50 protein-coding genes (2 of these 50 running past the window's edge) are annotated in these 57671 nt (G+C 49.6%); 8 read left to right on the top strand and 42 right to left on the bottom strand.

The annotated features are described in order from the left end of the window. Positions 1–13 carry the 5' end (the start) of a YqhR family membrane protein gene (locus QW71_RS07360; RefSeq protein WP_039295479.1) on the bottom strand. The gene continues 479 nt to the left of window position 1, outside the view, so the window shows 13 of its 492 coding nt (coding positions 1–13); it begins with the start codon at positions 11–13; the stop codon falls past the left edge of the window. 207 nt (positions 14–220) lie between these two features. Here QW71_RS07360 and QW71_RS07355 point away from each other — a divergent pair, with 207 nt between their 5' ends. Beyond that, positions 221–1174: a DUF1385 domain-containing protein gene (locus QW71_RS07355; protein ID WP_152679709.1), complete on the top strand. Its 954-nt coding sequence runs from the start codon at positions 221–223 to the stop codon at positions 1172–1174. A gap of 7 nt (positions 1175–1181) precedes the next feature. Then, on the top strand, positions 1182–1523 hold the full coding sequence (locus QW71_RS07350) for a hypothetical protein (RefSeq protein ID WP_039295475.1): 342 nt from the start codon (positions 1182–1184) through the stop codon (positions 1521–1523). Positions 1524–1625: 102 nt separating this feature from the next. On the opposite strand, the gene QW71_RS07345 is transcribed toward QW71_RS07350, so the two are convergent. The 3 genes from QW71_RS07345 to mntR form a co-directional block, all read right to left on the bottom strand. Next, on the bottom strand, positions 1626–2585 hold the full coding sequence (locus QW71_RS07345) for a patatin-like phospholipase family protein (RefSeq protein WP_047013666.1): 960 nt from the start codon (positions 2583–2585) through the stop codon (positions 1626–1628). Between the two features lie 68 nt (positions 2586–2653). After that, a complete protein-coding gene (locus QW71_RS07340; RefSeq protein WP_039295473.1) occupies positions 2654–4330 on the bottom strand; it encodes a family 10 glycosylhydrolase in 1677 nt (558 codons plus the stop codon). Between the two features lie 175 nt (positions 4331–4505). Next, on the bottom strand, positions 4506–4931 hold the full coding sequence (mntR, locus tag QW71_RS07335) for a transcriptional regulator MntR (protein WP_039295471.1): 426 nt from the start codon (positions 4929–4931) through the stop codon (positions 4506–4508). Between the two features lie 192 nt (positions 4932–5123). Between mntR and splB the strand changes: the two genes are divergently transcribed. After that, positions 5124–6200 (top strand): spore photoproduct lyase, encoded by a 1077-nt coding sequence (gene splB / locus QW71_RS07330; protein WP_039295468.1) that lies wholly within the window; start codon positions 5124–5126, stop codon positions 6198–6200. A 9-nt stretch (positions 6201–6209) separates the two neighbouring features. Here the strand turns inward: splB and QW71_RS07325 are convergent, their stop codons facing one another. The 27 genes from QW71_RS07325 to QW71_RS07195 all read right to left on the bottom strand — a co-directional run bounded on the left by QW71_RS07325 (position 6210) and on the right by QW71_RS07195 (position 44287). Then, a complete protein-coding gene (locus QW71_RS07325; RefSeq protein WP_039295466.1) occupies positions 6210–6923 on the bottom strand; it encodes a cytochrome c biogenesis CcdA family protein in 714 nt (237 codons plus the stop codon). An 87-nt stretch (positions 6924–7010) separates the two neighbouring features. Continuing rightward, on the bottom strand, positions 7011–7814 hold the full coding sequence (locus tag QW71_RS07320; RefSeq protein ID WP_039295464.1) for a metal ABC transporter permease: 804 nt from the start codon (positions 7812–7814) through the stop codon (positions 7011–7013). A 933-nt stretch (positions 7815–8747) separates the two neighbouring features. Beyond that, positions 8748–9497: a metal ABC transporter ATP-binding protein gene (locus QW71_RS07315; RefSeq protein WP_039295463.1), complete on the bottom strand. Its 750-nt coding sequence runs from the start codon at positions 9495–9497 to the stop codon at positions 8748–8750. Between the two features lie 34 nt (positions 9498–9531). Continuing rightward, positions 9532–10500: a metal ABC transporter solute-binding protein, Zn/Mn family gene (locus QW71_RS07310; protein WP_039295462.1), complete on the bottom strand. Its 969-nt coding sequence runs from the start codon at positions 10498–10500 to the stop codon at positions 9532–9534. A 234-nt stretch (positions 10501–10734) separates the two neighbouring features. Then, positions 10735–12768, bottom strand: a complete 2034-nt coding sequence (gene metG / locus QW71_RS07305) for a methionine--tRNA ligase (RefSeq protein ID WP_039295459.1) — start codon at positions 12766–12768, stop codon at positions 10735–10737. 354 nt (positions 12769–13122) lie between these two features. Beyond that, entirely contained in the window at positions 13123–13386 is a 264-nt protein-coding gene (yidD, locus tag QW71_RS07300; protein ID WP_039295456.1) for a membrane protein insertion efficiency factor YidD, read from the bottom strand. 2 nt (positions 13387–13388) lie between these two features. Beyond that, positions 13389–13850, bottom strand: a complete 462-nt coding sequence (locus QW71_RS07295) for a Fur family transcriptional regulator (RefSeq protein WP_039295454.1) — start codon at positions 13848–13850, stop codon at positions 13389–13391. Between the two features lie 272 nt (positions 13851–14122). Beyond that, positions 14123–16432, bottom strand: a complete 2310-nt coding sequence (locus tag QW71_RS07290; protein WP_039295452.1) for a copper amine oxidase N-terminal domain-containing protein — start codon at positions 16430–16432, stop codon at positions 14123–14125. A gap of 339 nt (positions 16433–16771) precedes the next feature. Then, the gene (locus QW71_RS07285; RefSeq protein WP_039295450.1) at positions 16772–17563 is read right to left on the bottom strand and encodes a response regulator; all 792 of its coding nucleotides are present in this window, start codon (positions 17561–17563) and stop codon (positions 16772–16774) included. Then, positions 17541–19394: a sensor histidine kinase gene (locus QW71_RS07280; protein ID WP_039295448.1), complete on the bottom strand. Its 1854-nt coding sequence runs from the start codon at positions 19392–19394 to the stop codon at positions 17541–17543. Before QW71_RS07280 ends, QW71_RS07285 begins: the two co-directional genes overlap by 23 nt. Before the next feature lie 27 nt (positions 19395–19421). Further along, positions 19422–20249: a carbohydrate ABC transporter permease gene (locus QW71_RS07275; RefSeq protein ID WP_039295446.1), complete on the bottom strand. Its 828-nt coding sequence runs from the start codon at positions 20247–20249 to the stop codon at positions 19422–19424. Then, positions 20249–21133 carry a carbohydrate ABC transporter permease gene (locus tag QW71_RS07270; RefSeq protein ID WP_039295444.1) on the bottom strand — a complete coding sequence of 295 codons (885 nt, stop codon included), beginning with the start codon at positions 21131–21133 and terminating at the stop codon, positions 20249–20251. Before QW71_RS07270 ends, QW71_RS07275 begins: the two co-directional genes overlap by 1 nt. Positions 21134–21302: 169 nt before the next feature. After that, a complete protein-coding gene (locus QW71_RS07265) occupies positions 21303–22688 on the bottom strand; it encodes an ABC transporter substrate-binding protein (protein ID WP_039295442.1) in 1386 nt (461 codons plus the stop codon). 341 nt (positions 22689–23029) lie between these two features. Further along, the gene (gene pflA, locus QW71_RS07260; protein WP_039295441.1) at positions 23030–23767 is read right to left on the bottom strand and encodes a pyruvate formate-lyase-activating protein; all 738 of its coding nucleotides are present in this window, start codon (positions 23765–23767) and stop codon (positions 23030–23032) included. Positions 23768–23887: 120 nt separating this feature from the next. Continuing rightward, positions 23888–26149 carry a formate C-acetyltransferase gene (pflB, locus tag QW71_RS07255; protein ID WP_039295439.1) on the bottom strand — a complete coding sequence of 754 codons (2262 nt, stop codon included), beginning with the start codon at positions 26147–26149 and terminating at the stop codon, positions 23888–23890. Positions 26150–26410: 261 nt separating this feature from the next. Beyond that, the gene (adhE, locus tag QW71_RS07250) at positions 26411–29032 is read right to left on the bottom strand and encodes a bifunctional acetaldehyde-CoA/alcohol dehydrogenase (protein ID WP_039295437.1); all 2622 of its coding nucleotides are present in this window, start codon (positions 29030–29032) and stop codon (positions 26411–26413) included. 442 nt (positions 29033–29474) lie between these two features. Then, positions 29475–30941 (bottom strand): ABC transporter substrate-binding protein, encoded by a 1467-nt coding sequence (locus QW71_RS07245; RefSeq protein WP_039295435.1) that lies wholly within the window; start codon positions 30939–30941, stop codon positions 29475–29477. Positions 30942–31074: 133 nt separating this feature from the next. Then, complete coding sequence (locus QW71_RS07240) at positions 31075–31947, bottom strand: carbohydrate ABC transporter permease (protein ID WP_039295433.1); 873 nt, start codon at positions 31945–31947, stop codon at positions 31075–31077. Position 31948: 1 nt separating this feature from the next. Further along, positions 31949–32776 (bottom strand): carbohydrate ABC transporter permease, encoded by an 828-nt coding sequence (locus tag QW71_RS07235; RefSeq protein WP_152679708.1) that lies wholly within the window; start codon positions 32774–32776, stop codon positions 31949–31951. Between the two features lie 212 nt (positions 32777–32988). Then, the gene (locus QW71_RS07230) at positions 32989–34317 is read right to left on the bottom strand and encodes a response regulator (protein WP_039295431.1); all 1329 of its coding nucleotides are present in this window, start codon (positions 34315–34317) and stop codon (positions 32989–32991) included. Between the two features lie 13 nt (positions 34318–34330). Then, the gene (locus QW71_RS07225; RefSeq protein ID WP_039295429.1) at positions 34331–36124 is read right to left on the bottom strand and encodes a sensor histidine kinase; all 1794 of its coding nucleotides are present in this window, start codon (positions 36122–36124) and stop codon (positions 34331–34333) included. Between the two features lie 164 nt (positions 36125–36288). After that, positions 36289–37251: an alpha/beta hydrolase gene (locus QW71_RS07220; protein ID WP_039295427.1), complete on the bottom strand. Its 963-nt coding sequence runs from the start codon at positions 37249–37251 to the stop codon at positions 36289–36291. Positions 37252–37269: 18 nt separating this feature from the next. Next, the gene (locus QW71_RS07215; protein ID WP_039295426.1) at positions 37270–37779 is read right to left on the bottom strand and encodes a GNAT family N-acetyltransferase; all 510 of its coding nucleotides are present in this window, start codon (positions 37777–37779) and stop codon (positions 37270–37272) included. A gap of 40 nt (positions 37780–37819) precedes the next feature. Next, the gene (locus tag QW71_RS07210) at positions 37820–38620 is read right to left on the bottom strand and encodes an alpha/beta hydrolase (protein WP_039295535.1); all 801 of its coding nucleotides are present in this window, start codon (positions 38618–38620) and stop codon (positions 37820–37822) included. A 79-nt stretch (positions 38621–38699) separates the two neighbouring features. Continuing rightward, entirely contained in the window at positions 38700–39329 is a 630-nt protein-coding gene (pgmB, locus tag QW71_RS07205; RefSeq protein ID WP_039295424.1) for a beta-phosphoglucomutase, read from the bottom strand. Between the two features lie 318 nt (positions 39330–39647). Beyond that, complete coding sequence (locus QW71_RS07200; RefSeq protein WP_047013665.1) at positions 39648–41984, bottom strand: glycosyl hydrolase family 65 protein; 2337 nt, start codon at positions 41982–41984, stop codon at positions 39648–39650. After that, the gene (locus QW71_RS07195) at positions 41984–44287 is read right to left on the bottom strand and encodes a glycoside hydrolase family 65 protein (protein ID WP_039295422.1); all 2304 of its coding nucleotides are present in this window, start codon (positions 44285–44287) and stop codon (positions 41984–41986) included. Before QW71_RS07195 ends, QW71_RS07200 begins: the two co-directional genes overlap by 1 nt. Positions 44288–44742: 455 nt before the next feature. Here QW71_RS07195 and QW71_RS07190 point away from each other — a divergent pair, with 455 nt between their 5' ends. Further along, positions 44743–45462, top strand: coding sequence for a Crp/Fnr family transcriptional regulator (locus tag QW71_RS07190; protein ID WP_216626496.1), 720 nt, complete (start codon positions 44743–44745; stop codon positions 45460–45462). 134 nt (positions 45463–45596) lie between these two features. On the opposite strand, the gene QW71_RS07185 is transcribed toward QW71_RS07190, so the two are convergent. The 6 genes from QW71_RS07185 to ric form a co-directional block, all read right to left on the bottom strand. Further along, positions 45597–46079 (bottom strand): NUDIX hydrolase, encoded by a 483-nt coding sequence (locus tag QW71_RS07185; protein WP_039295421.1) that lies wholly within the window; start codon positions 46077–46079, stop codon positions 45597–45599. Between the two features lie 103 nt (positions 46080–46182). Continuing rightward, a complete protein-coding gene (locus QW71_RS07180) occupies positions 46183–47001 on the bottom strand; it encodes a formate/nitrite transporter family protein (RefSeq protein WP_039295420.1) in 819 nt (272 codons plus the stop codon). Between the two features lie 24 nt (positions 47002–47025). Then, positions 47026–47367, bottom strand: a complete 342-nt coding sequence (gene nirD, locus QW71_RS07175; protein WP_039295419.1) for a nitrite reductase small subunit NirD — start codon at positions 47365–47367, stop codon at positions 47026–47028. 25 nt (positions 47368–47392) lie between these two features. Continuing rightward, positions 47393–49819 (bottom strand): nitrite reductase large subunit NirB, encoded by a 2427-nt coding sequence (gene nirB / locus QW71_RS07170; protein ID WP_039295418.1) that lies wholly within the window; start codon positions 49817–49819, stop codon positions 47393–47395. 203 nt (positions 49820–50022) lie between these two features. Next, positions 50023–50709 (bottom strand): hypothetical protein, encoded by a 687-nt coding sequence (locus QW71_RS07165; RefSeq protein ID WP_039295417.1) that lies wholly within the window; start codon positions 50707–50709, stop codon positions 50023–50025. Positions 50710–50852: 143 nt separating this feature from the next. Continuing rightward, complete coding sequence (ric, locus tag QW71_RS07160; RefSeq protein WP_039295530.1) at positions 50853–51548, bottom strand: iron-sulfur cluster repair di-iron protein; 696 nt, start codon at positions 51546–51548, stop codon at positions 50853–50855. A gap of 233 nt (positions 51549–51781) precedes the next feature. Between ric and QW71_RS07155 the strand changes: the two genes are divergently transcribed. Both QW71_RS07155 and QW71_RS07150 read left to right on the top strand, forming a co-directional pair. Next, positions 51782–51997, top strand: coding sequence for a helix-turn-helix transcriptional regulator (locus QW71_RS07155; RefSeq protein ID WP_039295416.1), 216 nt, complete (start codon positions 51782–51784; stop codon positions 51995–51997). Next, complete coding sequence (locus tag QW71_RS07150) at positions 51984–52427, top strand: hypothetical protein (protein ID WP_039295414.1); 444 nt, start codon at positions 51984–51986, stop codon at positions 52425–52427. Before QW71_RS07155 ends, QW71_RS07150 begins: the two co-directional genes overlap by 14 nt. Before the next feature lie 156 nt (positions 52428–52583). Here QW71_RS07150 and QW71_RS37820 read toward each other — a convergent pair whose 3' ends face one another. The 4 genes from QW71_RS37820 to QW71_RS07130 form a co-directional block, all read right to left on the bottom strand. Further along, entirely contained in the window at positions 52584–53306 is a 723-nt protein-coding gene (locus QW71_RS37820; protein ID WP_052769922.1) for a hypothetical protein, read from the bottom strand. Between the two features lie 352 nt (positions 53307–53658). Continuing rightward, complete coding sequence (locus QW71_RS07140; protein WP_039295412.1) at positions 53659–53976, bottom strand: helix-turn-helix domain-containing protein; 318 nt, start codon at positions 53974–53976, stop codon at positions 53659–53661. A gap of 126 nt (positions 53977–54102) precedes the next feature. Continuing rightward, the gene (locus QW71_RS07135) at positions 54103–54432 is read right to left on the bottom strand and encodes a hypothetical protein (protein WP_039295411.1); all 330 of its coding nucleotides are present in this window, start codon (positions 54430–54432) and stop codon (positions 54103–54105) included. Between the two features lie 31 nt (positions 54433–54463). Next, the gene (locus QW71_RS07130) at positions 54464–55399 is read right to left on the bottom strand and encodes a Gfo/Idh/MocA family protein (protein WP_039295409.1); all 936 of its coding nucleotides are present in this window, start codon (positions 55397–55399) and stop codon (positions 54464–54466) included. 147 nt (positions 55400–55546) lie between these two features. On the opposite strand from QW71_RS07130, the gene QW71_RS07125 reads away from it, so the two are divergent. Next, complete coding sequence (locus QW71_RS07125; protein ID WP_039295407.1) at positions 55547–56155, top strand: TVP38/TMEM64 family protein; 609 nt, start codon at positions 55547–55549, stop codon at positions 56153–56155. Between the two features lie 91 nt (positions 56156–56246). Next, positions 56247–57233 (top strand): peptide-methionine (S)-S-oxide reductase MsrA, encoded by a 987-nt coding sequence (gene msrA, locus QW71_RS07120; protein ID WP_047013664.1) that lies wholly within the window; start codon positions 56247–56249, stop codon positions 57231–57233. Positions 57234–57344: 111 nt separating this feature from the next. Here the strand turns inward: msrA and QW71_RS07115 are convergent, their stop codons facing one another. Continuing rightward, positions 57345–57671, bottom strand: partial view of a GNAT family N-acetyltransferase gene (locus tag QW71_RS07115; protein WP_235441412.1) — the 3' portion only. It continues 81 nt past the right edge of the window; the window shows 327 of its 408 coding nt (coding positions 82–408); its start codon lies off the right edge, out of view; it ends in the stop codon at positions 57345–57347.

The raw sequence follows: 57671 nt of genomic DNA, 5'->3' as shown, positions 1-57671 counted from the left end.
TAGAAGAACTCATAGAGCAGCCTCACTTTCAGTATAGGGTAAATCCGGTTTCCACTCCGCTCTCTATAGACTAGTATGTACAGCAAACGCCAATCCAACTAGTAATGTGCTTAAAAATTAGTTACAATGTATTATATAAATCACATTAAAATACGGGAAGGTGAATTGGTTGTCCCAGGAAACTCCCAGTTACGGCGGCCAAGCCGTCATTGAAGGCGTCATGTTCGGCGGCAAGCATATCAACGTAACAGCCGTAAGAAGGAAGAATCAGGAAATCACATTTTTGGAGGTGCCGAAGAGCGATAAGAGCTGGGTCCTTAAACTGCGCAAGATTCCGCTGCTTCGCGGCATTGTCAGTATTATAGATTCCAGCGCCAAAGGCTCGAAGCACCTGAATTATTCGGCGGAATCCTATGCCGAGGATGAGACAGAGCCTGAAGAGCTTGCCAAGCAGAAAGAGAAAGATAAAGACAAGAAGAAAGATGAAGGCTGGAGCCTCGGTATGATTTTCGGCGTAGCTGTCATGGGTATTCTTTCTTTCCTTTTCGGCAAGATTATTTTTACACTGGTGCCGGTATTCGTAGAAGATTTTTTATTCAAGAATGCATTTGATAACTATATTCTGCACAACCTTGTTGAAGGCGGTATTAAGCTGATTCTCCTGCTCGTTTATCTGTTTGCGATTTCACAGACTCCGGTGATCAAACGGCTGTTCCAGTATCACGGTGCCGAGCATAAGGTAATCAGTGCTTTTGAAGCCGGCGAAGAACTGACTGTTAAGAATGTACAGAAATACAGCCGTCTGCATTACCGCTGCGGAAGCAGCTTCATGATGCTGACCATTATCCTCGGTGTGATTATCTACTCTGTTGTCCCATGGGATAATCTTATGGAACGGGTACTGCAGCGGATTATTCTCCTGCCGGTAGTCATCGGGATCTCCTTTGAGGTGCTGAAGGGCACCAATGCCGTGAGAGATATTCCCGGGCTCAAGTATCTGGGGTATCCGGGTCTGTGGCTGCAGCTGCTGACGACCAAAGAACCTAAAGACGATATGGTTGAGGTGTCCATCGCCTCGTTCAACCGGATGCGGGAGCTGGATGCCGCAATTGAAGCAAGAGGATATTCGGAGGCAAGTGTGTCAGGCGGCATTTTGGATCCTGCGAAAGGATGATTAGCCCATGATCAGACATGCTTTGATTTTTTGGATTTCAATAGCTCTCGCAGCATGGGGGCTGGTAACGGAATTTATGATACGCGGCCTTGCTGCCCTGTCTATCTTTATTCTTCCCCTAGTTCTGCTGGCGCTGCTGTATTATGCGTACAAGATCGTTCCCGGAAGAACAAACGGCGGTCCCGGCCGGCCGCGCACCAAAGTCAAGCCATCGGCCAAGACGATGTCCAAGGTTGCGGGTATCCGCAAAACCCAGGCCGCCTCACCCGGCAAGCGTAAAACCTATCCATTCCAGGTGATTGAAGGCAGCAAGGGTAAGAACGACGACCAGCTTCCCAAATATCATTGAACTCCCGGCTATCCGCTAAGATTCAAGCAACAAAAGGCATCTCCGCGTTGTCGTTACGACGTGCGGGATGCCTTTTTTGGTTATAATTCAGGTCCGGCACGCTTAGGCCGGGTGAATATATGGCCGGGTGCTAAGCGGCGGCCGCCAATTTTTGAAAAAATCCGCTCCAGCCGTCAGCCCCGCAGTATAGATCGCCTCACTCTGTTCCGGGGAGATATGAAACTGGGTGGTGGAAATGCCCAGCGTGGGAATTTTGACAGTGCGTACGAATTTATCCGTCTCGATATAACGTTCATCATGGGCAGAGAGCATCGTCCCTACCATGGCCTGAAGCATGCTGAACGGCCCGGTAATGCGGTGAGGCTGCGGCTGTGTCTTACCGATCAACTGGTAGCCTACCGTTGGCGTACGGCGCTCTGGGGACTGGAAGCCATCCTTCTTCTCATCAAACAGCCACAGCGGAAAATTGCTGAGCATCCCCCCGTCCACCATATACACAAACTGCTCGGCAAAAGATTTTCTCCGGGCTGCCTCTCCGTTCAGCCGCAGCATCACCGGATCGAAGAAGTAGGGAATGCTGCAGCTCATCCGAACAGCCTTGGCGACTTCAAAGGAGTCCGGTGAAATCCCGTAGAGCTCCAGATCATCCGGCAAGACGACAATCCTCCCGTTAGTAATATCTGAAGCGATAACTGTCAGCCTGCCGCGCGGCAGATCGCTGAACGTAACCACACCCTTCTCCAGCAGAATGCCGCGGATCCAGGATTCCAGAGCCTGGCCCGAGTAAAGGCCTTTTTTGATCAGCACACGGATTGCCGGTCCTATTACAGCGGTGTTATATAGCGCTCCGCGCTTGAGAAAGGATGTGAAGGGCGTCTCCCTGATGATCCGGCTCATCGCCTCCCCGTTATAACCGGCGGCCAGCAGCGAAGCAATAATGGAGCCTGAAGAGGTTCCGGCTACTCTCCCGAAGGTCCGGCCCACCCGCTCCGTTGCCTCTACCGCACCTGCGAGCGCAATCCCCTTCACGCCTCCGCCTTCAAAAACTGCGTTAATCTCCATACCTAAGAGTCCCCCGTTCCATAGATCTTATTGCTTATCTATGAGCACGGGGGACTATTCATGACTGACTATGATTTGAAATAAAAGCTGAGCAGGCTGGCCAGGCCAAATGGATCACGGACCACAATATCATTGGCCCGGAACAGAATACTGCCGGAAACCTCGTCGTATTTCTCATTATATTTCAGCTGGTTGATAATCTGATCGCCGCTCTGCCATTCCGCAGTTTGTTTGGTATCCCCTACTTTGTAGGAGGCAAGGCCGATATACAGCTTGACGCCCGTGCCAGTGACCTCGTTCACCCACCAGTCGACCAGCTTGTCATAACGGGCTGCGCTGAAAGAGAGACTCCAGTATATCTGCGGAGCCACATAGTCGACCCAGCCGCTCTTAATCCATGTGCGTACATCCGCATACATATCATCATACGCAGACACTCCTGCCGTGGTATCTGAGCCGGAGCTGTCAGCTTTTTTATTGCGCCATACCCCAAAGGGGCTAACGCCAAACGAAACTGCTGGCTTCACCGCATGAATCTCTGCACCCAGCTGCCGGATGAACTGATTGATATTATCCCGGCGCCAGTCTCCCTTGGTGGCAATTGCCTGAGAGTTGTAGGTCTTGAATGCCGTGTCATCGGCAAAAGTTACGTTGGAAGGATAGAAATAATCATCCAGATGCACACCGTCGATATCGTACCCTCTGACCACTTCCATTACGGTATCAATGATATGCTGCCGCGCTTCCGGAATACCCGGATTTATGTACAGCTTACTGTCAGCTTTGACGATCCACTCTGGATGCAGCTTGGCAATATGATTGGCGGCAAGCCCTGTAGTGGAGGCATCAGTAGTTGCCCGGAACGGATTGAACCAGGCATGCAGCTGCATGCCGCGTGAATGGGCGCTGCTAACCATATACTGGAGCGGATCATAGCCGGGCTCCTTCCCTTGGGTACCGCTAAGCACCTTGGACCAGGGGACCAGCTGTGAGGGGTACAGGGCATCTCCGGCGGGTCTGACCTGTACGAATACACTATTGAAACCGGCAGCCTGCAGCTTGTCCAGCATGCTGTCGAACTCTTTCTTCTGCTTGTCTGCATTACCGGCCGAAGCCGTTGACGGCCAGTCCAGATTGAATACGGTGGACACCCACGCGCCCTTCATCGCCTTTCCGGTCTTGGCCCCGGGAATGGAAGGCACGGTTGGCGTTGGCACGGTCGGTGTCGGCACTACAGGCATTGGTACGGATGGTGTAGGCACTGACGGAACAGACGGTGTCGAAGGTGTAGACGGCCCGCCAATCTCTACATTTGAATATAAGGCAATATGCTTCGCAGCCTGATTCCAGACCACCTGCAGCCCGAGCTGCTCGCTGACGAACCGCAGCGGCACCATCACTCTGCCCTGTGTAATCTGCACAGAGGTATCCAGACTGACTGAAGCACCGTTAACGATTGCACTTTTGCTTCCGCTAGTCAGCTTCAGCACATTATTCCCCTTGCTGATTGTAGCCGTCTTACTGGCCTGATCCCAGACCACACCGGCACCTAGTCCTTTACTGACTACCCCGACAGGGACCATAGTAACATTGGTCCGCGTAATATAAGGCGGAACATCCGTGCTTAAGCTCTCTCCATCCAGTTCAATGGTAATCTGCACCGAAGCAGCGCGTGCACCTGTTGTCCACATAGGCAGACATAGCATAACCACCAGCAATCCTAATATCCATTTACGGTAATTCATAATTCCTCCCAAATGTTGTAGTGATATAACAAAGAAACGGCCTTCTCGTCCTTAAATCAGGGAGAAGGCCGTTTCTTTAGTAAACGGAGTCCTTCCTTAGGTGAAAAAGGAACGGTATCCGTTTTGACGTAATAAAACTGGAAAGGTTGCGCTAATCAAACAAAAACAGCCAAAATTATGAATCACTGACCATTTCATGGTGAATATCGTATAAGGTCTGCAGACGCGCTTCATCCCGGCGGAAGTATTCCACTAGTGTCTCGATCCGGGTGATGGAATCCCAGCTCAAATGATGCTCAATGCCTTCAACATCCTTATAAATATGTTCTTGCTGAACTCCAATAAGCCCGAGGAATTCCTCCAGCAGCTGATGGCGGTCCACAAGACGTTTTCCCACTTTTTTTCCTTTGCTTGTTAGGACAAGCCCACGATATTTCTCATAGATGAGATATTCGTCCTTATCCAGTTTTTGGATCATCTTGGTCACAGAGGAGGGGTGTACTTCCAGTCCCTCGGCAATATCCGAGACCCGCGCATAACCCTTCTCATCGATGAGCTTGTATATGCGCTCCAAATAATCCTCCATGCTGGGTGTTGGCATTAACTTTACCTCTTTTCTATATTGAGCGTGGCGATGGGGCCGGGCCTTGCTCTAACAATGATACATGTTTCTGCCGCTCCTTGGCAAGTCCTACAGGTCAGCCGCTTCCCCGCTTAGCGATGTTTACCATGATTTCATTCACCCGCTTAACGGCACAATAACGGTATCTTCATCTATAAGGAGCGTGAATTCATGAACGTAGTCACCCCTGAACGCCCTCCTGCCAAAAGACCGCGGAAGCCGACGGGTCTCTTCATTCCGGAGCTGGTTTTTTTCGAACCGGATGCCTTGAATTACCCCAAAGGAGAGCGGATTATGGAGTGGGTCAAGGCCCGCAACATCCCCTTCCGTATGACCACTTCGCATAACCGGATCACCAATTTGCCCGGCGAAACCGAAGTGGAGCAATACAAAATCGCTAAAAGAACACTCGTTGTCGGTCTCCGCAAAACGCTGACTTTTGACCAGTCCAAGCCGTCTGCCGATTATGCGATTCCGATTGCCACCGGCTGTATGGGCCACTGTCATTATTGTTACCTTCAGACTACTTTAGGTTCCAAGCCTTACATCCGCGTATATGTAAACACCGGGGACATCATCGATGCGGCCAAAAAATATATCGGCGAGCGAGCGCCGGAAATTACCACCTTCGAAGCTGCCTGTACCTCTGACCCGCTAGGCCTTGAGCATATTACCGGATCGCTGACCGAGCTGATCGAATTCATAGCCGAAGAACCGCTCGGGCGGCTGCGCTTCGTGACAAAGTATCAGCATGTCGAGCCGCTGCTTGGACTGAAGCATAACGGCCATACCCGCGTACGCTTCAGCGTGAACGCCGATTATGTAATTAAGAATTTTGAGCCGGCCACCTCGCGGTTCGAGGAGCGGATTGAGGCTGCCGGTCAGATTGCCCGTGCCGGTTATCCGCTCGGCTTCATCATCGCTCCGATCATCTGGCATGACGGCTGGGAAGAAGGCTATGCCGAGCTGCTGGAGAAGCTGGCCCGTACGCTGCCGCCGGGAATTGGCAAGGGTCTTACTTTTGAAATGATCCAGCACAGGTTCACCAAGACGGCCAAGACCGTGATCGAGAAACGTTATCCGAAATCCAAGCTGGAGATGGATATCGAGAAGCGCAAGAAGAAATGGGGCAAGTGGGGCCAGAACAAATATGTCTATCCTGATGAACAGCAAACCGCCCTGCGCGAATTCATCACAGAGCGGATTTTTGAACATTTTCCGGAAGCGGCTATTGATTATTTCACTTAACATTTAGGCTTAGAAAATCAGCCACTCCGGCGTAACCCCCTGCAGCCAGATCGTTATCCGGAACATCTGGTCGGTGAACAGCAGAATGCCCATGAACACCATCAGTGTGCCGCCAAGCTTCATCAGGAGATTGGAATACTTCAGGATCTTCCGCGCGCCGCCCAGGAAAAAAGCAAGTCCGAAGAACGGGAGCGCAAACCCGACACTGTACGCCGTAATCATCGTAAACCAGGTTCCCGGATCACTGGCAGAAAGGGCAATTATCGCCGTCAAAATGGGGCCGATGCACGGTGACCAGCCTGCTGAGAAGCCGATGCCGAAGATAAACGAGCCCAGATATCCCGCAGGCTTCCATTTCAGCTCCAGCTTGCGCTCCCGGAGCAGAAACTGCGGCTGAAAAATACCAAGCAGGAACAGCCCCATCACAATAATCAGAATAGCCGACAACTGGCGGATCAGATCCCGCTGGCCGTTGAAGAATTCTCCAAACAGTCCGGCCCCGAAACCAAGGGTATAGAACACAGCCGAGAAGCCCAATATAAAGGCCAGCGTATGCGAGAGGGTCCGGAAACGGACCTCTTTGCTGTTGCCTCCACTCTTCAGCTCCTGTACCGATAAGCCGGTAATATAAGATAGATAGGAAGGGTAGAGCGGCAGACAGCAAGGCGATATGAACGACGCCACTCCGGCGGCAAAAGCGATTCCTGCATTCAGGTTGGACACTGGCGCATCTCTCCTTCCCTACTCGGGTTCACTTCACGTAGGCAGTATTCAAGCATATGTAGTTTAGGCCGCTGGGCGCTTCAGCTTTTAGGCTGGCAGGCCTTTTTTGCCGATCAGCGTTAACGTCAGCAGTGCAATCAGGAGCAGAACAATCGTGGCTCCGGGAGCCAGATTCCACACACCGGCAATGACAAGTCCGCCGACTACAGCGATCTCAGCAATAATTACGGACAGAATGACTGAAGACTTGAAGCTTCGGGACAGCAGCAAACTGATCGCCACAGGAATGGTCAGGAGTGCAGATACCAGCAGCGAGCCGACAATTTTGATCGCCGTACTGATTACCAGCGCCGTCAACACGGTTATCAGCATATTAAGCAGCTTCACCGGCAGTCCGCTGACACTGGCCGCATCCTCCTCAAAGCTGAGCAGGAAGAACTCTTTGAAGAACAGCGAAACTACAACCACAACCGCAATGGTAACGATACCTACTACAATCAGATCGGTGTTATTCAGCGTGTAAATGCTGCCGAACAGGTAACTCATTACATCCGCATTATATCCTTTGCCCAGGGTGAAAAAAAGCGAAGCCAGCGCCACCCCGCCCGACATGATGATGGCAATGGAGAGTTCGGCGTAGCTTTTGTATGCCTTGCGCAGCTTCTCAATCGCAAACGAGGCCACTACGGCAAAGATCAGCCCCGCTCCGAGCGGGTAGAAGCCGGTCAGGAAGCCAAGCGCCACCCCGGCGATGGTCACATGGGCCAGCGTGTCTCCGATCATCGACAGGCGCCGCAGCACCAGAAACACGCCTATAAGCGGCGCGGTAATCCCAATCATCAGCCCGCCGGCCAGCGCCCGCTGGAAAAAGTCACTAAATAGAATTCCCAAGATATTTTTCTCCTTTTATGATCAAACCTTTTCGAGACATTAGATCAAAAACTTTTAGATCAAAAGCCTTTTAGATCAAAACCTTTAGGTCAAAACCTTTTAGATTTAAACCTTTCGATCCCACCCAAACCCTCCCTTCCAAGGGAGGGCCCCAAGGGCTCTGCCCTCTGGACACCCGTTTAAGTGCAACTGGCGTAGGACGGCAGATTTTAGATTTAAACCTTTCGATCCCACCCAAACCCTCCCTTCCAAGGGAGGGCCCCAAGGGCTCTGCCCTCTGGACACCCGTTTAAGTGCAACTGGCGTAGGACGGCAGACTTTCGCTGCTTAGGAACGTGGAGGCAGGACCGCTTTTCCTCCCTACGGGATACGCTATACTTTTGGCGGGATTTAACTACATTTTAAGATCAAATGCAAAAGATCAAGTGCAAAAGATCAAGTGCAAAAGATCAAAAGATCAAATGCAAAAGATCAAGTGCAAAAGATCAAGTGCAAAAGATCAAGTGCAAAAGATCAAATGCAAAAAGATAAGAGCAAGGCCGTCCTATGTTGTACAATGGACGACCATGCATAAACCTATAACCCCAAAAAATGCAAACTATGACCCTAAAGCTTGCAAAACTATAATCCCATAACTTCAAAATCAGAGCCATACGGACCGTAGAGCCGTTATTTCCCCAAAAAGGCTACATTTTCTTGGTTATCGGACCGTAGCGCGCTTATTTCTTCTGCAGAGGCCAGAATTGAGGTGTATATCAGCAAATAAGGACCCTGATGTCCGTTAGCTTGCGGATAAATGCTTTTACGAAGAAATAAGGGCTCCTCAGTCCGATACCGTTACATGCTCTAAGCAGACTAGAATAAGAGAGAACAGTAATTCTAGCTCCAGGCAGAGCGCTAAATCCAGCCTTTAGAAGCTATAGATTGGTTAGTTTAAGACAGTGTATGCTGCAAATTATCGACAACGCAGTCCTGAACATCATGAGAATGGCGGCAATAGAAATTGATCTTGCCGTTCTTCTGTACAGGCTCATTGCCAAGATAGTTCTTAATCATGTCAATGTCATGCGACACCATCAGGAAGGTCATGTGGTGATGGGCATGCATATGCATGATCAGGTCGAAGAATCCGGCCTGCGTCTCGGCATCAATGCCGACGGTAGGCTCATCGAGTATCAGCAGATCCGGATGGTTGATCAGGGCGCGGGCCAGAAAAACCCGCTGCTGCTGGCCGCCGGACAGCTGGCCGACTCTTTTCTCCGCGATATCCTGAATCCGCATCACTTCAAGCGCATCCTCACACTGGCGGTGCTGGGCTTTGGATATGCGGCGGATCAGATTCTTGTTATTGTACAAACCTGACAATACCACTTCACGCACGGTAGCCGGGAACAGCGGATTGAAGGCATTCTTCTGCGGAACATAACCGATCCGTTCCCAGTCCTTGAACTTCCGGACCGGCTGGCCGAATAATTTGATCTCCCCGCTGGTAGCAGGCAGCAGACCGACAATCATCTTGAGCAGCGTAGTCTTGCCGGCACCGTTGGAACCGATGATGCCCAGGAAATCGCGTTCTTTCACTGTATAATCCAGATTGGAGATTACCTTCTGTTCCCCATAGGAGAAGGACAAATCCTGTATTTCGATCATATGCTGATGGCAGTCCAGGGATACCGGTTGCATGTGAAGTACCACCTTTCAACTTATACTTTCCTTATTATTGTAAAGCCAGAATGAGATTTTGCAAATTTTTCTCCATTAGCGTGAAATAGTTGTCACCATTCTTCTCCTGGGCTTCAGTCAGACCCTCTACCGGATTCAGCACCATCGTGGACACGCCGGTTTCACTAGCGAGTGTTTTGGCCAGCTTATCGGATACCAGTTCTTCGAAGAAAATGTAGCGGATACCCTCTTCTTTGACCAATGCCGCCAGATCGAGCAGATCCTGTCCCCTTGGTTCGGCATCCGGTGACAGTCCCATAATAGCGTGCTGTGACAGACCATAATCACGCGCCAGATACGAGAAGGCCTGATGGGAGACTACGATCTCTTTATTCGGCAGCTTGCCCAGTTCCTCGGTAAACTTGCTGTCGAGCGCACTCAAGCGTTCAACCAGCTTCTGGTACCGTTCTTCATAACCTGCGGAATGCTCAGGATCAACGGACTGCAGGCTTTCCTTGATGTTCTTCGCCATCACGAGCGCCGACTTCGGACTTACCCAGGTATGCGGGTCCGTGTGCAGGCTATCGCTGTGTTCTGCTCCTTCATCCTCATGGCCATGATCATGACCGTCTTCCTCGTCGGTCATAATTAGATCAACCCCTTGGCTGACTTCTACAGCCTTGGCTTCACTGTCACTGTCGAGGCTTTTGAGAAAATTGGGCACCCAGCCCTCCAGTCCTGCTCCGTTATACAGGAACAGCTGTGCCTTCGAGGTATTAATAATATCCTGGCTGCGCGGCGTCCAGTCATGCGGCTCTACCCCAACCGGAAGCAGATTGATCGCATTGATATCTTCTCCGCCGATTTCACTGGCAAATTCATATATAGGATAAAAAGTAGTAATGACATTCACTTTTCCCTCGACGATACTTCCGCTGCTCTTAGGTCCGCAAGCGGCAAGCATCATTAGCAGCAACACGGCAACAACGAGTAAAAGCCCTTTATTCAAGCTTCTATATAACATTTCTCTATCGACCCCTTAAATCGTAAAATTTACTATGAGAATTATAATAGTAATCGTTACGATAAGTCAACTCTGATCTTCTGGCTAGACTCCCGGTAGTTAGACTGAAATCGCTTATCCTTAGGGCCAGCACCTATTACTGTATATTCTGTATATTCTCTATTTACACTAAAATAATCCCCGCTGCATTAGGCACACGGGGATCGTTCATATCATTCAACTATGCAGCTTGGCTTATTTCACAATGGCTCCATTCGGCATGCTGTCCGGTACGGTGGCGATCGTCAGCTGGTCGCCCTTGGAGGCTGCCAGGATCATACCCTGCGACAGCTCGCCGCGCAGCTTCACCGGCTTCAGGTTCACGATGCAGATCACCTTGCGTCCCACCAGCTCTTCCGGTGTGTAGAACTTGGCAATGCCCGATACGACCTGGCGCTGCTCGTATCCAAGATCGAGCTGCAGCTTCAGCAGCTTGTCCGCCTTCTTCACCGGCTCGCAGGCGATGACCTGGGCTACGCGCAGCTCTGCTTTGGCGAAATCGTCGATGCCGATTTCTTCCTTATGCTCCTCTTCCTCCGGATCGGCAGTTGCCGCATCCGGCGTCACTGCAGCCCCTGCAGTCGCAGCTTCCGCAGCTGCTTCTGCAGGCTTGCCGGCTCCCATCGCTTCGGCGATGTACGCCACCTCCTGCGCCACGTCCAGGCGCGGGAAGATCGGATCGCCCTTCACCAGCTTAGTGCCCGCTGGAATCAGGCCAAATGATTTGCCGCTCTCCCAAGTGGTCAGCTCGCCCGGCTGAATGCCCAGCTGCTCCCAGATCTTCGCCGGAGCGCCGGTCAGGAATGGCTGCAGGAGGATGGACGCGGTGCGCAGTCCCTCTACCAGATGTCTCATCACCGAAGCCAGCTCACCGGTTCTGCTCTCATCCTTAGCCAGTACCCATGGCTGGGTCTCATCGATATATTTATTCGTACGGCTGATCAGGGCGCCAATCGCGGTCAGGGCTACGGAGAATTCCATTTTCTCCATCGCTTCTTCTACTTTGACATAGGTGCTCTGCACTACCGCTTCCAGTTCCCCGTCAAATGCCGTCACCTGGCCTGCATAAGCAGGAAGCTCACCGGCGAAATATTTCTCCACCATCGCCCCGGTCCGGTTCAGCAGATTGCCCAGGTCGTTGGCCAGATCATAGTTGATGCGGTCCACGAAGCTCTCCGGTGTGAAGGTTCCATCCGAACCGAACGGAACTTCGCGCAGCAGATAATAACGCAGGGCATCCAGACCATAGCGGTCGATTAAAGTAACCGGATCAACGACATTGCCTTTGGATTTGGACATTTTGCCGTCCTTCATCAGCAGCCAGCCATGCGCGAACACCTTCTTCGGCAGCGGTTCACCGAGCGCCATCAGAATGATCGGCCAGTAGATCGTGTGGAAACGGACAATCTCCTTACCGACAATGTGCACATCCGCAGGCCAGAACTTATCATACAGACTGCGGTCTTCCGAGCCATAGCCGAGAGCCGTAATGTAGTTGGTAAGTGCATCAATCCATACGTACACTACATGATTCTCATCGCCCTTTACCTTAACGCCCCAGTCAAAAGTCGTACGGGATACGGCCAGATCCTCAAGGCCCGGCTTGATAAAGTTGTTAATCATCTCATTCTTGCGCGATTCCGGCAGGATGAATTCCGGATTCTCTTCGTAGAACTTCAGCAGGCGGTCCGCATATTTGCTCATGCGGAAGAAGTAGCTTTCTTCCTTGACCAGTTCAACCGGATGTCCGCTGTCCGGACTTTTACCGCCGGTAATATTGCCGTTAGCATCCCGTTCAATATCCACCAGCTGAGTCTCGGTGTAGAAGGTCTCATCCGAAATACAGTACCAGCCTTCGTATTCCCCTTTGTAGATATCGCCCTGCTTCAGCAGTCGGTCAAAAATATCCGCCACCACTTTCTTGTGACGCTCCTCGGTGGTACGGATGAAATCATCATTGGAGATATCCAGCTTGCGCCACAGATCCTTAATACCTACGACAATACCGTCAACGAACTCCTGAGGGGTCTTACCGGCCTTGCCAGCCTTCTCTTCGATCTTCTGCCCATGTTCATCCGTTCCAGTCAGATAACGGACCTCATAGCCACGCAGACGCTTGTAGCGGGCCATCGCATCACCGGCCACCGTTGAATACGCGTGACCGATATGCAGCTTATCGCTCGGATAATAGATCGGTGTAGTTAAATAAAAGGTTTTGTTCTCACTCATTACATTGTCATCCCTTCGTTATACCTTCTCATTTTGACACAAAAAACTCCCGCCCCTATATGGGGCGAGAGTAAACTCACGCGATACCACCCAAAGTTCCCCGGCTCCTCACAGAGCACAGGCTTCGCCAGTCCCTTGCGGAACTGTCCATTAACGCTGGAACACGCCGTTATCTTACGCAAGCTGCAACTACCGGCTTCCGCTCGAACACAGTTCCTCCCGGACCATATTCAATCTGGCATCCCATACCGGCTTCCAGCAGCCCCGGCTCTCTGTAATGGTTGTCCACATTTACTCATCCGTTCCTCGGAATATTGCTTATTATTCAAAATATACCCATCACAGCGGCACATGTCAAGTCGTGTGAACAGGCTTATCTCCTGGCGATTGCTCTTTGCGCGGCGGCACCGGGTCCAGCCCTCCCGGATGAAAGGGATGGCAGCGGGCGATCCGCCTTGCAGCCAGCCATGAACCCTTCAGCGGTCCATGGACCTCAATAGCTTCAAGCGCATAGGCTGAACAAGTCGGATAGAACCGGCAGGTTGCCGGCTTAAGCGGCGATATGAACCTGCGGTAGACCCGGATTGGAGCCTGGACTGTTCTTCTTAAGGTAGCCATATTCAGCGGCCTTCTTTGCCGTGAGCAGCTACGGCGGACTCTTCTTCGCGGCCCTGTTCACAGTCCTTGCAGTAACCGAACACCTCAAATTTATGCTTGACCACCCGGAATTGATCCGGTGTATCTGTTAAATTCATCGGACAGAAATGAATCGGGTAAGTCTTCATACATTGAAGACAAATCATATGATGATGATGGTGATCCTGACTGCAGCTTGCTTTGAATTTGACGCCGTCTTCAAAGACAATCTGCTCCAGCACACCAAGCTCCTCCATGACACGCAGGTTGCGGTAGACCGTATCGAAGCTGAGTCCGCTGTATTTGCGGCCCATATGCTCATATACATCCTTCGCAGACAAATATCCCGTATTCTCGCCGAATAACCTGGCAAGCGTTTTGCGCTGATCGGTGATTCGCAGTCCCTGCCCCGACATGGCTTCCAGTATTTGTTCTGTCGACAGCATTCGCTCATCTCCCATAACATAGGTCGTTTGTATTGCACTCTCTTTATAATGCCCCAAAAGCACTGCCCCGTCAATGAAGTGTGCCTGTCCTGCAGCCTGCTCCACATTCCTGCGGGTGCATAGCGCAAAATAACGCCGCAAAGCAGAAGCTTATATTCCAAGACTTCACAATTAATAACAGATTCCCTGAAACATATAAATTCTTAACTTTCAAAAAAACGGCAGCCGTCCCCTCGGGAACGCTGCCGTTTGCATTTGCATTGAAGTTATATTTATTTTTTGGCCGGAAGCGGAGTAAACACAAAGTTTACAGGCAGATTGCTGCCGGAAGCTACGGAGAAGGTAATATCGACCGGACCTTCATATTCGCCGGTACGGAAGACTACTGCATTCATGTCCGAGCTGGACAAGCTTCCCTTGTTCGGCAGATTCACAACCATTCCGTTCACCAGTAACGAACCCAGATAATTACCTCCACGCGGGTTGAAGGTGATCAGTGTGTTCGCTGCCACACGGTCCAGAACGATTTTGTACAAGACGCCGAAGTTCCCGGAATTAGAAGCCTCTGTTCCAGTCATCGGATCAATACCAATCAGATTGAGGTCATTTTTATTATCCCCCAGGATCAGCTTGGATTGCGTTGTGCCTACTACATCAGTTACGTTGATGATGCGTGTTGAATCCGGATACGTTCCGCGGTTATGCACGCCGTCGCGGTCAAGAATTGGCAGTGTCGGCAGCACAGCTACCGGATCTTTAGTCTGCTCAACCATTACCACATTATATAGAATAGGATAATCACTAATCAGATCGGCGCTGAGTGAGAGCACCTCTTTCGGTTTCATGGCAATCTTGTTCAGATCCGTCAGGATCGGCACACTTTGGCCCGGCTGCAGGACAATTTGGGATGCACTCGAACCTGTAATCATGGAATTGTAGTATTTCTGAATCGAAATTCTGCCTGTATATTCCGGAGAAGTTACCGGACCGGCAATACCTGAGTATTCGGTCGAAATCGTCGCTGGATATATGCCGTTGTTCGTGGCGATCACATACAGCTTCTGTCGTGTAGTCATATTGTTCATATGGTGTACCAGGAAACGTGTCTTCCCTACGGAAGTCTCGCGGTACAGCACACCCTCGGTATTAACCGTTTCAGGACTGTTACTGCGGATCAGCGTATAGCTGTCAGACGAAAGATTGTACGGCAGGTTAGGAAGCCCCGGGATCAATCCGCCGTCAAACGTCAGAACATCCCCGGGAATAGTGAACAGCTTCGCTACTTCATCCTGGGTATACAGTTGTTCGCTTGTAATGTTAATGGTCTTCTCAAAAGTGCTGCTAAGACCATGCTTATCGGTTACCGTCAGCTGGATGGACGTAGGACCGGGGTTGAAATAGGCCAGGCCACGGTTGCTCCAAGTGGTTGTCAATTCTTCATACTCAGGGTCGTAGCTGGTATCTGTCAGAATTACCGGCTCACCCATTTTATATTCATCTTTGTCAGTCGTGAACTGAGCCACAGGCGGCTGATTTGGCTGCAGCACCTGAATCGTTACAGAGTAAGGATCACTCCACAAATTATTCGCATCACGCACAGAATAAGTTACGGTATAGAATCCCGGCTGATCGTACATATCCAGTTTGTTGCCGCCCCATTGTTCTTCAGCCATCGGCGCACCATTCGGTGAAGAATACGAAGTAACATAATTCACAGTCGTTTGACCCGCATAAATCTCAGTCGGTTGGACCGTAAAGGATGCTGTCGGCTTCGTGTTCAGCGTAAGAATGACACGCTTCTGTACATTGTCCACCGTATAAGGAATATTCAGCGCATACGTAATGGAGGTTAAAGGAACCATGAAGGTGCCCTTGAACTGGTAGGCAGGGCCTTTCATAGTATTCTTAGCGCCATTTACAGTATAGATCTTACTGTCGGTCTTGAAGCGCATAATACTGGTGCCTTTAGTAACAATAACTTCCTTGGTTTTGTAGTCGTAGGTATAGCTTACTCCGACCATTTCCACCATTGCACGGATCGATACATACGATACCCCGTTCTTGACAGCCATTGGCTGGTTGGCAGTATACGGTGTGCCGTTTCTGTACATTTTGTTGCTGTTCATCATCAGGATGAGCTGGCCGCCGCCAGTGGCGGAAGTAGTCAGACCTGAAGTTGTAAGCGCCTGCCCTTCTGGGGTACTGCCAGGAAGCGGAGTTGCCGTTGGAACAGCAGCATCTGTTGGTACAACACCATCAATAGGAGCCTGGGTTACTGCCGGAAGTGGTGTTGCTGTTGCTGCTGGCACTGCTGTTGCTGCCGGAACTGCTGTCGCTGCCGGGATCGGTGTTGGAGTTGGCGTTGGCGTAACTGCACCTGCAGGCGCCTCAGTAACTAATGGAGGCAATGGATCTGTAGCCGAGGGCTCCTCCTGTGTTACAACCGTCTGCGTGGTATTCACCGCTGCGGCAACGTTGCCTGTGGTACTTTGTGTGCTGGCAGGGATTGCAAAGGCCGGAACCGCTGCTGCGGTTTGTGAAACGGCCAACACTGCCACTAAGATCATTTTTTTCAAATTCATTGTACGACTCCTTCTGCTCCCAATTGTAGTGTATAAGGCGTTATCTTTCTTTCTTCACCTTATATTCCCCGCAAAAACGCAACCGCCCTCTACAGGACGGCAGAATTATTTGCCACGTTCATTTTACAAAACATAGTATTAGACGCAAGCCGCTCCGAAAAGTTTCATTCAGTGTAAAGAAAAATCAAGGATTATCCATTTATTTCTATTAGAAATCCATTTTCACAAAAAAAAGATCATCCCCATCCCGGGACAATCTTGGTGTACGCTGCCAGAACAAGCAGCATTGAATTCAGTTATTGTACCAGACAGGCTATAATCTCCGGCTTCCCTTAACCTCTAACGGGCTTCGGCAGCTTTGTATTTATCGCGGTATTCCTTAGGGGACATCCCCGTCTGTTTCTGGAATACCTTGGTGAAATAACGCCGCTCCTGATAACCCACTCCGGAGCTGATCGCGGTAATGCTTTTGTCGCTGCTGGCCAGCATGAATTTGGCGGCTTCAATCCTCTGCAACGTTACATACTCCACAAAGGTCATCGCAAAACGGTTCTTGAAGAGCAGGCAGAAATAGCTGCTGCTGATGCCGATCCGGTTCGCCACCTCTTCAATGCCAAGGTCATAGCTCAGCCGCTCGGTAATATAATTCGCCGCCTGGTTCATCAATTGATCCGGTGTTTTTTTGGCGGAATCCTCGGGTACAGACATCTCCTGAAACAAGGGAATACTGTTATACAGTTTATCCTTGTACTGTTTGCTGCGGATCCGAGCTCCAATCTCCCGCACCTTGTTGCCAAGCTCCTCATAATGTATCGGCTTGCAGATATATTCCTTCACACCAAGGCGGATGGCCTCGCGTGCATAATCAAACTCCTGATAGCCGCTTAGCAGCAGCACCTCACTCTCCAGTCCCATCTCACGCAGCTTGCCGATGAATGTAAGTCCGTCCATCACCGGCATACGGATGTCACAGAGCACCAGATCGGGCGTCTCCTCTTCAGCGATACGCAGAGCTTCCATTCCGCTGCGGGCCATCCCCGTCACCTCCATCCCCATGTCATGCCAAGGCAGCACTTTGTTGAGGTTGTTCAGGATAGGCGCCTCATCGTCAACCAATAATACCTTTAGCATAATGATCTTCCCCCTGCCCGTATTTAGGTATGACGCACTGGATAATTGTCCCCTCACCAGGACTCGCACAGATGAAAATCCCGTATCTGCCTCCGTATTCTATACGGATCCGGTCAGCCACACTGCGAACGCCAAGCCCCCTCCGTTCCAGATGAATTCCGTGTTCCGGTTTGCCTTCAGGCTTCTGCTCCGCCGGATCATTAACCATGTACTGAAACATGGACAGCTGGGACGGCGTCATGCCGATCCCGTTATCCTGAATCCGCAGAATCAGATTCCCCCGTTCTTCCCAGACCTTAACGCTTACCAGACCTTTGTAGCTGATCCCTTCAAAGCCATGCTGAATGCTGTTCTCGACCAGCGGCTGCAGCGTAAGCTTCAGAATCCCGCAGCCCAGCAGGTCCTCCGGAACCTCAAGCTCGTAATCGAACAAGTCCTCGAACCGGAATTTCTGAATATCCAGATAGTTGCGCAGATGCTTAACCTCTTCTTCCAGCGTTATTTCATCCCTGTCCTGGATACTGATCCGCAGAATACTGGCCAGTCTGTAGACCATCTCACTGACCTTTCGCCCTTCATTCTGCACAGCCAGCACATTGATGGATTCCAGCGTATTGAACAGAAAATGCGGTTTGATTTGCGCCTGCAGCACGCGCATTTCCGCCTGATTTTTGCGCCGCTGCTCTTCATTGATCCTGTTGAATAATGAATTGATTTTGTCCATGAGATCATTGAAGCCTCTGGCGAGCAGCGTCATTTCGTCACTGCCTTTCTCCTCGACCCGGGTTGTCAGGTCTCCATCCTCCACCCGGCGCATGAAGCGGACGATCACAGCAATCCCCCCTGTAATCCGGTTCATGAAGAACAGATTGAAGATCACTGCACCGAGCAAGCACAGAAACATAACCACCACAAACCAGCGGGCAAACACAGTTACTTCATGGGACAACGAGCCCCAGGAGGTCACAGAAACCAGGCTCCAGGGATAGCCCTTCAGGTGGTAGACTGACAGAATGCTCTTTTCGCCGTCAAACTGGGTTCTGTAGCTCTGGAAGCCCGGCTTAAAGGTAATATCCTTCGTAGTAAAGTCACGGAAATCCTGTCCATCCAGCTGCCTGTCCGGGTCAAGCAGGATCATCCCGTCATCGTTGACCAGCATAAAGGATACCTTCTGGCTGCTGTCCCCGATCTTGAGATTGCGGAATATCGATTCGAACTCCCAATTCTTGATCTGGACTACCAGAATGCCGATGTTCTGAAAAAAGCTAAGCTCCTTAACCAGCCGGATTTGCGTAAACACAGCTTCCGTCCCCGTCAGTTCGGGATACTCATGCGGTGCCAGCCATTTCGGAACCCCGTTAAGCTTCATAACCTCCTGGTAGAGATCGCTCCCTTTGAACTTGTCGTAGGGGAGAGTGCGGAAATTTTCTTTGTTAAAGACCGATACGATCTCCGAGCTGCCTTTTCCATTAAAATTATAGAGAAAGGCATAGCTGATCGACGGATGATTATAGAGCAGACTACGGAAATTGCGCTGGCTGGCGTTCAGGCTTAGCTGCTCAGCATCGGTCAAATCCTGTTTGGAGGGATCATCCGCACTGAGTGCCATATGAAATACCGAGGTGGCAATTCCGTTGTCTGTCACATTGTCCATATCCTTAAACACATTCGAAATGCTGTAACTGATCGCCTTAAGTGAATATTCGGACTGCTGGCTGTACTTCTTCTCTATCGAATTATAAGTAACGAAGAACATAATCATGCCAAGAATGAATAAGGGAATGATAATCAGGCCCAGAAATGCCGTAAATAATTTGTAGCGCAAATTCATCGGCCCATGCTCCTGACATGAATAGGGTTATCCTTTTACACTGCCTGCCGTTACGCCTTCAATAATCTTCTCCTGCAAAATAGCATAAATGACGATGACCGGGACCACGCTGTAGACAATACCCGCCGACATTTGCGCGTAGTTCATCTGATATTGATCACGGAATTGAACCATGCCCACCGGAAGCGTGCGCAGCTCGTCATTAGAGAGGAAATAGTTAGCCAACAGAAACTCGTTCCAATTTCCCAGGAAATTAACAATGAAGACTGTAACCATGGCCGGAACTGTCAAAGGTACAATAATTCTAGCAAAGATACCCGGAGCCTTCAAGCCATCCATGACCGCCGCCTCTTCAATTTCACTGGGAAGTGAGCGCATGAATGCTGCCAGGATAATAATCGTGAATGGAATTGCATTGGCGATATAAGGAATTATCAGTGCCCAGTGTGTATTGAGAATATGAAGCTTGCGGACAATCGTGTAAATAGGCAGCATCAGTGCATTGTTCGGAATCAGCATGCCGATCAGGACCAGCGAGAACAGAATCTTGTTCCATTTTCCCTGGCGCATCCGCGTAACCGCGAAGGCAAACATAGAAGCCAGCAGAATGGATACCACCGATGACAGGATCGAAATATATAAGCTGTTAAAAAAGTATGTGCTGATCTTGGCGTTCACCCATGCTTCAACGTAGTTCGAGAATTCGAAGGTCTTCGGAATCCCGAACGGATTCAGGGCGATCGCATTGTTATCCTTCTTCACCGAGGAGAACAGGACAAAGAGAAACGGAAAGAGTACAACGATCAGGTATCCCAGCAGGGCAACGTGAGGTAAGCTTTTCTTGAGGCGCGGCATCAGTATTCAATCCTTTCATTACGACGGGCAAACAGCAGCTGATAGAGAGCTGTAACCACGAGCGTGAACATAAAGATCAGAACTGCAATGGTATTGCCGTACCCATATTTGAAATTGGTGATCGCATATTTAATCATATAGGTGGCCATAACCTCAGTTGAACCTGCCGGGCCGCCTTTGGTCATAACAATGACGATATCTGCGGCCTTCATCGCTCCGGCAATAGAGAGCATGATTACTACCGAGATAATGGGAACAATCAGCGGCAAAGTGATGCGTGTAGCACGCTGGAAGCCCGTAGCGCCGTCGATGGCCGCAGCCTCATCCAGTTCACCGGGGATGGAGAGAATGGCCGCCAGCACCATTACAATGTAGAATCCGGTCCATTGCCAGGCATTCGTAATCAGAATCGACAGCATGGCGAACCGCTCATCCGACAGCCAGTAGACAGGCTCAATGCCGACAAGGCCGAGCACTTTGTTGAACAAGCCGATATTCGGCTCATAAATGAAGCCCCACAGAATACCGATAACTGCAGTAGACATAATGGATGGCATGAATACTGCTGTCTTGTAAAGGCCCTTCAGCTTCTTCACATTAGCGATTAATAAGGAGAAGAAGACAATCAGCGGCACCTGAATGCATACGGAGAACAGAATGAACCAGCCGTTATTTTTAACAGAAACCCAGAAGCGTTCATCTCCCAGGGCTTTTTTGAAGTTATCCAGTCCGGCGTATTTCACTGTATCGGATACACCGTTCCAGCTGGTGAAGCTATAGTAGAGTGAACTGAAAATGGGGTAAATGAAGAACATAATGAACAGAACCAGTGCCGGTATAACGAACAGAATGAACACCAGAGGATTTCTTAGTGCCTTATTCATGACTACCTCCAAGTTGCTTAGACATCTCTCACTTTAAAACAACCCCACAAAGTGGGGCTTTGGCTTCGATGCTACTAAGGTGCTTTGCGGGACCCCGAAACATATAAAGTCTTGTCTTTTAAAAATGCACCCTGGAGCAAGCACCAGGGTACATTCAATTTACCGCCTCTTATTCTACTGCTGCGTTCGCTTCTTCCTGAATCTTCTGCAGCGCATCGCCCATCTTCTCAGGAGTGGTCTGTCCGCCAATCAGGCTTTGAATCTGGATATTACTGATCTCGGTAGTCACATCTGCCTGCACCAGAGAGTCAAATGCCGGGAAGGAGGACTGGGAGCTGTTGAGTACTGCTACAATCTCACTCATCAGATCATCGGTGATATTCTCAGTCAGTACCGCCTGATCAATCTTCATAGCCGGCAGTACGCCGTCTTCCACCAGACCGCGCAGCTGCATTTCTTCATTGAACATATTCTTAATGAATGATTTCACTGCTGCGAGTTGACGTTCATCTTCACCTGCAGAAGCCGAGAAGCCATAGCCGTTGTTCACATCACGCATGAGTGCCGTCTGATCCCCCACTCCGCCGTCTACCGCCGGAATATTGAAGAATCCGACTTTACCGATCAGACCTTCACCGGATTGTCCGGCTTTGAATACAGAGGACTTCCATGTGCCGTCATACATCAGGATCGCTTCACCGCTGGTGAACTGGGTTGTATATTCAGCATACTCGAAGCCGAGTTCGCCTTTTTTGAAGTAGCCTTTGTCTACCCATTCCTTGTATTTCGCAAAGCCTTTGACTACATTCGGATCATTCCATTTAGCTTCGCCCGTAGCGAACTTCGCTGTAACATCAGGTCCGGCATAACGTGACCAGAGATGGTTGGCGAGCATTAGCGGTACCCAGCCAGCCTTGGAAGCACCGGCAAGCGGCACTTTGCCGTCAGCCTTGATATCAGCCAGCTGCTGTTCCAGCTCAGCGAAGGTGGCCGGAGCCTTCCAGCTCTTGCTGTCATAGTATTCTTTATTGTAGAAGAACCCTTCACCTGAGCCGCCGATTGGCAGGCCGTAGATTTTTCCTTCGTAAGTAAATGGATCCAGATTGGAGAATTTGTCTTTAATGCCTAGTTCATCGAGGATCGGGGTCAGATCGAGCAGCTTACCTTCTTTGGCATAGATCTTGGAATCAGGACTGCCGAACAGGTCGAAGATCTCCGGCGGATTACCGGCCGCCATTTCCCCGCGCAGCTTCTCTTTACGGTTCACATCCGAATCGACTCCATCCAGCTTGAAGGTCAGTCCCGGTACTTCTTCCTGTACCTTGCCGACTACATCCTCCAGGATCGCCAGGCGTTTCTGTTTATCTGCACCTACCTGAGTATGACGGACCGTCATTTCAAAAGGTTCAGCACTAACCGGTTCTTCGGTTGCGGCAGCATTGGTTGCAGCCGGTTCTTCCGTTGCAGCAGCATTGTTATTGTTGCCTCCACAACCTGTCAGCAGCGCTGAGGTAACGAACATCAGGGACAACAGCATAGTTAAGCTTTTTCTCATTACGGGTGACCCTCCCTATTTAATGGTTTCCCTTACAACTCTTATTATAGAAAACCCTGATTGTAATCGTAAGGTTAAGATTCATCTACAATAGGGATAAAATACTCTAATGTAAGCGAATTCAGTTGTGTTTAGTGACATTATTGAGTTATATTTCATTACACATCAACTTGTAAAGAGGTGTCTTTCTATATTCTTGCGTCAGATTACTTATACATACAAATTGCATTTTCATCAATTTCACACTTTACTATGTATGTTGAACTCACTTCACCGTACATCAAAAAAGCGAAACTCCTCAAACTGGAAGCTTCGCTTTCTTCATAATATCGTGTATGAATTTATACCAGAGCAGACTGTTTACGGCCCTCTTCAATCAGCCGGTATGCACGCTGCACTTCTTCTTCATCCGGTGACTCCACCCCTTCAAGCTCGTAGGGACGGCCAAGCTCTTTCCATTTATAAATCCCCATTACATGATAAGGCAGGATTTCGAACTTCTCTACTCCATTAAGCGTGCCAATGAACCGGCCGAGATTCTGCAGATCCTCTTCCTTATTATGAATGCCGGGAACGTATACGTGGCGAATCCACATTTTACGGTTATTATCTGACAACCAGCGGGCAAGCTTTAAGGTACGGTCATTGGATTTGCCAGTCAGCTTAATATGAGCTTCATCATCGATGTGCTTCAGATCCAGTAGTACAAGATCGGTAACATCCAGCAAGTCGCTGATTTTCGAACCATCATTATAGCCGTTAGTATCAAGCGTAGTATGCAAATTCCAGCGTTTCTTCACTTCGGTGAACAGCTGTTTGACGAAATGCGCCTGCAGCGTAGGTTCTCCGCCAGATACGGTAAGACCGCCACCGGAAGTTTTATAATAATTCAGGTAAGGTTCAATTTCCGCCAGCACTTCTTCAACGGTCATTTCCTTGCCTTCATTCAATCCCCAGGTATCCGGGTTGTGGCAATACTGACACTTAAGTAGGCAGCCCTGCATAAAAAGCACGAAGCGGATACCCGGGCCATCCACCGTTCCAAAAGTTTCTAAGGAGTGGATATGTCCTTTAAGCATGAGATGTCATCCTTTCAAAAAGCTTAAAATTTTAATTACTTTTAAACAAGAGTGTACCGCCCTCTTGCAAGGGCGGCAGCTCTTTGATTTATTTTAATTCTTGATCTGCAAGAACAATTCTTACATGGAATCGTGGAATGTACGGTTGATAACATCCAACTGTTGTTCGCGGGTCAGCTTGATGAAGTTAACAGCATAGCCGGATACGCGAATGGTCAATTGTGGGTAGTTCTCAGGGTGATCCATTGCATCAATCAGCTGCTCACGGTTAAATACGTTAACGTTCAAGTGCTGAGCGTTGTTGTGGAAGTATCCGTCCATCATGAATACCAGGTTGGACTTACGGGATTCTTCGTCTTTACCCAGAGCCTTAGGAACGATCGAGAATGTGTTGGAGATACCATCCTGTGCATCGGAGTAAGGCAGTTTAGCAACAGAGTTCAGGGAAGCAAGTGCACCCTTCTTGTCGCGTCCGTGCATTGGGTTAGCACCAGGTGCGAACGGTTCGCCTTTTTTACGTCCATCAGGAGTAGTACCAGTCTTCTTACCATAAACAACGTTCGAAGTGATAGTCAATACCGATTGAGTTGGTACAGCATCACGGTAAGTTTTGTTTTTACGGATCATGCTCATGAAGGTTTCAACCAGTTCAACCGCGATGTTGTCAACAGCGTCGTCGTTGTTACCGTAGCAAGGGAATTCACCTTCAGTTTCGAAGTCGATAGCAATACCTTCTTCGTTGCGGATCGGTTTAACCTTAGCGTATTTAATTGCGCTCAGGGAGTCGGCAGCAACGGACAGACCGGCAATACCGCAAGCCATAGTACGCAGAATGTCGCGGTCATGCAGCGCCATTTCGATACGTTCGTAGGAATATTTGTCATGCATGTAGTGAATGATGTTCAGCGTGTTGACATAAGTCTTAGCCAGCCATTCCATCATCGGTTTGAAACGTTTCATTACTTCGTCGTAATCAAGGTATTCGGAAGTGATCGCCGGATATTCAGGACCTACCTGAGCGCCGGATTTTTCATCCTTACCACCGTTGATTGCATACAGCAGGGCTTTTGCCAGGTTGGCACGGGCACCGAAGAACTGCATTTGTTTACCGATACGCATTGGGGATACGCAGCAGGCAATCGCGTAATCTTCACCCCAATATGGACGCATTACATCATCGTTCTCATATTGGATCGCACTGGTTTCGATAGAAACCTTAGCACAATATTTTTTGAAGCCTTCAGGCAGCTTTTCGGACCACAGTACAGTCAGGTTTGGTTCTGGTGCAGGTCCCAGGTTGTACAGGGTATGCAGGAAACGGAAGCTGTTCTTGGTTACGCGTGTTGTTCCGTCTTCAGCCATACCACCGATGGATTCAGTTACCCAAGTAGGGTCGCCGGAGAACAGATCATTATAGTCAGGCGTACGCAGGAATTTCACGATACGCAGTTTCATTACGAAATGGTCAACGATTTCTTGTGCTTGCTCTTCAGTAAGAGTACCTTCTTCGAAATCACGTTGTACATAGATATCAAGGAAAGAGGATACGCGTCCGAGGGACATTGCGGCACCGTTCTGCTCTTTAACTGCAGCCAGATAACCGAAGTATACCCATTGAGTAGCTTCTTTGAAGTTATTAGCTGGTTTGGAGATATCAAGACCATGAGCAGCAGCCATTTGTTTCAGTTCGCCCAGAGCACGCATTTGCTCGGACAGCTCTTCACGCAGACGAATTACTTCTTCTGTCATGGAATCCACTTCAAGCTCAGTCAATTGTTGCTTCTTGTCTTTAATCAGGAAATCAATACCATACAGAGCAATACGGCGATAGTCGCCGATGATACGTCCGCGGCCATAAGCATCAGGAAGACCTGTAATTACGCCGGATTTACGCACAGCTCTCATGTCTGGTGTATATGCATCAAATACGCCTTGGTTATGCGTTTTGCGGATGTTCGTGAACATGTCAACGATATTTTGCGGAAGCTCGAAGCCATAAGCTTTAGTAGCGTCGATCATCATTTTGATACCGCCGAACGGTTGAATGGAACGTCTGAAAGGAGCATCAGTCTGAACGCCGACAATTTGTTCCTTGTCCTTGTCGATGTAGCCTGGATTGTGGGAAGTGATAGTGGAGACAGTATCGAGGGATACATCCCATACGCCGCCTCTTTCTCTTTCTTCCTTGCTAAGCTGGGAGATAATCTTCCACAGTTCAGTGGTGTTGCTGGTAGGACCTACCAGGAATTCTTCATTTCCTTCATACGGCTTGATGTTCTTGGCAATAAAGTTATTAACGTCAACTTTCTTAGCCCATGTACCCTTAGTAAAACTTCTCCAACCCGACTTAACCTCTTGTACTTCTCTTTCAATCACCGACATGCTAAATCCCTCCATTTATATTTAGTATATTTGTAGAGATCGCGGGCTTGAAGGTTAATCCCGTGTCTCGTGATCCCATAGCTATTGGTTGTTATAAAATTCACAATCGCGGCTTCATAACTGGGATCGTTGTTTATATAAACATTTTAGTTTATTTTCTGAAAAAGGACTGTGACAAATATCACTCTTTCGGTGATATTTGTCACTTCCATCCAGTTCCATATTAACCTTTAACCTTATTCTTTGCCAGGCAATCTTAGATTAGTTGTCGAATCTTCCGTAGAATGCGTTGCGGTATACATCAGCAAGCTCAGATACCAGCGGCATTTTTGGGTTGGCAGTTGTACATTGGTCTTCAAATGCACGGTCAGCCAGGTAATCTACACGGGATTCGAAGTCCTTAGGATCAAAGCCGAGAGCCGAGAAGGATTCTTCGATGCCGAGTTTTTTGTTCATGTCGCGGATTGCATTGATCAGGCTGGTTACGCCTTCTTCGGTAGTGCGTGCAGGCAATCCTAGAATGCGGGCGATTTCAGCATACCGTTCGTCAGCTACAAAGTGCGAATATTTAGGGAACGCAGCGAACTTCGTAGGTTTCTTAGCATTGTAACGGATAACATGCGGCATCAGGATAGCATTGGTACGGCCATGTGCTGTGTGATACTGTCCGCCCCATTTGTGCGCCAAGCTGTGGTTGATACCCAGGAATGCATTAGCAAATGCCATACCGGCAAGTGTCGAAGCGTTGTGCATTTTTTCGCGGGCAAGCTTGTCGCCTTGCAGTGCGGATTTCTCCAGCCACTGGAATACCAGTTGAATGGCTTTGATTGCCAAACCGTCGGAATAGTCACTAGCCATTACAGATACATAAGCTTCAATTGCATGTGTCAATACATCCATACCTGTATCGGCAACAGCAGTTTTCGGCAAGCTGTATACAAACTCAGGATCAATAATAGCTACGTCTGGAGTCAGCTCATAATCAGCAAGCGGATACTTAGTATTATTGCCAGTTGTCTTATCAGTAATTACTGCGAACGATGTTACTTCGGAACCCGTACCGGAAGTTGTTGGAATCGCAACGAATTTCGCTTTGTTGCCGAGCTTAGGGAATTTGTATACCCGTTTGCGGATATCCATGAACTTCTGTTTCAGGCCGTTGAAGTCTGCATCCGGGTGTTCGTAGAACAACCACATTCCTTTTGCAGCATCCATTGGGGAACCGCCGCCGAGTGCGATGATGCAGTCCGGCTGGAATCTATTCATCATTGCAGCGCCTTTTTCTACAGTAGTTGTCGATGGATCCGGCTCAACTTCCGAGAACACTTCGATCGCTACCGGAGTCTGGCGTTGACGCAGATAATGCTCAACTCTTTCCACATAGCCCAGTTTAACCATCATAGGGTCAGTGATAATTGCTACACGAGTGATATCAGGCATTTTGGCCAGGTACTGTGTGGATCCCTTTTCGAAGTAAATCTTGTCAGGTACTTTAAACCATTGCATATTCACGGTACGACGGTTCACCCTTTTCACGTTGATCAGATTGATTGCAGTCACGTTTTGCGATACAGAGTTGCGTCCATAAGATCCGCAGCCCAGTGTCAGGGAAGGGATATTAGTATTGTAGAGATCGCCGATTGCGCCGTGTGTGGATGGCGAGTTGACGAGAATACGTCCGGTTTGCAGACGGTTGGAGAACTTCATGATTACTTCTTCGTTGTTCGAGTGGATAGCCGAGCTGTGGCCCATGCCGCCAAATTCAACGATTTCAGCTGCGCGTTCGATACCCTGGTCTGCGTTCTTCACTTTGTAGCAAGCCAGAACCGGGCTCAGCTTCTCAGCGGACAGCGGATATTTAGTACCTACGCCTTCAAGTTCAGCTACCAGGATCTTCGTGCCGGCAGGAACCTGAATTCCGCACATTTCAGCGATCTTCACAGCGGATTGGCCGACGATGGCCGGGTTAACCGCACATTTTTCAACATTCATTGCGCCGCTTGTCAGCTTGGCAGCTTCTTCTTTGTTTACGAAGTAGCAGCCGTTCGCAATCATTTTCTTCTTCACTTGGTCAAAAATCGCTTCTTCAATGATAACCGCTTGCTCGGAAGCACAGATCATACCATTATCGAATGTTTTGGAAAGGATGATGTCTGTTACTGCCTGATCAATGTCAGCACTCTTCTCAATGAAAGCAGGAACGTTACCAGGACCTACGCCGAGTGCCGGTTTGCCGCAGCTGTAAGCCGCTTTAACCATTGCCGATCCGCCGGTTGCCAGAATCAGTGCAACGTCAGGATTGTTCATCAGTGCGTTTGTTTTGTCCATGGTCGGAAGTTCGATCCATTGGATGAAGTTCTCAGGAGCGCCAGCCTTCACACCTGCATCATGTAGAATTTTTGCGGCTGCAGCACTACACTCTTGCGCAGAAGGATGGAATCCGAATATAATAGGGTTACGTGTCTTAGCGGAAATCAAAGCTTTAAACATCGTGGTGGATGTTGGGTTGGTTACCGGTGTGATACCCATAATGATTCCGACAGGTTCAGCAATCTTCTGGAAGCTGTCATAAGCGTTATCCTCAATAACGCCTACTGTCTTGTCGTACTTAATTCCGTGCCAGATATATTCAGTTGAGAAGATGTTCTTCGTAATTTTGTCTTCATAGACACCGCGTCCTGTTTCTTCAACGGCCAGCTTAGCCAGGTACATATGTTTGTCGAGTCCGGCCAACGCCATTGCATGAACGATTGTGTTAGTTTGCTCTTGATCCAGTCCCATGAACGCTTCATGAGCTTTCTTTGCTTTATCCACCAAAGTCTGAATATATTCTTCAGCGGTGGTTTGTTTCACTTGGGCGGCGACTTCGTTTTTAACTGCCATCTCCCTCGTCCTCCTGTCAATTTTTAGGTTGTTTTTCTCTACACATTTATCTTATCATATCCTTTTCACCTTGTATAGTGAAATCTTTCACAAAGTATAAAGTTTTTTTTGATTTGTTTTCAAAGCGCTTTCATTCAATCATATTCTAGTCTATTTTCCATTTGTTGTGTGATAAATCGCTGAAATTTGTCCATTTTGCGAACGTCAGCCCTCTAGCCTCCCCTGCTTTTCATGAATCCAGCTCTTCAGCCTTGTTTTTTTCCAGAATAACGGTGCTATCTGATGTTCTTTCTAATCTTCGTCAACACTGCTCACCGGCCGCATTCTCTTACATAGAAGTATAAATATAAATCACGACAAGCAAAAAGGCAGGAGACCGGGTCTCCTGCCTTAGCGTTATAAATCCTCTACCAAGCATCGTAACGACTCATTCTGCAAGTGACTATTCCACTTTGATAGTATCGAAGAATTTCTCTTGTACAGTTTTGGCTGCAGCGTCGAGCTGGGCCTTGGAATCTGTACCATCCTTGGAGAATAGCTCCTGGATTACATTGGACATAGTTGCGTAGTAATCCTGAGTATTGTATTGTGCTTCAGGCTTACCATCCAGCAGCGCCATAATTTCCGGGCTGTATTGATAAACGATGTCGTACTTGTCATAGACAGCTTTGGTCTTCTTGCCGAAGTCGGAATCCGCAGCGTAGTAATCAAGGAGCGGCGGGATGTAGTATTTGCCGTCCGTTTTGCGCTGGCTGATAATCGCGTCAAGAGCTTCAAGGCCTTTGTCAGAGAAGTAATCGAAAGTAATATAGCGGAAGGCCATTTCCTGCTCGTCTTTGCTGGCGTTCGGATTGATAACCAGATAGTCACCGCCGAGTACACCGGTATGCTTGCCGCCTTTTTCAGCAGCTGGCATCGGGTAAGTAAGTACATCTTCAGGTTTGAGTCCGCCCTGGTTGAGCGCCTGCTCGATAACACCGTCAGATCCGGCCATTACCATAGCAGTACGTCCCTGCTGGAACGCGCCTACAGCATCGCCCCATCCAAGCGCCCAGTCCTGAGGAACAGCTTTGGCTTCCCATCTCAGCTTCTTATAGAAATCCAGCGCCTTCACACCGGCATCCGAATTGAATGTAGCTACAACCTTGCCGCCTTCAATCTTCTGGATTTCACCGCCTGCTTCGAACAGGAAGTTGGTCCAGTTCCAGCCTGCTTCGTTGCCTTTACCCATTGGAGCAATACCGGAGATCCCCTTCTTGGTATCCGCTACCCCTTTGGCGGTATTCAGCATATCATCCCAGGTCCAGTCCATTGGAGGGACGGCTACACCTTTTTCATCCAGCATCTTTTTATTGATCATCGTTGTGGTGACATAACCCTTTTGCGTTACGCCATACACTTTGCCGTCAATAATGAACTGGTTCTGCAGGACAGGGTTAATCTGATCCTTGAATTCATAGTTGTTCCACAGATCCGTAACATCAGCGACCCAGCCCTTCTCGACCAGGAATTTCGCTTCAGTCGCATAGGTGTTGAAGAAGGTAGGAGCTTCATTCGCCGCCATCTTCACACCGATTTCGCTTACATTGTACTGCCAGTCATCCTTCACAATCTCTACATTCGGATAGACCTCCTGGAACCGCTTGATCTTGTCATCCTCCTGTGCTCTTACCTCGGTAAGGTCAGGGGTAGGATAGTGAATTTTGATCGTTACTTTTCTCTGGGTGATATCATCTACCGGTGCTTCTGTCGGAGCCACTGTCTCCTCTGCTGCATTAGTAGCTGCTGGTGCAGGTGTCGCCTCTCCTCCATTTGCCGCCGGTTTGTTCCCGTTATTATTGCCGCCGCAAGCGGACAATAACGTTCCCGTCACCAGGAGACATGCTAATACGCTGGAAAATTTACGCATTGAAACTCCCCTTTTCAATTCATAATTAGCTTACAAATTCATCATAAAAGAGAAACCGTTTACAAACGAGGTGTATTTATATTCCTTTCATGTGCAGGTTTACGATCCATATCCTCCTGCAGCATAATTCTGATCACCCTTTAACAGCCGACAACGAAACACCGCGCATAATGAACTTCTGGAAGATCAGGAAGACCAGGATCGGCGGTAAAGACACAAGGAACAGAATGGCAAATTTGATGTTCGTATTCAGTGCTTTTACATTAATAACGTATTTGTAGATCGCTGTGGCGAGTGTGTACTTATCCTCACTGTGCATGACTAGCGACGGCCAGAACCAGTCGTTCCAGGCTGTGGAGAAGATAAAGATTGCCAGTGTCGCAAAAATCGGAATCGACAGCGGAACGGCAATGGTGAAGAAGCTTCTCGGCTCCGAGGCCCCGTCAATCCGTGCGGCTTCAAGAATCTCCGGATGAATCCCGTCGAAGAAGTTCTTAAGCAGCAGGAAGAAGAAGGTATTCGCACCAGCCGGCAGCCAGAAAGCCGCATACTGGTTCAGCAGCCCGAGTTCCTTGAGATTGACAAAGTTCGGGATCATATAGCTCGTGGCCGGAATAAACAGCGTCATCAGGAAGAAGAAGTAGAAGGCCTTGCGGTAAGGCACATTCATCCGTGAGATGCTGAAGGACGCCAGGCCCAGTATAACCAGGGTAGCTACCATGTTCCCGACAAAGATGTACAGCGTGTTCCGCAGGAACATCGGCAGATTGATATAATCCAGCGCATCCTTAAGGTTGCTGAAATGCCACTCCTGCGGAAAAAAATGCGGCGGGAATGAGTTAACCTCCACGTTGGACTTAAGTCCGTTGAACATGGTCATCAATATAGGATACAGCATGCTGAAAATCATTAAAAGAATGAAAAACACCATGATTCCGTATACGATTTTGTTGCCGGTCTTCTTAAGATCATGTTCGGAGAGAATCCCTCTGTCTGCGCTCTTCATCCTAGTTGTCCTCCTTGTTAAGCTTGAACTGTAAAATGCCCAAACCGCCCAGAATTACAAACATCAGCATCCCCAGCGCAGTCGCCGTACCATAATCCAGTCTTGTAAAAGCATATTTCACAATGAGCAGCGCATAGGTCAGCGTAGCATTGTTCGGTCCTCCGTCAAGAAGGGCCATCTGCGACTGGTAGCCTTGAGAGGTAGCAATGATCTGCAGAATCAGCATGAGCAGAATCAGATTGCGCAGCGATGGCAGGGTAATATGGCGGATGCGGGCCCAGACTCCGGCTCCATCAATCTCAGCAGCCTCATACCAGTCCCGGGGAATACTGAGCACCGCAGCGAGATAGATCAGCATCCCCGAGCCGAACTGCTGCCAGGTCTCCATGAAGACAAGCGAGATCATCGACCACCTGGTATCCGTCAGGAAAGCGATCTGATCTGCCCCCGTGCTGCCAATCAGGGCATTAATCGGTCCGACGGGATCATACAGCCATCTCCATAGTCCGTACAAGACAACCGCAGGCATTACATAAGGCAAATACGCCGCTACGCGTACGAATCCGCCGAATTTTCTCAGCTCGGAGATCGCAATCGCAAAAGCAATCGGTACCCAGAAGCCGATCACAAGGCAGAGCAGCATGTAGTAAAGCGTGTTTTTCACAGCGGTCAGCACATCCGGGTCCGTAAGCGCTCTGGCATAATTGTCCATGCCTACGAATGTATTTCCTTTGACGAAATCCACCGTGTAGAAGCTGTACAGGAATCCTTTGAAAATGGGCACCCACATAAACATAATGAAGATGATGATCGCGGGGACGAGGAACATAAAGCCCCAAAAATTCTTTTTCCAGCGGTTCTGTTTGTACGGCTTGCTCTCGAGCTCCGCTGGCAGGTGATCATGTAACGCAGCAGACTGGTTCATTCTGGCTCCCTCATTCCTTTCGTCTTTCAGCACTTTCGCAAAGTGCTTCCTACCTTAATTGTAGAAAATGAGGGGGAGGCTGAACATGTCTATATCTATGGCAATCGTAAGCGTTCTTACTTCTTCAGTTCACTGGGGCTGATTCCGTAGTATTTTTTGAAAATCTTGCTGAAATGCTCCGGCGACTCATACCCCACCCGCTCAGCAATCTCATACCGGCGCAGATCGGTATTCAGAATCATCTCCCGGCTGTCCTCCATCCGCAGCTTGATCACATATTCCCACAGGTTATGGCCTGTATTTTTCTTGAACAGGTAACTCAGATAGTTGGGGCTGACATGGTTCTTCTTGGCAACCTCATGGATCGTTAAGCCCTTCTGGGCGTAATTCCCGTCAATATACTCCTTGGCCTTCTGCACAATCAGATTGCTGTGCGTATGCAGCTCCTCGGGTGACGGATCAGCGGCATAGTTGTTCCAGTTGAAATCGCCATAGTAGAACACATAGTGGTCAGCATGCTCTTTGTTCCATAGAATGGCCTTCGAGGCCTGGCGGTTCAGCACATCCATGAAGCTGATTCCTTTGAGAATCTGGCTGATGCCGATTACAGCATTCAGATGCAGATAGCGGTGGATATTGAAATGCAGACTGCGCCCGAGCACATCAAGCCGTCCTACCTGACCGGTTGCCGATTCCTCGTAGCTCCTCTCATCCCACTGGATAATCACTGTAATCTCCTGGTCCGGTGAATAGAAGGCTGTAGAATTCCACTCCTGATCGAGCAGCTCCTTGGCAATGTTCAGGGCGGCATAACGCAGCAGACTGCGGTCCCGGGAAGTATATTTCTGCTCACGCCGTTCTTCCGGCAAGGGGAGCTTGATTTTGATGACGGCAAAAAACGGCCCCTGCAGCTTCAGCTCATCCAGCTTACGCAGCTCTTCCTCCTTCCCCAGCACTGAAGCGGTTTCGGCAAGCAGCGTATTCAGCAGTTCGCTGTACTCCGGGAGAGGCTCCTCCAGGCGGAAGCTTTCACTAATCCCGTCCATGTAGGTGGCCAGCTCCGGTGACGGCTTATCCATCTTGAGGACTACACTGCGCACCGAATCAAGGAATTGCTCACTGTTCAGCGGCTTGATCAGATAATCCTTAGCTCCCAGCCGGACGGCCATCTGGGCATACTGAAAGGTCTCATGCGCAGAGATTACGATCGTCTGCACCCATGGTTTGGCCATTTTGGCATGCTGCATCAGTTCGATGCCGCTCATCGCTCCCATCTGAATATCCGTAACGAGCAGATCAATCTCTTCCATCCGGATACAATCCAGTGCCTCAAATCCGCTGTTCGCGGTATAAATATGGTCAATATCAAGGCCTGAAGCGGCCAGCAGACTGCTTAGCCCTTTACAAATAAGCGGCTCATCATCAACAACCAGTATATTGAACACCTTGTTCTCTCCTCTACTCTATAGTCTCTGATTTCGGAAGCGTCACTGTCACCACGGTTCCTCCGCCGGCTCGCGGCCCATAGCTGATGCCGTAATCCGGGCCGAAATGCAAATGCACCCGCTGATTGATATTGCGTATGCCGTAGCCGCCGACCGGGCTCAGGCTGTCATCATTCAGTACATGGTCAATTGCCTTGTAATCGACCTGCTTATAGCCGTTATCCTCAATGGTAATCAGAATCCTGTCATTCTGCAGAACGGAGGTGATGATGATTTCGCCGTCCTCATCCATATTTTTGACCCCGTGAATAATGGCATTTTCGATTAACGGCTGCAGGGTGATCTTGGGAATCAGATTGCTTTTGGTTTCAGGGGCAATGTTCCAGATGACGGCGAACACATAGTCATACCGGTGCTGCTGCAGCTTGATGTAGGCACTGGCGTGCTCCAGCTCCTCTTCGAGCGTGATCAGCTCCCGGCCCCGGCTTAAGCTGATCTTCATCAGCTTGGATAATTCCTTGATCATTTCGGCGGATTCCAGATTGCCCTCCAGCGAGCTTTTCCAATAAATACTCTCCAGGGTGTTGTACAGTAAATGCGGATTGATCTGCTGATAGAGCAGCTGCAGCTGGGATTCCTTCTGCTTGATCTCCATCTGGTATTTGTACATGATCAGGCTGTTGAGCCTGCGGGCCATATCATAGGTGGAAGCAATCAGCACACTGACCTCATCGTTGCTGCCTCTCCGGGGAGTCTCGGGAACGCGGTTGCCCGGCTCATACTTGCGCACAAAAAAAGCCAGCTTCTGCAAAGGAGTCATCAGTGAACGCCAAAAATACGTGATAATGATCAGCCCAAACAGCGCGTAAGCAACGGTTATGTATTGAATGACACGTTTCATTTCGTTCTGCTGCTGCAGCAGCGCCTTGACCGGAACCTTATACACCAGCTTCTGCTCGAAGGCGTGATTGTTGTTGACTACATATATGAAGTCATCCGTGATGATATCCTCAGTCCCCTCCGGGTCACCGGCTTCAGAACCCTCAGGCAGAGCAATAACTTCCCCCGTTGAATTCGTAGTAGAGGCAAGCACACGGTTACTCATGTCGGTCAGATAAATTTCCCCGTCCGGCAGGGAGATGGATTTCAGCGACTCTCCGATCTTCGATTCCATCTTGGTCACGACCAGCACGCCGATCGTGCCTACACCTCTATAGATATTATTAACTGCCCTGACATAAGTGAGCGTCTTCAGATCCTCGGCCTGCGGGCTCAGCTTCTCGGTGAACATCAGATAACCGTGGCCCTTCTGCTGCACCACCTGCTCGAACCAATAAGGCATTTCACCCTTGGAGAAAAAATAAACCCCCGCCTTCTTCACCTGCGGGAAATTGGGAGCGAAAAAGTAATAGTTATCCGGGTCATACACATACAGCGAGTAATAGATCCCGTCGCCCCGCTCGGCTCCCTGGGAGTAGCTGCCCAGTAGCTTCTCAATGGTTTCGTACCGTTCGACGCGTTCAAGCACCGGATCATCCCCGCTCATATTCAGCTGCTGCAGGATCGGATTCTGGATGACGGTCGTCGTAATTTTGTTAACCGTATCAATATCTCTGTTAATGATGGCGAAATTCTGCTTGTTCAGCTCCACATAGGCATTGGTCACATGGCGCTTGAGAATCTCTTCCGCCTTATAGTTGCCGTAGCTGTTCAGAATCAGGATGGGCGAGATCATAATCAGGAACAGCAGAATCAGCTGCTGCTTGACGTTCAGCTTCACGATGGGTTTAATAAGCATCGACAACATCTGGATACACCTCCAGTTTCAATAATATAACAAACCTACAAACGCTTACATAGGTTTATTTCAAAGTTCTTTATGTTCATTTGTATGGAGTTTCACCATTATTATATTTAAACAAAAACCAGCCATAACACGAAGCTACCGTGCCAGACTGGTTTTTATCACAATTATTCTCTCTCGAGTTCGTTCTCTATCGTTCTCAAAAAAGCAAGCACAGCAACAATCATCTGCTCCAGCCCCCGTTGTTCAATCGGAAAATGACCCGCGCCCTCTAAAATCACATACTCTTTTCTGCTTTTGAGATTATCGTAAAACGGTTTACTGAAGCGGTAAGGAGTCATAGGGTCTAATTGAGGATGAACGAGCAATACCGGGCAAACCTCAAAGTTCTCAGGTTTAATCACAGGTTTCATATTTAAGAACGTTCTTAGTAAGCGTAAGGGAATAGATGTGCCTGCCGCAAGGCAATCATTCATAATGAGTCTGGTCAGTTCAGCGTTGTTCGTGATCCATTTCATCCGGGATACTTTATTCACAGAGATCTGCAAGGAGTCTAATAGGGAAGGGAATTGATTCATACACCATCCCCCTAACCGGCTAATGAGTTTGTTAGGAGCTAACTGATCACGAACTTTTGAATCACTCGTATCCACAAATGTTGTTGCAATTAACCCTTTGACCCGTTTACTTTGTACAGCAGTGTGATAAGCTAACATGCCTCCAATACTGGAGCCCAGCAGAATGATAGGCTTGCCGTCCCGTTTCAGCTCCTGTTCGATCAATTCATTAAGGATGTCAATCCAGAGCTGATAATCCAATGATTCCGCTGAATCGGTATAGCTTAGACCATAAGGCGGCAGATCCGGCGACACTACTTCATAACCGTAGGTTTGCAGCATTCGTGCATAAGGAGCCAACAACCTGCCATTGCCGCCAGCTCCATGAATGAAAATAATTTTCAATTGTGCATCAGGAACAGGCATACGATCCAGGTGAATATGAGCATTGTTCCATGTCATCCACTCTTCTGTGGGTAAGTGATTTTCATTGATCTGCATGTCATCAGGGAAAAACTTTTGATATTGTTTCCAATAGGTCACCGATTGATTATAGGAAGAATCCTTGTTCATAAATATACCGTTCCTCTCTCAGGGGACCGGAATTTCTTTTTCCATAATAAAATCATCCATGACGAATCCATTCCCGATATCCGCAATTTGTTCCCTTAGGGTCCGAAAGCCTTTTCTCTTATAGACTGCAATACTGGATTCATTATCACGATTGACCGTTAGCCAAATATGAGTCAGGTTTCTGTCTTGGCACAGATTCTCCAGGAAGGCCAACGCCTGGCTGGCATAGCTGCGCCCCCTGTACTCCTTGCCTATATAAAACTTGCTCAAGAAGAGCTTTCCTTCCTCTTGTCTGGCCGACATATAACCGGCTGTGGAGCCTTCACCGTTATGGATTAAGTAATATTCATAACCCTGATGATGGATCTGATGCGTAATCGCCGGAACCGATTGGAACTTTCCAAGCATATAATCGATCTGCTCGGCGGTAATAATGGAGATATAATATTCGCGCCATATTTCTGCCGCCAATCGGGCAACCTCAGCGGTTTCTTCCGCTGTATGCACATGTGAAAATCTAAGCTTCATTATATGTACCTCCTTTGGGCGCGGACATAGCAGCAGAAGCTCATGCTCTGGTGTAACCGTTCAATTGCAGCCAGGAGGCGCAGGCATCTGTCCAGGTCCGGGTATGCGGTTCTTCGGTGCCAAGCCCAATCCCATGTACGCCATGTGCATAAATGTGAAGATCGAACGGAATTTGATGGCGGCTCAGTGCTCCTGCGAACAGCAGGCTGTTCTCAAGCGGAACGGAAGCGTCATCCGAGGTATGCCAGAGGAACGTTGGCGGAGTCCCCGCAGTCACCTGCTGCTCGCTGCTTAGCCGCTGAGTCAATTGCTCACCGGGACTATCCCCCAGCAGGTTGGACTTCGAGCCCTGATGTGTTACCCCTTCGGTCATCGAGATGACCGGATAGCACAGAATCAGGCGGTCCGGACGGCTTGACAGCCTCTCCAGCGGCTCCGGATGATCGGGATTTCCCAGATCATATAACACCCCGGCCGTCGAAGCCAGATGTCCGCCGGCAGAGAAGCCCAGAATGCCGAGACGGTCCGGGTCAATTCCGAATTCATCCGCCCGGAAGCGGATCGTCCGCAGTGCTCTTTGCGCATCCTGCAGCGCACTCGGGTATTTATAAGGTGCAACACGGTAGCGCAGCACAAACGCTGAAATCCCGAGTGTATTCAACCATTCAGCAACCGGCCCTCCCTCGTGATCGGCACGCATCGCATAGCCGCCTCCCGGACAAATCACAACAGCGGCATTCTGCTTGCCTTCAACTAGATAAGGTGTAATCGCGGGCCGGTCCTCATCACTGGTTCCCAGCGCTCCAGGCGCACCTTCAGGCCATAGCAATAACGTTTCCATCTTCATCCCTCAAGCTTTCCTTCTATAATAGAATAAGTAATAGAGGAAATAAGTTCCTCTAGGCAATTCTATCAAGGTCTTACAGTTCATGCAATCCGGATACTACCAGATCTGCCTCCTTCAGCACATCCCGTTTCCCGATGCCAACGACCTGCATTCCCGCAGCTTTCCCGGCGGCTACACCGGCCTCGGCATCCTCGAATACCACGCAGTCCTGCGGCTGCAGGCCCAGTTCCCGGCATGCAGTCTGAAACACTTCCGGGTCCGGCTTTGCCCTGGATACCTTATTGCCGTCAACAACGGCATCGAACAGCCCTGCAATATTCAGCTTATCCAGTATAAATACGGCATTCTTACTGGCTGAACCGAGGGCAACCCCTACACCGCGCATTCTAAGACCGCTGAGGTATGCCTTGACACCAGGCAGCAGCTCCGATTCATCCAGTACGGAGATGTATTCCATGTAAAGGCGGTTTTTCTTATCTGCCATGACAAGCTTCTCCGCTTCACTGAATTCCAGCCCGCCAATCTCCAGCAGGATATCCAGTGATCTCATCCGGCTTACACCCTTGAGCCGTTCATTATGCTCTACCGTGAACTGGAATCCAAGCTCTTCTGCCAGCGAGCGCCACGCAAGATAGTGATATTTGGCCGTATCTACAATTACGCCGTCCAGATCAAAAATTGCACCTTTCATTTGCTCCAGCATCTGTTATATGTCCTCCTTATCGCTTCTTGTTTGCTTGATTATTTTGTAGTGAAGGTCCGGTAAATTATCTAATTCCTGCCCAGCATACAACATTCCCCTCATGAAATCGGCCATAATTACAAGATTGTTGTATGAAAGGCAGCATTTATCCTCCACCAAGCGACTTAACGGGATAATTCTTGTATTTCATACAACAATCGGCCTGAACGGGCAGTTATTATGTTTTCAAGTTGCAGTACATACAACAATTAGGCCTGTACAGTGTTTACTTAAGAGTCTAAAAAGTCTTAATTACCAGCTTAAATTACATATCTAATTCTAATGTTGCCGAATTGTCGTGACTCCGGAGTCCGCATTCTCCTCTGCAGCCCCTTGCGCTTTACCTTGGGCCCGCAGCCGCAGCTGTATACCCGGACGGCACAGCTCCGGTTCGCCGCAGAAGCTGGCGAATGCTACAGCTTCGCTGTTGTCCGGCGCTGCGGTAACGGTGATCTCTTCCCGGCTGATCTGCAGCCGGAAGCTACTTCCGCGCAGCACAACCGGCAGCTCCACAGCGTTCCACTCCTTAGGCAGCGCCGGATTCACCACAGCGGTCACGCCATCAAACTGCAGACCTGCGAAGCCGAGCACCGCTGCCATCCATGCGCCGCCGTTCGCAGCCGGATGGGTTCCGCCGATATAAAGATCGCCGACATACTGCTTCGATTCTCCGGTGAGATCTACAGTGGCTGTACGCATAAAGTACGGATATCCCCAGTCAGGCAAGCCGATATCGGCAGCGACAAGTGCGTAGATGCACGGACTAAGGCTGGAACCATGCTCGGTTCGAGGCTCATAGAATTCCCAGTTGGCCCGCTTCACTTCCTTACTGAATTTGCCCTTGAACAGGTTCAGCATCAGCACGACATCGGCCTGCTTCAGTATTCTTGAGGTGGTAGCCAGCCCGTTGCCTCCGCCTAAGTACTCATTTTTGTTGATTACCCGCGACTTCAGCTCAGCCAGCGTAACCTCTTCCAGCTTCAGATAGCGGTCGAACTGTTCAATAACCAGGGTGTCCGGGTCCGGCTGCGGAACATAGAAATGCTCCAGCATATCTGTGAACTCAGCCAGGAACGGCCCCTCAGCAAACTGCCCTGCCAACTCCGCATACACAGCAGGGTATTTGTCCTGCAGCAGACCCGCTGTCCGCAGTGCAATTTCCAGTGTCTCCTGCACAAGAGCATTGGTGAACGCATTATTGTTGACCCGCTCATGATATTCATCCGGTCCGGTAACATCCAGAATCTCATAACGTTTCTTCACCGGATTATAATAAGCATACGAGTACAAGAAGCGCGCACATTCCCAGATGACCTCAGCGCCGCCATCGGCAAGCATACTGTCATCTCCGGTGAACTGGATATACTGCCAGATCCCGTGCACGACATCTGCGCTGATATGCACTTGCTTATCCCGGAAATAGGTCCGCATTGGCCGTCCGGTAAACACATCATTCACATTGAACAGTGTGCAGGCATCATCTCCCGAATCCTGGCTCTCCCAGGCATAAAAAGCACCCAGATACCCATACTCAGCTGCCTTACGGCGGGCACCGTCCAGTGTATGAATGCGGTACATCATCAGATTGCGGGCAATGCCGGGATCACTATGCAGGAAGAACGGCAGCATGAACATTTCCGTGTCCCAGAACACAGCCCCTTTATAGACTTGGCCGGATAGGCCGCGAGCAGGAATGGATACTTTCTCAGACAACGTTGGCGCAATAATCAGCAGCTGATAAATGCTGTACCGGAGAGCGAACTGCGCATCATCATCTCCTTCGATCACCACATCGCTGCTTAACCATCGCTCTTCCCATTTCCGGCAATGGGCTGCCAGCAGCTCTGCATAACCTGCCGCAGCCGCAGCTTTGACTGTTCGTACCGCCTGTTCAGCAGGTTCCTCCTCCATGTCCAGCCCGGTGAACACGGCCACATATTTGTACCATTCATAAGTCTCTCCAGCCTTGGCGTCAAAAGAAACCGTCCGGAGCGCTGCCCCCCCATGGATAAGCTGCTCTGCAAATGCGAAATCCGTCTGCTCAGCAACCGCCACCGGCAGCTGTAATTCACCAGTAACAGCCGTTGCCAGGAGCACGCCCTCCTTCAGCTGATTCCGCTGCTCAAACAGATGGGGGCCATTGATATCCCAGACCGCACCGTCAATCCCTGTCTTTATCTCTATCCGGCAATCCACAGTACTATGAATTGTCCATTTACCGGCCAGCACATGCAGCTGATCCATGCTGACGAACCGCTCAGCAGTGAGGGTCACCTGTCCGCCGTCCCGGATACTGAACACCGTCTCCCGCCGGTGAACTGCTGCGCGGAGTTCCAGGCTCTGTATATGAGCCAGCGGCTCCGTCTCCAGAACGCTAAGCACTTTCCCGTCACAGCTGATCACAGTGAACATACCGTTCGGGGCATTCACCGGCTCGCGCCATTTGTCTCCCGCTCTGTCGTATACCCCGGCCAAGGTAACAGCCGTGAGCTGCTCCTTGCCGAACTCCTCGAGCACACCCCGGAAGCCCATATACCCGTTACCGGTCATATATTTATTCCCATTGGTCGTAATCCTGCCAGGTTCGAAGCTGCGTTCGCTTACGGTCCAGTTCATTATGCCATCATCCCTTCACCGAGCGGAAGCCTCGTACCTGCAGTATCCACTAGAACCGGCTGACCATAAATAGTAACCTCAGTGCTTCCACCCTCTATCGCTCTGAAGCTGACCGAATCTTTGTTCACAATAATTCCGAGCAGCACGCCCTCATACCTCACCTGGAAGCTATAGGAGGTCCAGCGCTGCGGCAGTGTAGGCTGGAAGGACAGACGGGCACCATCAGAACGCATGCCGCCGAAGCCGTACACAATGTTCATCCAGGCTGCTGCAATCGAAGTTGTATGCAATCCTTCTCTGGTATTGCGATTGTAGTTATCCAGATCCAGCCGGGTAGCGAACTCGAAGAAATGATAAGCTTCCTCATGTTTGCCGACTTCACTGGCCAGAATGGAATGAATGGACGGCGAGAGTGAGGATTCATGGATACATCTGGATTCGTAGTATTCATAATTCGCAAGCTTGGCTTCTCTGGAGAACTGTCCGTTATATAAGAACATGAACATCAGCACATCCGGCTGCTTGATCATGTCATAGCGGTACAGGCGGTCATACGACCAATTCGAGTAGAGCGGGAATTCGGTCACCGGAATCGAGTGAATATCGATATGAGGCATATCAAAGAATCCGTCATGCTCCTCATACACCCCACTCTCTGTATCCAGCAGAATCTTCATATGCTCGCGTTTGTTGTCCCAATCGGCCAATTCCTCTTCGCGGAGCTCTGTTTTGGCAACAACGTCTGCATATGCTTCAGGTGTCTTCACCTTCATCTCGGCAATGGTTTCGAGCGTGAATTCAAATAATTTCTTAGCCATCAGATTGATATAGCAGTTGTTGTTGACCATCAGCTGAAATTCGTCAGGTCCCATTACGCCGAAATAACCGTATTCTCCGCTGCGCTGACCCCACTGGCCGCGGGTCGCATAGAAGCGGCTGATCTGAATCAGCATCTCAGCACCTTTGCTGTAGAGGAATTCCCGGTCACCTGTATTCTTCACATAATGCCAGATGCCGTAGGAAACGGCTGTTCCCACATGCAGCTGAAGGTTAGAGTGCTGCCACAGATCACAGCTCTCAGTCCCGTCAATCGTGGCAATGGGATAAAAAGCGCCTTCGCAATCCACATCCTTCCCGCGCTGCATGGCTTCCGGCAGTGTCTTATAGCGGAACTCCAGCAGGCTGCGGGCAGCCTTCGGATTATTGAACAAATAGAACGGCAGACAGTAGGATTCCGTATCCCAGAAGGCCAGACCGCGGTATGCTTCACCCGTGAGCCCTTTGGCACCGATATTATAGCCCGGATGATCTCCATGATAGGTCTGATACAGCTGGAAAATGCAGAACCGGATTCCCTGCTGGTTCTCGGGATCGCCTTCAATAGTGATATCGCTGGTTGCCCAGATACCACTCCAGTAAGAGGCTTGGTCAGCAAACACCTGTTGCTCTTCCAGCCCGCTTACCCCTGCTGCAAGCTCCATACCTTCAGCCCAGAGGCTATCCGCCGTACGGAAGGCTTTGTTGTCCGCCGCATTCACGACGAGCTTGGTGAAGGAAGCCGGCGCTCCTTGAGACAGTTCAAGCGAGAATTTCCGTCCGATGAACCGGTCGCGCTCCAGAAGCTCTGTATTTAAAGGCTGGGAGGACTGAAGTATAAACCCGGAGAACAGCTTGTTCCCGGTTGTCAGCGTACTTCCCAGGATAGCTGTAACAGCCCCTTCGTCTCCGCTGCGCAGCTGCTTCCACATGCTCTGGCCGTGTTCTTCGTGGATCATGTTGAAATCAAGGCCAGTACAGATATCTACACACCCCGTGAAGTTAAGCGGCTCAAAGGTGATCTGCTGCAGACCCAGGTGAGACATTGTCATACTTACCAGGCGCGTGAAGCTGATCTGCAGCTGTTTGCCGTCCGGCAGATGCCAGATGAATTCCCTCCGGTATGTCCCGGTACGGAAATCCAGTCTTCGGGAGTAATTCGTAACCTTGCTATGAGCCAGATCGAGCTGTAAGCCATCAACGGATATCCGGGTATACAGCCAGTCCACCGCATTCACCATATAACGGAGTGTCCGGATAATGCCCTTATAATGGTTGCCGACATCCATCTGCTCGTTTAGCCCATTCAAGTAGCTGCCAGGCAGTGAATCTCCGCTGTACCCTTCTTCGGCATACCCCCGCACGCCCATATACTCATTGCCCAGTGAAAAAATCGATTCTGAGGTCCGGTTACGCTCCGGATCAAAGCCCTCTTCTATAATCGCCCACGGATCGACCTTCAGATATTTGTCCGCCACTTTTGCCATATTTGATTTCTCCTTCTCTAGGGGAATGTTCCGCCCTTCCCGCAGTTGTCCACGGAGGTACGGACGTTCAGTTCCAGAGTATCTCTAAGCACCTTCAGGACCAAGGTCTGCTTATAACGGAGTTATGTGCATTTTTACGGAAATGGGGAAATCCTGCAGTGTGGGGTATAATATTTTAAACAATTCAGTGCTTTATCTGTAAAAACAAAAAAAGCCGCAAGCTCCCAGGATCTATCAAGAATAGGAGACAGCTGCTATAATATCCTGTAATACAGGTTATGGACCCCACTTTTGGTGCGAAAACATATCATATCTCACACAAATGAAGTGAAAATTATCACAATGTAAAAAATTCGACACTTTTTCGCGAAAATTTTTACCCATAAAGAGGAATTTACATGTATAATTAATTTAAAATTTACTGAAAAACTGAGGGAATAAAGGGGATGTCGATTATGATAAAGGAACATTATAATGTTATCGAAGCCCGCGGCAATACAAACTGTTTCTCCGAACAGAACTTTAACCGGCTATTGGTCACAATGAAGGAGCGCATGGTCCCTGAAGGCTCTCACCTATTCTGGGAAGGCGACTATTCGGATAAATTGTTTTATATCAAACGTGGACGTGTGAAACTAACCAAATCAACTGACGAAGGCAAGGAGCTAATCCTGTATATGTATCAGGCCGGTGACATGGTTGGTCAGGCAGACCCCTTCTTCAGCACGAAGCATAGCTTCACTGCCGAAGTAATTGAAGAAAGTGAAGTCGGCGTCATCGAGCAGAAGGATCTGGAGATTCTGATCTGCCAGCACTGTGATTTCGCGATTGACTTCATGAAATGGATGGGGATTCATCACCGTCTCACGCAGACGAAATTCCGCGACCTGATGATGTACGGCAAACCGGGTGCACTCTGCTCTACGCTGATCCGTCTGGGCAACACCTATGGAGAGAAGACCGGCGACAGCATTCTGATCAATAAAAAAATTACGCATACAGATCTGTCCAACATGATTGGCGCTACCCGCGAAAGTGTTAACCGTATGCTGAGCGATCTGCGTAAAAAAGACGCTGTAGAGTATGAGAACGGCATGATTGTCATCAAGGATCTGTCGATGCTTCAGGACATCTGCCACTGTGAATTATGCCCTAATGAAATTTGCCGAATTTAATTCCTAATAATAATACCCTCTATTCACCTCAATGAAACATATATGACCCAATAAATTAATAGAGTGGTCGAAGGCGCCCTGTCCGGCGTCTTTTTTTCTTGTCTGCTGAAGAGATTCCCGCGCTGCCAGCAATTCTACAAGGTCTTTATTTCCCAAGAATCATAGTATTCCGTCCCCATAGTCAGCTCATCACCGCTAAGCCACTTCGCTGCCAGTACAGCTGCCGGTGAAGCCGAATCCAGCGTGATCCGGGCTAATTCCACCCATTCCATTCCGCTCGAATCCTGTTCCGCAAAAGCTGAAATAGCTGCTGGCGTCTGCTCCCCGTCCAATTCAACCTGGTACAACGCTGCCAAATGATGCATATGCGTGAAGTCTTCCTCCTGATAACGGACAAAAAAATCGAATATGCCCAGGTTTCGTTCTACCTTGACTGCAAATCCGGTCTCTTCCATGAATTCTCTGACCAGGCCGTCAAGTAGTGATTCGTTCTCTTCGAGTCTTCCGCCAGGCAGATCGTATCTTCCGGTGTATGGCCCTCTTCCCTTATGAATTACCAGCAGCTTGCCGTCACGCTGGAAAATTCCATATACGCCAAAATGGTTAAAGCTCTTCATGACTGTCCACTCCCTGATTCGAGTCCTAACAGCTTACCACAGATAGATGCTTCCTTTCAGTGACAAAAAAGTCCCGCAGTAATTAAACTGCGGGGCTTCCAAATTAACTTATTTTCTTAGTCTGCATGGCAGTTGATACTTTACGGGGACTACGCACAGGTGAGATCAGCCAGTATGCCATGCCGACGAATACACCGCCGCCGATGATATTGCCTAGCGTAACAGGAATCATGTTATGCAGCCAGCCGGCAATGCTCACGGTCTCGGGATGATTCGGCAGCAGCACTGCCACGCTGAGCAGCGTCATGTTCGCTACACTGTGTTCGTAGCCGCTCGCGATGAAGGCGAACAGGCACCACCAGATCAGCACCAGCTTCGCCGCTTCACTCTTAGCGCGGGAGGACATCCACAGCGCCAGGCAGACCAGCCAGTTACAGAGAATACCGCGGAAGAACAGCTCCGAGAACGGCAGGCTCATCTTCTTGGCTGCTGCCGCGAAGATCAGATGCTCGGCAGGCGCTGCCTTAAAGAGACCCGATCCCTGAATCAGCAGGGCAAGAACCACTGCACCGGCTACATTGCCGAGGAATACCAGGACCCAGTTCTTCACGGTATCCCAGACCGTAGTTCTCCCGGCAAGCGTGCTTACCGTGAAGAACATATTATTTCCTGTGAACAGCTCCGAGCCAGCGAATACAACCAGGGTCAAGGCAATCCCGAAGGAGGCGCCCATAATCAGCGGCTGGAACGGTGACTTGATCGCTGCCAGCGGCGCCCCCAGCGAGAAGATCAGAATAATACCAATACCTACATAAGCTCCTGCCAGGAGTGCCGCCAAGAAATATTTGGGCAGGCTCTCATTCATTTTGTCGCGTTTGCCTACGGCTGTCTCAACGATATTCTCTACGCTCTGCGTAAACATATCTACACCTGCTCTTCTTTTAATTTATAGCCTTGCCACTGCCGCAGGCAGACTAACCTTGACGACTCCGTCCTCCACAACAACCGGATGGACTACTGCCTGACCGCGGTCCGGAGCCTGAACTTCTCCGGTCCGCAGATCGATTTTCCAGTCATGAAGCGGGTCATACAGATAATAGCCGGATACAATTCCCTCAGCGAGCGGACCGCCCTTGGGGTGGGGACTGTGGTTCTCCACGGCATAGAAAGTGCCATCCGATGTGCGGAATATAGCTAACTCCACCTCTCCTGCATTTACTACCCGGCCAATCTGCAGCATGAAATCGTCTGCGGCTCCTACTGCATACTCTCGATTACTGAGTTCCATAATTTTCTCTCCCTCTCCCTTCAGGCTAGACCCGTGTCTGTTCGAACAGTGCTGTGCGGGTACCGTTGTCATCCAGCATCTTTTTCCATGGATCACTGACTTGTGCCAGGGCGAAGTCAATCCGTGCAGCGAGTTCTTTCCGGTTGTCATCACTGCCCAGAATAACGGTCTGGATATGCTCAAGGCCCATACGTTCTACCCATTCTGAAGTTCTCTCCAGGTAATTGCCGGTTTCACGGTAATACTGCATTACGGCGGAGCAGACCTCGACCAGCTCTTCATCGGTTCTTACCTTGCAGAAAGCATCAGCGATCCGTGGCTTAATGCCGCCGTTTCCGCCGATAAAGACTTCCCAGCCTCCGTCATTGCCGACAATGCCGATATCCTTCGTGCAGGATTCTGCACAGTTACGCGGACAGCCGTTAACCGCCATTTTGAACTTGGCCGGCATATCCAGGCGCTCATACTTGCGCTCAAGCATAGCGCCCATGCCCATGGAATCCTGTGTGCCAAAGCGGCAGAACTGCGAACCTACACAGGTCTTCACAGTGCGCAGGGATTTCGCATAGCCATAGCCGGACGGCATATCCAGCTCCTCCCACACCTTCGGTACATCCTCTTTTTTGACACCGATCAGATCCAGACGTTGCCCGCCGGTCACCTTCACAACCTTCACATCATATTTCAGGGAAACATCGGCAATCCGTTTCAAATCCTCGGGAGTGGTAACCCCTCCGTACATCCGCGGAATAACCGTATAAGTTCCGTCCTTCTGAATATTGGCGCTCATCCGTTCATTAACGAAGCGCGATTCCTTCTCGTCCTCATGGGTGTCCGGATAGATCATACCCAGATAATAGTTCACAGCAGGACGGCATTTAGAACAGCCTTCCGGCTGCTTCCAGTCCAGCACATGCATAACTTCTTTGGTGGTTTTGAGCCCTTTAGCCGTAATTTCGGCTACAATCTCATCCCGGCTAAGCGGGGTGCAGCTGCAGATCCCCTGCTTGACGCTTTGCTGGAAGCTGTCCCCTAATACGAACTGCAGAATCTGCTCAACAACTGGCTTACAGCCGCCGCAGGAACGGGTCGCTCCGGTGCAGGCTTTGATTTCATCCACTGTAGTGAAGCCATTCTCCGTAACGGCATCAACAATCGCCTTTTTGGTAACCCCGTTGCAGCCGCAGACAATTTCTTCATCGGCCATTGCTTCAACGGATAGACCTTTCTTGGCTCCGCCTCCGCCGCAGCAGCCTGTGCCCATGACCTCTCCATAGATCTCATCGGTCATTTCTGTTCCCTGCTTCACCAGCTTCTGCAGGCTCGCTGATTCCGTTACATCACCGAACAGAACCGCACCGACAATAATGTTGTTTTTGAGCAAAATCTTCTTATAGGTTCTCTTCCACTCATCCTTGGCGGATATGACGGTATGCTCCGCTGTTTCGGTGAACTCTCCGGCCGAGAAAACATCAACACCGGAAATCTTGAGCTTCGTCGCGACAACCGAACCTTCGTATCCCGGAGTCTGCACACCTGACAAATGCTTGGCCAGTACCATCCCCTGCTCGAAAAGCGGCGCTACCAGACCATAGCAGGTCCCCCGGTGCTCCGTACATTCACCGACAGAATACACGTTAGCCATGGAGGTCTGCAGATAGTCATTGACGACAATCCCGCGGTTAACCTCGATGCCGCTATCCTTGGCAAGCTGAACATTAGGTTTAATTCCGACTGCCATTACCACAAATTCTGCGGGCAACTCACTGCCGTCACTGAAGCGCAGCCCCGTAACCCGCTCTTCTCCAGTCAATTCGACCGTCTGCTTGCCCATGGCGAATTTCACACCTTGACGCGCAAGCTCCGCCTGCAGCATAGAAGATGCCGTACGGTCCAGCTGCCGTTCCATCAAATCCTCGAGCAGATGCACAACGGTAACGTCCATCCCCAGATTCACGAGGCCTTTGGCTGCTTCAAGACCAAGCAGACCTCCGCCGATTACAGCTGCCGTGCGGTATTGCTTCGCTGCGGCCAGCATGGCATCGCAATCTGCGATATCACGGAAGCCGACTACCCCGTCCTTTGTACTGCCCGGAACAGGTAATATAAACGAATTAGAACCCGTAGCAATGATAACCTTGTCGTAATGAACCGCCTGTCCGTTATCTGTAATCACCTGCCTGGTTTGTTCATCAATCCGGATGACAGTCGTTCCAGTATGCAGGGTAATATTGTTATCCTCATACCACTGACGGTCATTCAGGATAATATCTTCAATGGTTTTACTGCCTTCGAGAACATAGGACAGCATAATCCGGTTGTAATTGGGATGCGGCTCACTGCCGAAGATCGTGATATCATAAGCGCCGCCCAGCTTTAAAATCTGCTCAATAGTGCCTACACCCGCCATGCCATTGCCAATCAGCACTAACTTTTCTCTGTTCGCTGTCACTGGTAGGACCCTCCTTCAAAACTCAGATTTCTTCACAAACTTGCTTTATAGTGAAATTATACTGCCCAAAATTCCCCGGCATTTGTGATTCCAGTCACATTAAATGTGAAACATTTCACATAAAGTAAAAGACACAAAAAAAGGACCCCGCGCACTCGGCACAGAAATCCTTGTATCCGCTAAAACGGATTCCGCTATCGTAATTACTTTAGAACCAGTGATATCTCCAGCTTGTCCTGCGGTCTGAGCTTCATATCCACACCATTGCCCAGCAGCGCTTTGTCATTAACCTTCAGTTTCCACTCCTCACTGCTGAGTGGCGTGTAATCCATTACGGTAAGAACCGTCTTGTTATTTTCTGCCAGCTTAATCATCCCGCTGTTCTTCATAAGTCCCTTCACTGACAAATCTTCCGTAAAGGACAGCACATGCGAATGCGTCAGCTCAGGCTGTTCACTCCCGCCGTTCACCGTAAGGATAACCGGTTGAAATAACGCCCCGGCTGCGGCCGGCTGCGCCGTGAAGACAATCGCCGCTCCAGCCTCGATTGTACTGTTCCAGTCCGTAAGTTTCTTGCTGTTCACCTGTACTTCCCACATCATATCCTGACTAAGCGCAACCCTATTGACCTCAAGAATACTATAGCCGTCTGCAGCAAAAGTAACGATCCCGCTCTTTCTCAGCAGTTCTATGAAGGAATTACCTTCTTTATAAGCTTCGTTAAGCAGTCTGCCGGAGGTACCGGCCATTTCACGTTCACCCACCAGAATTGAAAAAGATAGTCCTGTGCTTCCGCCGGTGTTTCCCGGTCCCAGAACCGAGCTGCAGCCGCTGGCTGTGATTATAAAAACAAGGCACAGCAGTAAGCGCCCCATCCATTTCGTGGACATTCCACGGCACCGCCTTCTTATGTAATATCCCTGACTCTTTAAGGATACCGCATAGAAGACCTGTTCTCAAATTATTTCTGTTCTAAACCTTACGTTCTTTATAACAAAAAAGTCCCCGAAGGGACTTTCCGTAGCAATACATTTTATTGATAACGCAGGAACAGGATATTGTTCTCCAGATGCACATGCTCAAAGGTCATACCTTCCAGCTCCTCAAGGCGTGCATAGGTCAGGCGGTAAGTCGTGCAGGCATGCGCAGGCGGTGTGTAATCATTGGTTACCCGGCGGAGTTCGCGGAGGATCTCACCGGCCCCGTCATGCTCAGCTTCCAGATTATGCAGCAGGCCGCGCAGCTCCGATAGGCCTTCTTCAGTCGGGTTCTGTGTGTAGGCCAGCATTTTAGGGAATTCGCTCTCTTCTTCCTTCGCCGTATGCTGAAGCAGATCTTCGCGTAAAAGATTAAACAGGCGGTGCATCTCACCCAGATGCGGAGAATCCTCGCCATGCACGCGGAAGACTTTGGTCACATTCTGGCTGATTAGCGGAAGCTCTTCACGCAGGTAGCGGTGATGCTTGTTCACGATATAATTCACCAGCTCTTCAGAGGAGGCCTCGTTCCAGGCTGTATCCTCTTCCAGCACCGGATGCTCTTCCTGCAGCTTGTTCAGATCGTGAATCATCGCTTCCGGATCAAGCCCTTTCTCGGCAGCAGCTTCAGCCAGCGGCTTCGCGCCTCCACAGCAGAAATCAATACGCTTAGCCTTGAAATAATCCGCAGCCTTAGGGAACTGCAGGACGATGTCTCTGACCATTGCTTCAGAGGTAAAACCTGATTGAATTGTTATATCGTTTAATTGATTGGACGCCATTGTGGCCCCTCCTCATGTTATGGGTATAGGTTTTTAGTTGCTGATCACCTTTACACCTTAACACCGGCAGGAGGATGGACTAGTGATTGTACGCACTGGATATATAAAATTTTATTGAACGGAATGATTTAAAAAAAATCCATCATGTATAATATAGTAGACATAATGTTAAATATATATTACAATTTACACGAGGTGAGGGAATGAGGAAAAACCTGAGGCTTAAGGCCTCAAGAGCGGCAAAAGACATGTCGCAGAAGCAGCTGGCGGATGCTGTGGGAGTCACCAGACAGACGATTATTGCGATTGAGAACGGTGACTACAATCCCACCATCAGGTTATGTATTGATATTTGCCTAACACTGGGTAAGACGCTGGATCAACTTTTTTGGGAGGGAACTGAGCATGAGCAAAGCTAACCTGGACGAAAGACAACTGTTGAAGCGGAACAAAGCGGGGAATCAGTCATTTATTTTACTGGCCTTCCTGCTGTTGGCGGATATGGGCCTGCATAATTACGGAATACAGTGGCTCAAGTATCCATTGAGTAATTATGTTATTTTTATGATTGGTGTCGGCTCCTATTTGGTACGTCTGATCTGGAACGGTTCCTATGTAGGACCTGGACGGGAGGGCCTGACAGCTAATAGCAGAAGCGTAGCCGTTATCCTTCTAGCAATTCTGATTGCAGTATGTATCATTATTGCAGCGCGCGTGAGTCCACCCCCGATAACACCAGACGGTAGTGCAAGCGGAAACACAATTCTGATCATATCTGCAGCAGTTGGAGTGGTGATCTTAAGTCTGGTTTATTGGATCAGAAGAAGGAATAACCGGGATGAGGCGTAAAAAGTACCTGGCGGATTCCTAAGGATTCCCGATCATTCCCAAAGTGCTGCCGCATCAAGGAGCTCAACAAGTTAATCAGCAGCACTTTCCTTCTAGTTTTTCCTCTAAAATCATTCTCAAAGCCACCTTTAACTCTTCAATGTATGATAATATGATTTATTGAACAGTCGCCTGCATATATGTCCGTTTGCCTTGCGCGTCCTTCAAATAGGGCCCAAGACCGGCAAACCGCGAATGGTCCACGTACACTCCAGTCATCCACCTGCCTTCGGTCAGACCTCCATTCCACTGCAGCACCAGATCCGGGGCAGAAATCCATTCCTGATAGACTCTGATATTCTTATCCTTATATTCTTTGGCTTGTTTATTCATTTCAATTAACGGGGTCTGTGTCATATAGGTAGGCACGAAGTATACAGAAATAAGCTCCAAATCATCTTCGCTGAGAAAAGCTTCTTCACCTAAGTAAGGCTGGAGCAGCAGCGTATTCTCATACATCGACCAGATTACCGCCTGCAGCACCATACTCTGACTAATGCCGTTATGAAAGGTGAAGCGGCGCGGCGGGCCGGAGGTATCGCTATCCGCAGCTGTCACAGGCTCCAGACAATGCCGTTCACAACCGATGCATTTCCAGCCGGAGGGGCTTTGAATCCACTTCTGAAATACACTGCCGCTATCATTGTCCCCTTTGTATAGAGAGGATATGATCTCATAAGGCACGCCAATCCAGGCATCCCATAATGAAGCGGGAAGATGGCTATGAAGCATAAACAACACCTTGTCATAAATCAGCTGCACTCTAATTGAAGCAGTCTCCAGTTCAGCGACATCCTTTTTTCCATAGGCTATTTCGCGGGAAAACAAGGTGATGGTCATGATCCTCGCCTCCTAAAAGTTTTGTGAGCTTAAACATCCCTGAATCAGCATCGTTCAAAACTTGCATCGAAAGCATACGCTTGGTTTTGTGAGCGTTACTTCATAAGAGTCCACTACGGCAAAACTTGCATCGAAAGCATCGTCTTAGTTTGCTTGCCTTAACTTTGGCTTATTCACATCCTCCTTAGGCTTTTCCCAGTTTTGTCAACGCTTCCACACATCCGTAACTTTAGTTTGTTCTATTATATTACACAGGTTTGGACACAGTGCAAGTTTTATTTAGCAGAACCGAAGCAAAAACCCCTTAAACCGGAGACCGGTAAGGGGCTGTCATTAGGAATATGAAACGTAACTACTCAACCCAGCTCTCGGCCCAGGACTGAATTTGCTGCATAACCGGCTCAAGCGCCCGGCCTTTGGTGGTTAGTTCATACTCAATGCGCACAGGTGTCTCCGGGTACACATGACGTACCAGAATGCCTTCACATTCCAGATCCTTCATACGCTCGGACAGCATCTTGTCGCTCATTGTCGGAATCAGTCCGGAAATATCCTTGAACCGCTTAGGGCCGCTCATCAATGTCTGAATAATAAGTCCATTCCAACGTTTGCCTAAAAAAGAAAAGGCCGTCTCGAATCTCGGGCACATCGTCAGTTGATGTTCTTCCATTGTTTTTCACCTCTCACTTGTGAAGCTTACTATTAGTTAGTATATATAATTTTACCACATTTATTCTGTAATGAACATCGTTTACCAAAAAAAAGTTCATTAACCATAACTATTATATCCCCGTTGTCAATCCCTTGTGTCTGCTTTCTGCTCCCGCTGATGAATCGCTTCAGTTACTACGTAGGCAAGGTCGTCATTACTATACAGTGACAGCACACCGAGTACGGTATCATCGGAGATAAATCCGGCCTCTTCCTCGGATACAGTCAGCGCCAGTGCATTGCTGAGCGCCTGATTGCCCTCCTGCTGCGGATATGCCTGCAAATACAGTGCGTGCGGGTCCAGCCCGTTATTCACACACCACTGGGCAAAAACAAGAATCATCATTTCCTCATCCCGTTTGTAGCTTTCAATAATTCTCTCTTCCATTGACTTGCCGTAATCCTGATCCTCCATGTTGTTCTCCTCTCTGCTGCTAATCTGAATTTCAACGGCTGAGCTTCGCTGCCAGCTCATGGCTAGGCAGTACGGCTGAGGCGGAAATACCGCATTGCTCCGGTGTCGCGATGTGACTCAGGTAATGGCTGACTGCTCCACTGAAGCCTCTGCGCTCCAGTATAGTGTCCCAACTGCCGAAATTCTGCGTACGCGGCAGGGAACCCTGCTCATATAATATTACCCGTTCCATATCTGTCACCTCTACCGATCTGCCGTTTCCGTGCAGCTCCAGCTTCTCCAGATCAGCACCGGCATCACGCACCATGCTGTATATTCCGGTTGCTCCGCTCTTCCAGTCCAGCTGCCCTAACGACTGCAGCAATCTGTCTTCCGCATTTGTCTTCAGGCTGCTGTGAAGCAATTCATAATCGCCGCCGCACAGCCAGAGGAGCAGATCCAGCATATGGATCAGATCATCATGAATAGTCTCATGGCTTGCTCCCTGCTGCAGCTTCGTCCGGTGCTTGATTGCGCTGCACTGGCTAATGCCTCCGGCTTTCTGCAGCCAGGACTTGGCCGCCATGTACATCGGAGCGTAGCGGCGGTTGAAGCCGACACCCAGCAGCAGACCTTTGTTCTCTGCGAGTTCAGCCATCCGCCGGGATTCTTCCAGATGATAAGACAGCGGCTTGTCCACATATACGGACACCCCATGCTCCAGGCAACGGGTAACAAGTTCATAATGTGTAGGTGTAGGGCTATGCACGAATACAGCATCAAGATCCCAGGATAACAGCTCAGTCAGTTCTGTTGTCCCCTTCTGAAGACGATAAGTCTGAACCGCCCGTTGTACCGTCGCAGGTGAATGACTGAGTACCCCTACAACTTCCGCCTGATCATGACGGGAGAGCAGCGGCAAATAGACTTTGCGGGCAATATCGCCGATGCCAATCATGGCCACTCTTTTGCGTACAGGTATATTCATTGAGGTATCTCCCTTAAATATTGGGGATTTCTATCCCTTATAGGTGTATTATACCGTGACAAGCGGCGGCGACAATGATCTTTGCTTCAATAATCACTTTTTTTTCAGTATGATGAAATGTATGGAGTGAAGAAGGGGCATAGTAAAATGAGAAAATGGCTGACGGTAATTCTGTATGTTTCGTGCATAATCCTAGCGTTTATCTACAGGTATGAGATTCTGGCCTGGCTCAAAGAGGACCATAACCTGCTTCTGTCCATGCTAGCAGCCACGGTTCTGGCCTTGTTTCCGGTAATCCCCTACAAGCTGATCATTGGTCTGTTCGGATACGCCTATGGAAGCCTGGCGGGAGCGTTAATATGCTGGACGGCAACCACATTGGCTGCAGCGATCGTGTATGGTCTTGTTAAATTTATGTTCCAGAATAAATCCATGACTTATCTGAACTCGATTTCGGCGCTGGATAAATTCACCGGGGCTGTGCAGCGGCGTCCGTTTGCCTCTGTAGTCCTCGCCCGGCTGGCGCCTGTGATTCCGCAAATGGCTGTGAATATCTACGCCGGTGCTGCCGGGCTGCCCTTCTGGAGTTATCTTGCAGCAACCGGCCTTGGTAAAATCCCGGGGATTACCCTGTACGCCTTCCTCGGCGGCCAGATGTTCCAGCATCCGCGCAGTGCTGCCATTGCCGTGATTCTCTACGTCGCCGTGCTTGCAGCTGCCGGATTCTCCATACGTCCGCGGTCCGCTAAACTCTGAGGGGTATCCATCAAGCTGGCAGAGTGCAGCTATTTGATTTATAATTAAATTGTGATCTATTTAATTGCATTCTATAGATGGAGGGATATTAATGAGTGAAGTTCAATCTGATTCTATAAACATCAAGACGGAAAAAGCTACGTTCGCCGGAGGATGCTTCTGGTGCATGGTATCCCCGTTTGAAGAACTTCCCGGTATTGTCGAGGTAATCTCCGGCTATACAGGCGGCCATACCGTTAATCCGACTTACGAGGAAGTCTGCTCGGAAACGACCGGACATGTCGAGGCTGTGCAGATTACGTTTAATCCGGATATTTTCCCATATACCAAGCTGCTTGAGCTGTTCTGGCAGCAGATTGACCCTACTGATGCCGGAGGGCAATTCCATGACCGCGGAACCTCCTACGGAACGGCGATTTTCACCCATTCGGAAGAACAGCGGCAGCAGGCTGAGGCATCTAAGGCAGCACTGCAAGCCAGCGGACGTTTCTCTGCTCCTATTGTGACTCCGATTCTACCGGCTAAGCCTTTCTATCCGGCCGAAGAATACCACCAGGGCTATCACCACAAGAATCCCGGCCATTACAAGCGTTACCGCAAGGGCTCCGGGCGGGAAGCTTTTATCGAAACCCACTGGACCCACAAGGAGGACAAAAAAAGCCTGAAGGAGCGCCTGACTCCGCTGCAGTATGAAGTTACGCAGAACAGCGCTACCGAATCCCCCTTCCGCAACGAATTCTGGGATCATCACGGGGATGGAATCTATGTGGACATTGTTTCCGGTGAACCCCTGTTCAGCTCACAGGATAAATTCGATTCCGACTGCGGCTGGCCGAGCTTCATGCGTCCGATCCGCGATTATGCAGTCAAGGAGAAATCTGACCTCAGCCATCTGATGATCCGTACCGAAGTGCGCAGCAAAACAGCCGATTCCCATCTCGGCCATGTCTTTAATGATGGTCCCGGGGCAAACGGGCTGCGCTACTGCATCAATTCGGCGGCTTTACGTTTTGTGCCCAAAGAAGATTTGGAGAAGGAAGGCTACGGTGAGTACCGCGTTCTTTTCCAGCATGCTTGACGCAGGTACTTACGGCTGTCCCGTCCACCCATAGACAGTCATCGCTACAGCAGAAAGCCTCCAGACCGGTAATAACGGGTTTGGAGGCTTTTTACATGAGTGTTATAGCCCTTATAAAAACAAACTCATCCCCGGTGCCCCGGCAGGCCGTTCCAGAAATCCGAACTGACTGTAGAAGCCCGATTTCCCCTGGGCGGATGACAACTGAATCCAGCGGATTCCCCGGCTGCGGCAATGACTGATCAGCTGATCCATAACTGCGCGTCCCAGCCCCTGCTTCTGATAAGCCGGAAGCACAATCATATCGCACACATAACACTGGATTACACCATCGGAAACGATCCGGCCGGTAGCCACCAGGCGGTCATCCTCATACACCGTGAGAATATGCCAGCTATTCTTCAGCGCCATGTGCATATGTTCCTTCGTCCAGAGCCT

This window comes from Paenibacillus sp. IHB B 3415 (assembly GCF_000802655.2).
GTDB lineage: Bacteria > Bacillota > Bacilli > Paenibacillales > Paenibacillaceae > Paenibacillus_AQ > Paenibacillus_AQ phytohabitans.
Note: the sequence above shows the minus strand (reverse complement) of the source record. Positions and strands in the feature narration are given on the sequence as shown.

What these genes read in the sequence shown, in the direction of transcription:
- QW71_RS07125 (WP_039295407.1), top strand. Translation starts at nt 55,547, where the DNA reads ATGAGAAAATGGCTGACGGTAATTCTGTATGTTTCGTGCATAATCCTA.
- QW71_RS07340 (WP_039295473.1), bottom strand. Translation starts at nt 4,330, where the DNA reads ATGAATTACCGTAAATGGATATTAGGATTGCTGGTGGTTATGCTATGT.
- QW71_RS07355 (WP_152679709.1), top strand. Translation starts at nt 221, where the DNA reads ATGTTCGGCGGCAAGCATATCAACGTAACAGCCGTAAGAAGGAAGAAT.
- QW71_RS07285 (WP_039295450.1), bottom strand. Translation starts at nt 17,563, where the DNA reads ATGCTAAAGGTATTATTGGTTGACGATGAGGCGCCTATCCTGAACAAC.
- mntR (WP_039295471.1), bottom strand. Translation starts at nt 4,931, where the DNA reads ATGCCAACACCCAGCATGGAGGATTATTTGGAGCGCATATACAAGCTC.
- pflA (WP_039295441.1), bottom strand. Translation starts at nt 23,767, where the DNA reads ATGCTTAAAGGACATATCCACTCCTTAGAAACTTTTGGAACGGTGGAT.
- QW71_RS07220 (WP_039295427.1), bottom strand. Translation starts at nt 37,251, where the DNA reads ATGAACAAGGATTCTTCCTATAATCAATCGGTGACCTATTGGAAACAA.
- nirD (WP_039295419.1), bottom strand. Translation starts at nt 47,367, where the DNA reads ATGGAACTCAGTAATCGAGAGTATGCAGTAGGAGCCGCAGACGATTTC.
- msrA (WP_047013664.1), top strand. Translation starts at nt 56,247, where the DNA reads ATGAGTGAAGTTCAATCTGATTCTATAAACATCAAGACGGAAAAAGCT.
- QW71_RS07225 (WP_039295429.1), bottom strand. Translation starts at nt 36,124, where the DNA reads ATGTTGTCGATGCTTATTAAACCCATCGTGAAGCTGAACGTCAAGCAG.
- QW71_RS07270 (WP_039295444.1), bottom strand. Translation starts at nt 21,133, where the DNA reads ATGAATAAGGCACTAAGAAATCCTCTGGTGTTCATTCTGTTCGTTATA.
- QW71_RS07215 (WP_039295426.1), bottom strand. Translation starts at nt 37,779, where the DNA reads ATGAAGCTTAGATTTTCACATGTGCATACAGCGGAAGAAACCGCTGAG.
- pgmB (WP_039295424.1), bottom strand. Translation starts at nt 39,329, where the DNA reads ATGCTGGAGCAAATGAAAGGTGCAATTTTTGATCTGGACGGCGTAATT.
- QW71_RS37820 (WP_052769922.1), bottom strand. Translation starts at nt 53,306, where the DNA reads ATGACCATCACCTTGTTTTCCCGCGAAATAGCCTATGGAAAAAAGGAT.
- QW71_RS07210 (WP_039295535.1), bottom strand. Translation starts at nt 38,620, where the DNA reads ATGGAAACGTTATTGCTATGGCCTGAAGGTGCGCCTGGAGCGCTGGGA.
- QW71_RS07195 (WP_039295422.1), bottom strand. Translation starts at nt 44,287, where the DNA reads ATGGCAAAAGTGGCGGACAAATATCTGAAGGTCGATCCGTGGGCGATT.
- QW71_RS07265 (WP_039295442.1), bottom strand. Translation starts at nt 22,688, where the DNA reads ATGAGAAAAAGCTTAACTATGCTGTTGTCCCTGATGTTCGTTACCTCA.
- splB (WP_039295468.1), top strand. Translation starts at nt 5,124, where the DNA reads ATGAACGTAGTCACCCCTGAACGCCCTCCTGCCAAAAGACCGCGGAAG.
- adhE (WP_039295437.1), bottom strand. Translation starts at nt 29,032, where the DNA reads ATGGCAGTTAAAAACGAAGTCGCCGCCCAAGTGAAACAAACCACCGCT.
- metG (WP_039295459.1), bottom strand. Translation starts at nt 12,768, where the DNA reads ATGAGTGAGAACAAAACCTTTTATTTAACTACACCGATCTATTATCCG.
- QW71_RS07295 (WP_039295454.1), bottom strand. Translation starts at nt 13,850, where the DNA reads ATGCTGTCGACAGAACAAATACTGGAAGCCATGTCGGGGCAGGGACTG.
- QW71_RS07140 (WP_039295412.1), bottom strand. Translation starts at nt 53,976, where the DNA reads ATGGAAGAACATCAACTGACGATGTGCCCGAGATTCGAGACGGCCTTT.
- QW71_RS07315 (WP_039295463.1), bottom strand. Translation starts at nt 9,497, where the DNA reads ATGCAACCGGTATCCCTGGACTGCCATCAGCATATGATCGAAATACAG.
- QW71_RS07130 (WP_039295409.1), bottom strand. Translation starts at nt 55,399, where the DNA reads ATGAATATACCTGTACGCAAAAGAGTGGCCATGATTGGCATCGGCGAT.
- QW71_RS07280 (WP_039295448.1), bottom strand. Translation starts at nt 19,394, where the DNA reads ATGAATTTGCGCTACAAATTATTTACGGCATTTCTGGGCCTGATTATC.
- QW71_RS07240 (WP_039295433.1), bottom strand. Translation starts at nt 31,947, where the DNA reads ATGAAGAGCGCAGACAGAGGGATTCTCTCCGAACATGATCTTAAGAAG.
- QW71_RS07185 (WP_039295421.1), bottom strand. Translation starts at nt 46,079, where the DNA reads ATGAAGAGCTTTAACCATTTTGGCGTATATGGAATTTTCCAGCGTGAC.
- QW71_RS07350 (WP_039295475.1), top strand. Translation starts at nt 1,182, where the DNA reads ATGATCAGACATGCTTTGATTTTTTGGATTTCAATAGCTCTCGCAGCA.
- QW71_RS07345 (WP_047013666.1), bottom strand. Translation starts at nt 2,585, where the DNA reads ATGGAGATTAACGCAGTTTTTGAAGGCGGAGGCGTGAAGGGGATTGCG.
- QW71_RS07290 (WP_039295452.1), bottom strand. Translation starts at nt 16,432, where the DNA reads ATGAATTTGAAAAAAATGATCTTAGTGGCAGTGTTGGCCGTTTCACAA.
- QW71_RS07200 (WP_047013665.1), bottom strand. Translation starts at nt 41,984, where the DNA reads ATGAACTGGACCGTAAGCGAACGCAGCTTCGAACCTGGCAGGATTACG.
- QW71_RS07190 (WP_216626496.1), top strand. Translation starts at nt 44,743, where the DNA reads ATGATAAAGGAACATTATAATGTTATCGAAGCCCGCGGCAATACAAAC.
- pflB (WP_039295439.1), bottom strand. Translation starts at nt 26,149, where the DNA reads ATGTCGGTGATTGAAAGAGAAGTACAAGAGGTTAAGTCGGGTTGGAGA.
- QW71_RS07150 (WP_039295414.1), top strand. Translation starts at nt 51,984, where the DNA reads ATGAGCAAAGCTAACCTGGACGAAAGACAACTGTTGAAGCGGAACAAA.
- QW71_RS07135 (WP_039295411.1), bottom strand. Translation starts at nt 54,432, where the DNA reads ATGGAGGATCAGGATTACGGCAAGTCAATGGAAGAGAGAATTATTGAA.
- QW71_RS07180 (WP_039295420.1), bottom strand. Translation starts at nt 47,001, where the DNA reads ATGTTTACGCAGAGCGTAGAGAATATCGTTGAGACAGCCGTAGGCAAA.
- yidD (WP_039295456.1), bottom strand. Translation starts at nt 13,386, where the DNA reads ATGGCTACCTTAAGAAGAACAGTCCAGGCTCCAATCCGGGTCTACCGC.
- QW71_RS07165 (WP_039295417.1), bottom strand. Translation starts at nt 50,709, where the DNA reads ATGTCCACGAAATGGATGGGGCGCTTACTGCTGTGCCTTGTTTTTATA.
- QW71_RS07275 (WP_039295446.1), bottom strand. Translation starts at nt 20,249, where the DNA reads ATGCCGCGCCTCAAGAAAAGCTTACCTCACGTTGCCCTGCTGGGATAC.
- QW71_RS07235 (WP_152679708.1), bottom strand. Translation starts at nt 32,776, where the DNA reads ATGTTCCTCGTCCCCGCGATCATCATCTTCATTATGTTTATGTGGGTG.
- QW71_RS07245 (WP_039295435.1), bottom strand. Translation starts at nt 30,941, where the DNA reads ATGCGTAAATTTTCCAGCGTATTAGCATGTCTCCTGGTGACGGGAACG.
- QW71_RS07155 (WP_039295416.1), top strand. Translation starts at nt 51,782, where the DNA reads ATGAGGAAAAACCTGAGGCTTAAGGCCTCAAGAGCGGCAAAAGACATG.
- QW71_RS07310 (WP_039295462.1), bottom strand. Translation starts at nt 10,500, where the DNA reads ATGTTATATAGAAGCTTGAATAAAGGGCTTTTACTCGTTGTTGCCGTG.